The organism is Rhizobium sp. Leaf371 (assembly GCF_001424045.1).
GTDB lineage: Bacteria > Pseudomonadota > Alphaproteobacteria > Rhizobiales > Rhizobiaceae > Ferranicluibacter.
Genome location: NZ_LMQB01000012.1, coordinates 397978 through 453495, shown reverse-complemented (window position 1 = coordinate 453495; position 55518 = coordinate 397978). Strand labels below are relative to the sequence as shown.

Below are 55518 nucleotides of genomic sequence, written 5' to 3'. Positions count from 1 at the left end.
GACGACCGAGGCACCATGGACGACGTCTTTTCCGCGGCGGCGAACCGCCTGACCATCGATCTGCAGGCTCTGGCCGACAACTGGCGCCAGATGAAGGCCGGTTCCGGACGCGCGCGCGCGGCGGCGGTGCTGAAGGCGGACGCCTATGGGATCGGCATCGAGGCGGCGGCCGAGACGCTCTACCGGGCCGGCGCGCGCGATTTCTTCGTGGCAAATGCCGAGGAAGGCGTGAACCTGCGGCCGCTGGTGCCCGAGGGCCGCATCTATGTGCTCGCCGGCCTCTGGCCCGGCATCGAGCCACTGTTCTTCGAGAACGGGCTGGTGCCGGTCATCAATTCCGAAGAGCAGCTCGCCTTCTTCATGGCGGCGCTGTCCGAGCATGGCGAACACCCCTGCGTGCTGCATGTGGACACCGGCATGAACCGGCTCGGCCTGTCCCTGGACGAGGCGATGGCGCTGGCCTCCGATCCGGCGCGCCCGGCAAGCTTTTCGCCCATGCTGGTGATGAGCCACCTCGCCTGCGCCGACGACCCCGCCCATCCGCTCAACCTTCGGCAACTCGAAGCCTTCCGCGCGGTCAGCGCCGCGTTCGACGGCGTCGAGGCGAGCCTTGCGAATTCCGCGGGCGTGCATCTCGGGCCGGACTATCATTTCGACCTCACCCGCCCCGGCATCGCCACCTATGGCGGCGAGGCGGTCAACGGCGTGGCCAATCCGATGACGCCGGTGGTGACCGCAGAAGCCCGGATCATTCAGGTGCGCTCGGTTCAAAAGGGCGGATCGGCGAGCTACGGCGCCACGGCCACCTTCGCCCGCGACAGTCGCATCGCCATCGCCTCGGTCGGCTATGCCGATGGCTACCACCGTTCGGTCTCAGGCAGCGGCGTGACGCTGCGGCAGGCGCAGCCCTCGGGTGCCTATGGATTCCTGCACGGCCGCAAGGTGCCGCATGTCGGCCGCGTCACCATGGATCTCAGCCTGTTCGACGTGACGGACCTGCCGGAAAATGCGGTGCGGGCCGGCGATTACATCGAGCTTTTCGGCCGCAACATCGCGCTCGACGATGTCGCGCGGGCCGGCGGGACGATCGGCTACGAGCTGCTGACGAGCCTCGGCCACCGCTATGATCGCGCCTATATCGAGGCTGACGCGGAAGTTTGATCCGGCATCTTGGAAAGCCGGAAGAGATGGGGTAAACGAGAACAAAACAAGATCACAATACCCTTTATCGAAAGCGATACTGTCTGAATGGCCAAGGCCAGAACCAATTTCATCTGCCAGAACTGCGGCACCGTCACCTCCCGCTGGGTGGGAAAATGCGAGGGCTGCGGACAGTGGAACACCATTGTCGAGGAGGACCCGCTCGGCGGCATCGGCGGCGGGCCGGGCAAGACGCCGAAGAAGGGGCGTCCGGTGGCGCTCACCACGCTGTCCGGCGATACGGAGGATGCGCCGCGCATCACCACCGGCATTTCGGAATTCGACAGGGCGCTGGGCGGCGGCTTCGTGCGCGGCTCGGCCGTGCTGATCGGCGGCGATCCCGGCATCGGAAAATCCACGGTGCTCATGCAGGCGGCGGCCGCCCTCTCGCGCAACGGCCACCGCATCATCTACGTTTCGGGCGAAGAGGCCGTGGCGCAGGTGCGGCTGCGCGCCCAGCGGCTGGGTGCGGCCGATACCGACGTGCTGCTGGCGGCGGAAACCAATGTCGAGGACATCCTCGCCACGGTGTCGGAGGGCAAGCGGCCGGATCTCTTCATCATCGATTCCATCCAGACGCTCTGGAGCGACGTGGTCGATTCGGCGCCGGGCACCGTGACGCAGGTGCGCACCGGCGTGCAGGCGATGATCCGTTTCGCCAAGCAGACCGGCGCCACCGTCGTCCTCGTCGGCCATGTCACCAAGGAGGGCCAGATCGCCGGCCCCCGCGTGGTGGAGCACATGGTCGATGCCGTGCTCTATTTCGAGGGCGACCGCGGGCATCATTACCGCATCCTGCGCACCGTCAAGAATCGCTTCGGCCCGACCGACGAGATCGGCGTGTTCGAGATGTCGGACAAGGGCCTGCGCGAGGTGACCAATCCGTCGGAGCTTTTCCTCGGCGAGCGGAACGCGAAATCTCCGGGCGCCGCCGTCTTTGCCGGCATGGAGGGCACCCGACCCGTGCTGGTGGAAGTTCAGGCGCTGGTGGCGCCGACCTCGCTCGGCACGCCGCGCCGGGCCGTCGTCGGCTGGGATTCGGCGCGCCTGTCAATGATCCTTGCGGTGCTGGAAGCGCATTGCGGCGTGCGGCTCGGGCAGCACGATGTCTATCTCAACGTGGCCGGTGGCTACCGCATCGCGGAGCCTGCGGCCGATCTTGCTGTGGCTTCCGCACTGGTTTCGTCGCTTGCCGGTCTTGCCCTTCCCACCGATTGCGTTTATTTCGGCGAAATCAGCCTGTCCGGGGCCATCCGGCCGGTTGCGCATACGTCCCAGCGCCTGAAGGAATCCGAGAAACTCGGCTTCTCGCAAGCTGTCCTGCCGTCCGCCTCTCCCGACCTGCCCAAGGGCTCGGGCATGGCGTGGGGCGAAATGGAGAGCCTGCCGGATCTGGTCGCGCGCATCGCCGGCTCCAAGGGTGCCCTGCGGCAGGCGGACGTGGACGAATGACCTGAAGGCGGGACACTGCGGACAGGTCGGGCGCCCCATTCCCGAGCATTTCGGGCCAAAGCATATCGGGACACGACCGCCGTTTCGGTATACATGCTCCCACCGGTCTCGCGAGAGACCGCAAGGCTGCGCAACGTGCGGTGACTGCAGATGCCCCGGTGCGGATCCCGCCTGGCGCTTGTACGGAGTAGGACGACCATGCCCATAACCATTCTCGACGGGATCGTGATCGGTGTCGCGCTGTTCTCGGCCGTCCTTGCCATGGTCCGCGGCTTCTCGCGCGAAGTGCTTTCGGTCGCAAGCTGGCTCGGCGCCGCCGCGGCCGCCTATTTCCTCTACCCGTACCTCAAGCCCTATGCGGCGCAGTATACCACGAGCGACGCCATCGCCACGGCCGGTTCGGCCGGCGTCATTTTCCTCGTCGCGCTCATCATCATCTCCTTCATCACGATGCGGATCGCCGATTTCATCATCGACAGCCGCATCGGCGCGCTCGACCGCACGCTCGGCTTCCTGTTCGGCGCGGCGCGCGGCGTCCTGCTCATCGTCGTCGCCATGCTGTTCTTCAACTGGATCGTGAAGCCCGAGCAGCAGCCGAGCTGGGTCATCCAGGCGAAATCGAAGCCGCTGCTCGACAATCTCGGCACCAAGCTGGTGGCGCTGCTGCCGGAGGATGTCGGAACGACCGTGGTCAACCGCCTGACCGGCAAGCCGACGCCCGAGGGCGAACTGGACGGCACGACGCCACCGAGCGAACCGGTCCCCTCCGACGACGCGCCGGCGCTGCCGCCTGCTGCGCCGACGACCAACAACTGACGCAGCCGCGCCAGACCGATGACAGCGCCGTACGTTCCAGAGGACGCCCGGCGCTGTAGCGCTTATATCTGCTGCATAGCACTGCAAATCGATTCCGATTTCCATCGCTGTGCAGTTGCCCGCTTTGCGGGTTGTTGTCGTTTCATCGATCTTTCCGCCGGTATTGCTGGTTGAAGCCGCGATGACGCGCTACGATATGCCAACCGCACCCGCCGAGACAAAGGTGATACCGCGATGACCCTGCCCCAGTCCCCAGCATCTGCCGCCACCCTGCGCGCGCGTGAGATTCATGACGAGATCGACGGCGACACCCTGCACGAAGAGTGCGGCGTGTTCGGCATTCTCGGGCATGAGGACGCCGCCACGCTGACGGCGCTCGGCCTGCATGCGCTCCAGCATCGCGGACAGGAAGCGGCCGGCATCGTCACCTTCGACGGCCGCCAGTTCTACACCGAAAAACGGATGGGCCTCGTCGGCGATCACTACACGGACCCGGCAACGCTCGCCAAGCTTCCCGGCTTCATCGGCATCGGCCACACGCGCTATTCGACCACCGGCGAAGTGGCGCTGCGCAACGTGCAGCCGCTGTTTGCCGAGCTCGAGGTCGGCGGCATCGCGATCGCGCACAACGGCAACCTCACCAACGGTCTGACGCTGCGCCGGCAGCTGATTGCCGACGGCGCCATCTGTCAGTCGACATCGGATACCGAAGTCGTGCTGCATCTGATCGCCCGTTCCAAGCATGCCGGTTCCGGCGAGCGGTTCGTCGATGCGATCCGCCAGGTCGAGGGCGGCTACTCCATGCTCGCCGTGACCCGCACCAAGCTGATGGCGGCGCGCGACCCCTACGGCATCCGCCCGCTCGTGATGGGCGAGCTCGACGGCAAACCGATCTTCGCGTCGGAAACCTGCGCGCTCGACATCATCGGCGCGAAATTTGTTCGCGATGTCGAGAACGGCGAGGTCGTGATCTGCGAGATCCAGCCCGACGGATCGATCAGCATCGAATCGCGCAAGGCGGAAACGCCGATGCCGGAACGGCTTTGCCTGTTCGAATATGTCTATTTCGCCCGGCCCGATTCGGTCGTCGGCGGCCGCAACGTCTATGTCGCCCGCAAGAACATGGGCATTAACCTGGCGAAGGAAGCCCCTGTCGAGGCCGATGTCGTCGTTCCCGTTCCCGATGGCGGCACGCCGGCGGCGATCGGCTTTGCCCAGGCGAGCGGCATCCCGTTCGAACTCGGCATCATCCGCAACCATTATGTCGGGCGCACCTTCATCGAGCCGACGCAGTCGATCCGCGCCTTCGGCGTGAAGCTGAAGCATTCCGCCAACCGGGCGATGATCGAAGGCAAGCGCGTCGTTCTCATCGACGATTCGATCGTGCGCGGCACGACGTCGCTGAAGATCGTCCAGATGATCCGCGAGGCCGGTGCGCTCGAAGTGCATATCCGCGTCGCCAGCCCGATGATCTACCATCCCGATTTCTACGGCATCGACACGCCGGACGCCGACAAGCTTCTGGCCAACCAGCATGCCGACCTCGCTTCGATGTGCGCCTTCATCGGCGCGGATTCGCTCGAATTCCTGTCGATCGACGGCCTCTACCGGGCCGTGGGCGGCGAGCCGCGCAATCCGAAGGCGCCGCAGTTTACCGACCATTACTTCACCGGCGATTACCCGACCCGCCTTCTCGACCGCGAGGGGACCAGCAATGTCCGCAAGCTGTCCGTCATGGCGAGCAACGGCTGAAGCATGAATGCGATCGATCTGAAGGGGCGCATCGCGCTCGTCACCGGCGCCTCGCGGGGCATCGGGTATTTCACCGCTCTCGAACTGGCGCGCGCCGGCGCGCAGGTGATTGCCTGCGCCCGCACCGTCGGCGGTCTCGAGGAGCTGGATGATGCGGTGAAGGCCGCGGGCGGGCTTCCGGTCACGCTCGTGCCGTTCGACCTTGCCGATATGGAGGCGATCGACCGGCTGGGTGCGGCGATCCACGAGCGCTGGGGCCGGCTCGACATCCTCGTCGCCAATGCCGGCATTCTCGGCACGATCTCGCCGATCGGCCATGTCGAGGCCAAGGTGTTCGAAAAAGTGATGACCATCAACGTCACCGCGACATGGCGGCTGATCCGCACCGTCGAGCCGCTGCTGGTCCGCTCGGAGGCCGGGCGCGCGCTGATCCTGTCCTCCTCGGCTGCCCATAAGTGCAAGCCCTTCTGGGGCCCCTATTCCGCCTCCAAGGCGGCGGTCGAGGCCCTGGCGCGCACATGGGCCGGGGAAACCCAGCGCCTGCCGCTGCGCATCCTCTCGGTCGATCCGGGCGGCACGCGCACGGCGATGCGGGCGCTGGCCATGCCGGGCGAAGACCCGGAAAGCGTGCCGCATCCGTCCGCGGTCGCAAAGGCGCTCCTGCCGCTCGTCGGCCCGGAGCAGCGCGAAACCGGCAAGCTGTTTCAGGTTCGCGAAGACCGGCTCGTGGATTACCGCCTGCCGGAATAGCCTCTACAGTCCCATCACGAGCCTGAGCGCGATCGAAAACATCACCACGCCGATGAGCGCTTCGAGGACACGCCAGGCGGCCGGCTTTTCGAACAGCGGCCGCAGGCGCCGGGCGCCGTAGCCGAGCGAGAAGAAGAACAGGAACGAGGCGCACATCGCACCGGCTGCAAAAGCCGCCTGCGCACCGGGAAACCGCGTCGAGATGGTGCCGAGCAGAACCACCGTGTCGAGATAGACATGCGGATTGAGCCAGGTCAGCGCAAGGCAGGTGGCGAGCGTGACGCCGAGACCACGGCCCGTTTGTCCCGAGATGTCGAGTGCGCCCGACGCCCTGATGGCCGACCAGAGGCTGCGCGCACCATAGACGAACAGGAAGGCAGCGCCGCCATAGCGCATGACCGGATCGATCCCCGGCAGGATCTCGGCGATCTGGCGGAAGCTCGTGACGCCAAGGGCGATCAAAGCCGCATCGGACGAAGCGCAGGCGAGGCAGACGGCGAAGATATGCTCGTTGCGCAGGCCCTGGCGCAGCACGAAGGCGTTCTGCGCGCCGATCGCGACGATGAGCGTCAAGCCCATCGCGAGACCGGTCGTGAAGGCGCTGAGCGTCATGTCGTCAAGCATGGAGGCAGGTGGCATCGAACTCTCCCGAAGCGGATGCGCTTCGATAGCGAGCGGTCGAGGATTAGGATAGTTAAAGATCCTAATCGCGATGAAGGATAACTAATGGCACTCGACTATGTGTCGCTGCGGGCGGTCTCGACCGTCGTGCAGACGGGGAGTTTCGAGAAGGCGGCGCGCGTGCTGAACGTCACGCCATCCGCCGTATCCCAGCGCGTGAAACTCCTGGAGGAGCGTCTGGGAACGGCGCTCGTCATCCGCGGTTCGCCCTGCATCGCAACCGAGAAGGGCGCGTGGCTCTGCCGGCATGTGGAGACGGTCGGCATGCTGGAAAGCGAGCTTTTGACCCACCTGCCCGCCCTTGTCGATCCGCTGTCACCCGGCGCCCGTGTCACGCTTCACATCGCGACCAATGCCGACAGTCTCGCCACATGGTTCCTGACGGCGGCTGCGGCCTTCTCGCACGACGCGCCGCATCTCCTCGGCATTGCGGTGGACGATCAGGATCACACGGCCGAATGGCTGCAACAGGGGCGCGTGCTGGCGGCGGTCACATCGCTCGAATCGCCGATTTCCGGCTGTCGCCGCACGCCCCTCGGCGCCTTGCGATACCGGGCGACCGCCAGCCCGGATTTCGTCGCGCGATATTTTGCCGACGGCATGACGCCGTCCGCCTTTACCCAGGCGCCGTCGCTGACCTTCAACCAGAAAGACCGGCTTCAGAGCCGGTGGCTTCGCCAGACGCTCGGCGAGGACCCCGTGTGCCCGACCCACTGGTTGCCCGCGACGCAGAGTTTTGTGGAGGCGAGCCTTTTGGGAATGGGTTGGGGCATGAACCCGGAGATCCTTGTCGCCGAGCATCTGGCGAGCGGCCGGCTGGTCGAACTCGTTGCGGACACGCCGCTGGATATCCCGTTGTTCTGGCAGATCAACCGGCTTGCGGGAGATCAGTTGACTGCCCTGACGCGGGCCGTGGTCGATGCGGCCCACAAGGCCTTGCACGGGCACGCTTAGACGGAACGGAGTTGATATCCCGTCCCCGTCAGGCCGCCCCGATCCTGGCCGTGAACGGGATCTACTGACCCGGCAGACCGTCGTCCCGCACGCCCTCGGGATGCTCCGGCCACTTGGCGCCGTACTTCTTTTTCCAGGCGCGGGCGCCGAAGGGCAGCGAGGCGAGATAGGCGATGGCGGTGATGACCATGGTTTCCCAGGTAAAGCTCATCAGGGTCGCGACATAGATGACGACGGCAAGGATGACCGGGAGGACGAGATCGCGGCGGACGCGGTTTTCCGACTTGCCGGACCAGACCGGCAGGCGGCTGACGAGCAGAAAAGCGATCAGCAGCGTATAGGCCGAGAAGATCAGGCCCATGGTGCGGCTGGGCTCGATGCCGATGAGGCCGAGATAGACCGGAAGAAGCACCAGCATGGCGCCGGCCGGCGCGGGCACGCCGACGAAATATTCCGACTGCCACTTGGCCTTGATGTCCCGCTCCGCCATCACGTTGAAGCGCGCCAGCCGCAGGCCGGCGGCAATCACATAGATCAAAGCGGCGATCCAGCCGATCGACTTGGCCTCGTCCAGCACATAGGCGAAGAGGACCAGCGCCGGGGCGACGCCGAAATTGACGATGTCTGCGAGCGAGTCCATCTGGACGCCGAATTTCGAGGTGGCCTTGAGCAGTCGGGCGATGCGCCCATCCACGCCATCGAGAAAGGCCGCCACCAGAACCATGGCCACCGCCAGCTCGAACCGGCCTTCGAACGCCAGACGCACGCCGGTGAGGCCTGCGCAGATCGCGAGAACCGTGATCAGGTTGGGGATCAGCAGCCGCAGCGGGATCTCCCGCAGGCGCGGCCCGCGCGCCTCGTCATCATGGGGCCCATTCGGCTCATAGGGGGGAAACGGCGTCGTATCCATGGCGCTTGGGTCCTCGGGGCACAGGCGGGACGTTGCGTCCCTGCGGGGGTATCTTCAGGTCGATATAGCGCTGCGGCGGACGGGTTCCAGCGCAGCCGCGCAGCCTCGGGATCATACCAGCTCGATCGCGATCAGGCCGGCTCGATCGCGATCGAGCCGGTGTCTGGCGCGTCAGTCGCGGCGGCCGAGGGTCGGTCCCTTGTCGGAGCCGAACTCCGCCAGCACCGTTTCGCCGGCGATCGCAAGCTGCCCGAGGCTGACGCGCGGCTCGGCACCGGCCGGCAGAAACACGTCGAGGCGCGAGCCGAAGCGGATGAGACCGAAGCGCTGACCGGCCTGCAGCTGCTCGCCTTGCGACGACCAGCAGATGATGCGCCGGGCCACGAGACCGGCGATCTGCACCGTGCCGATGGCGCCATGCGCCGTCTCGATGACCAGGCCGTTGCGCTCGTTCTCGCTGCTGGCCTTGTCGAGTTCGGCATTGACGAACTGTCCGGCGCGATAGGCGATGCGGGTGATGGTGCCGCGCATGGGGGCGCGGTTCACGTGGCAATTGAAGACGTTCATGAAGACGGAGATGCGCAGCATCGGCTCGAAGCCGAGGCCGAGCTCTTCCGGGGGAACGATGTGCGCGATCGACGAGACGCGGCCATCGGCGGGGCTGATGACGAGATCGTCATCGACCGGCGTCACGCGTTCGGGGTCGCGGAAGAAATAGGCGCACCAGGCCGTGAGAAGGAAGCCGATCCAGAGCAGCGGCTCCCACAGAAAGCCGAGAAGAAGAGAGACGACGAAGAACCCGGCAATAAACGGGTAGCCGGCCTTGTTGATCGGCACCAGCGTGTTGCGAACGGACGTAATCAGGCTCATGAGGGCAGCGTCTCCATTAAACTCCGGTCCTGCACCTATAGGGAATCATCTCTGGCGGCAACAAGAGCGGTCTGCAGGGGATATGGGACGCCGTTCACAAAACGCGAGGGCGGCACGGCGCAAAACGCACCGCATCGGACACGCGCTCCCTGCCATTGACCGCGGAAGAACGACACGTATAACAGTTCTTCCTTAAGTTCAGAGGGACTGACATGCTGGCGTGTTGCATCGACCGGAACTATGCGGAGCTTGCGGCCGTCATGCTGAGGTCTGCGCATCTCAACGGCAATATTCCCGATGTCGAATTCTGCATTCTCGGCGATGGCCTCAGAGCATCCGACAAGGAGAAGATCCGGACATCCGTCGGACGGCCGATTACCTTCATCGACATCGACGAAGCGATGCTCGGCGAAATTCGCTACCTGAAGACGACGAACGCCTGGAGTCGCGTGATCTATGCTCGGCTGCTCTTGCCGGACTGTGTCGGCGAAAACCATTCACGCATCGTCTATCTCGATGCGGATACGCTTGTCGTCGGCGATATGTCCTATCTCTTCAACGTGCCGCTCGAAGGCAATCTGATTGCCGGTGTTCGAGCCCGTGGGATACGAAAGCTCGCCGACATGAACAGGGAAATCGGGCGAAGCGACGGAGCATTCTACTTCAACTCCGGCGTCCTCGTCATTGATGCCGCCAAATGGCGGAGCGAGAAGATGAGCGAGAAAAGCTTCGAGCTGCTCAACGCCAGACCCTTCTCCTTCCCGGACCAGGATGTTCTCAATCTTCTCGCCGATGGCCGGACGCTGCAGCTGGATGGGCGGTGGAACGCGCAGATGATGGAAGAACGTGCGGATACGGTCATCGTGCACTTCACCAAGGCGAAGCCGAACTCCGAAGAATGCCGCCATCCGCAGCAAAGTGCATACCTTGCGTTGCGTGCGGATACGGCCTGGGCGGACGCGCCTTTGCGCACGAAACGCCAGCGACGCTGGAAGCGCATCGGTCATTCGATCCGGAAAAGGTGGCTGGCGATCCGGAAAAGGTGGCTGGCTGTCCGGAAAAGGTGGCTGGCTGTCTGACGCCGCTTCGAAGCGGCGCGCTCCCGGCCCTGAGCGGTGCCCGGGCTGGAGCGTGCCCTCGACTGCACGCCCGGCCGGTCAGCCCGCCTCAAACCGCTGGCGGGCGGCGGGTGACGATGCCGAGATCGTCTTCGTCCTGAACCTTCTTCAGCTGCTCGGCGGCCTGCGTCGCCTCGCGCTGGCGGCTCCACATCGAGGCGTAGAGGCCCTCGCGGTCGATAAGTTCGCCATGCGTGCCGCGTTCGGCGATGACGCCGTCCTTCAGCACGATGATCTCGTCGGCCTGGATCACGGTCGAGAGGCGGTGGGCGATGACGAGGGTCGTGCGGTTGCGCGAGACGATGTCGAGGGCTGCCTGGATCTCCTGCTCGGTGCGGGTGTCGAGCGCCGAGGTCGCCTCGTCGAGGATCAGGATCGGCGGGCTTTTCAGCACCGTACGGGCGATGGCGACGCGCTGCTTTTCGCCGCCCGACAGTTTTAGTCCGCGTTCGCCGACCATGGCGTCGTAGCCCTCCGGCAGCGTCTTGATGAAGCTGCCGATCTGGGCGATCTCGGCCGCCGCCTCGACCTCGGCCTGCGAGGCGGAGATGCGGCCGTAGCGGATGTTGTAGGCGATCGTGTCGTTGAACAGCACCGTATCCTGCGGCACCATGCCGATCGCCGCGCGCAGGCTCTTCTGCGTCAGGCTGCGGACATCCTGACCGTCGATGGTGATCGACCCCTGCTGGACGTCGTAGAACCTGTAGAGCAGCCGCGACAGGGTGGACTTGCCGGCACCCGACGGGCCGACGACGGCGACGGTCTTGCCGGCGGGCACCTCGAAGCTGATGCCCTTGAGAATCGGCCGCGCGGGATCATAGGCGAAATGCACGTCCTTGAAGACGATGGCGCCCTTGTCGATCGACAGGGCTTTGGCGTCGGGCGCGTCGACCACCTCCGCCTGGACTTCGAGCAGATCGAACATCTGCTCGATATCGGTGAGGCCCTGTCGGATTTCGCGATAGACGAAGCCGATGAAGTTGAGCGGGATCGACAGCTGCATCAGCATGGCGTTGATGAAGACGAAATCGCCGATCGTCTGCTCGCCGCGCTGCACCGCGAGCGCCGACATCACCATCATGATCGCCGTACCCAGTCCGAAGATCACCGCCTGGCCAAAGTTCAGCCAGCCGAGCGAGGTCCAGACCTGCGTCGCCGCCTTCTCGTAGCGCGCCATCGACTGGTCGAAGCGCGTCGCCTCCATCTGCTCGTTGCCGAAATATTTGACGGTTTCGAAGTTCAGGAGCGAATCGATCGCCTTGGTGTTGGCGTCCGTGTCGCTGTCGTTCATCGAGCGGCGGATGGCGATGCGCCAGTCGCTCGCCTTCACCGTGAACCAGATATAGACCGCGACCGTGACGGCGGTGACCAGGAGATAGGAGAAGCCGTAGCCCCACCAGAAGATCGCGGCGGTCAGCAGGAATTCGATCAGCGTCGGCACGGTGTTGAGGATGGTGAAGCGGACGATCGTCTCGATGCCTTTGGTGCCGCGCTCGATGATGCGCGACAGGCCGCCGGTGCGGCGCTCCAGGTGAAAGCGCAGCGACAGCTGATGCATGTGGACGAAGGTGCGATAGGCGAGCTGGCGGACCGCATGCTGGCCGACGCTCGCAAAGAGCGCATCGCGCAGCTGGTTGAGGCCGGCCTGCAGCAGCCGCGCCAGATTATAGGCGACGACCAGCATCAGGGCGCCGGTCATGACCGCCGGGAGAATGCCGGTCATGTCGGCACGGCCGTTCAGCGCGTCCGTCGCCCATTTGAAGAAATAGGGCACGAGCAGCAGCACGACCTTGGCGACGAGCAGGATCACCGTCGCCCAGACCACGCGCATCTTCAGGTCGGCGCGGTCGCTCGGCCACATATAGGGCCACAGGTTGAGGATGGTCTGCAGCGGATTGCCGGCATCGGCCGACACGGTCTTCTTCTGGTCCGTCATGTCTCTTCGATTTCCAGCCGGCGGGGCCTGCGGCCGACAAAAGCGTGCCGGTCAAACGTGCAAACGGCGCCCCCTGCGGGAGGCGCCGTTTGCGTCGATCATCACATAGGCTTCCCCGGCTGTCGCGGCAATGGCTTGGCGCCATGCCTTTCTGCGCCGTGTGCCCGAACTGCCGCCGTCAGGGCACCTGGCGCATATGCCGGCGGTGGATTTCCTCCGACTGCGCATCCGGCATGGCCTTGTCCGGCACGCCGAAGACCTGACCCGGCAGGATGCGGTCGGGATCGAGGATCTGGTCTTCGTTGGCGACGTAGATCGTGGTGTAGCGTACCCCTGCGCCATAGACGCGGCGCGAGATCTGCCACAGCGTATCGCCGCGGCGGATGATCACCGAGCTCTTGCTCTGCTGCAACGGCGCCTGCTGCACCGTCTGCGGCTCGCTGCCGGCCGTCTGCGAGGACGGCGCGACGGAGCGCTCGGCTGTCGTGGGATCAGACGGCGCGGCGGGTGCCCCGCCGGCGACGGGTTGATCGGCTCCGGCCGGAGCGGTGGTCGTCGTTTCGCTCGTCGTCGCCTGAGACGGGGTCGCCTGAGACGTGGCCGGCTGAGAGGCCGTTGGCTGAGCAGGTGTCGCCTGACCTGCCGGTGCGGGCGTCGTCGCGTCGGCCGGGGTGTTTGCCAACACCGCAGGCGCCGTTTCCAGCACGCGGGTCATCGCGGTTTCGAGGCGGCCGAGAACGGCGCCGACGGCGGCGGCATCCCGCGGCAGCGGCTTCAGGATCGCCAGCGCATCGGCCGCCGCCTTGGTGGTGGCGTTGACGCGATCGGCAAGGCTTGCCTGCATGCCGGCCACCGGCTTGACGTTCGCCAGCGACGTCAGGGCGATTTCCGTGGCGGAGCGGGCCGCTGCGAGCTGGTCGAGGCCGGGCAGCTTGCCATCGGCATAGAGGCCCTTCAGCAGCGCGAAGGCCTTGGCGGCTTCCATGCGCGAGGCATCGAAGATGGCACCGTCGAAGGCGGGATCGGAGCCGCTGGCCGGCGTCTGGGCGACGGCGGAAATCTGATCGCCTTCCGGACGCTCGAAGGGAACGGCGGCGCGCATCTGCACCTTGCCGTCGGCACCGAGCATATCGACCCGGATGACGTGCTGGCCGACGGACAGCGCGCGATTGCCGTCGATCACGAAGCGGCCCTGTGCATCCGCCTTGCCCTCGCCGACCAGCTGGTCGTCGGCATAGATGCGCACGGTCGCGCCCGGACGCGCCGTGCCGGCAATGAAGAGCCTGCCACCCTCGATCTCGACGGCGGACACCGCAACCGGCGAGGCCGGCGCCCCCTCGGATGTCGAGGTCGTCGTGCCGTTGGCGTCGGGAGCGGAGGCGGCCGGTGCCTGCAATGCGGCCTGATCGCCCGTTGTCGGCGCCGCGGCGGACGGCGTGCTTTCGGCCGATGCTCCGGTTTGGCCCGTTGCTGGCTGGCCCGTTGTTGGCTGACTTGTCGCCAGCTCGCTCGGAGCGGTCAGGATGCGGCTTGCCTCGCCGGGCTTCGTCACCATGGCGAGAAGCTGGCCGTTATCGACCTTGGGAATGGAAACGGTGGCGACCTCGTCGGAGGCGGTGACGGTGCCCGACGGCGTCGTGCTGCGCAGCGTCAGCTGGTAATCGCCGGGGGGAAGCGGCTTGTCGAACACCGCCGCGAAATCGCCCGTTCCGCCCACATCGGCCGTACCGACGACGGTATTGCCGTTGACGATCTCCAGCTTGCTGTTCGGCGCGGCGCGGCCGGCAATCACGGTCGAGCCGTCCGGCTCGACGCGCAGCACGTCGAAGCTCGGCGCATCGGTGCCCGCGGCGGTGCCGGCCGGCGCGGCTGCGGTGGAGGTTGCCGCAGGTGTCGTGGTCGGGGCCGCGGCGGTCTCGCCCGAGGGCACCGGCTGGGCGGAGGCGTCCGGCTGACCGGCTGCTGCCTGATCTGCGCCCGGCGCAGGCGTCGGTGCGGGCTGGCTTGTGGCATCCGCCGGCTTTGCGACATCGCCGGCGCCGGGGCGATCGCCCTTGCCGTCGGCCGTCGTGGTGGCGCCAGAACCCGAGAGCGCGCCCGGTGTGCCCGGCGCTCCATCTGCGGGGCTCGAGCTTCCGGCACCCGCACTCTTGGCGCCCGCACTCTCGCCACCATCGGAGGCTGCCTTGTCACCGACATTGGGCAGCACGACGAAGATCATCAAAAGCGTGGCGATTGCCAGCACGACGAGCGCAACCAGACCTGCCGTATTCTTCCTCATGCACCTCTCCACCACGGACGTTTCGACTGACCGTGTTCAACGAAAACGCTTACCGTGTCTTTCGGCCTCGCCGGGAGGCCTTATCGTCTTGCGCGCTTGCATCTCCGCACAACGCGCATCTCTTGAAATTGCTAGCGATATCCAGCCCTCTCCACAAGCAGCGATGCATGTTCTGACGACTTTGAAAGCGCCTTTTTACAGATTTTACCTGATGCGTACCTTGACGCGGTGCAGGACCGGATGTCTGCTTCGCCCATGAGCGATCAACCTGTTCCGATTCGATCCATCTGCGTCTATTGCGGGTCCCAGCCCGGACGTGAGCCCGACTTCATGGATGCGGGGCGCAGGCTCGGCAAATCCATCGCCGAGCATCATCTGCATCTCGTCTATGGCGGCGGCACGAAGGGCATCATGGGGGCCGTGGCCAGCGGCGTGCTTTCCAATGGCGGCCGCGTCACCGGGATCATACCAGAGTTCCTGATGGACATGGAGGCCACCCGGCATTCGCTCGGTCAGCTGAGCGAACTGGTCGTCACCGCCGATATGCACGAGCGCAAGCACAAGATGTTCGAGCGGGCGGATGCTTTCGTGACGCTGCCGGGCGGCATCGGCACGCTGGAGGAGATCGTCGAGATCATGACGTGGGCGCAGCTCGGGCGGCACCGCAAGCCGATCGTGCTCGTCAACATCAACGGTTTCTGGAACCCGCTGATGAAGCTGATCCACCACATGGCCGATAGCGGCTTCATCCACACGGCGCATCTCGTGCAGCCACTCGTCATCGACAATCCGGACGAGGTGGTGCCGGCGCTCAAGGACCATTGGGCCGGCACGGTCGATCGCGACGGCGAGAGCGGCATCATCGACAAGATGTAGGCTCAGTCCGCGACCGCATCTTGCGCAGCCGCCGTGGGTGGCCGCTTCGGATCAGGGAGTGCGGAGCGCTGCCGCCTGCCGGGCGTTGCGGCTCTCCACGAGCATCGAGCCGGTATAGATCACCAGCGCCATCCAGATCAGCCCGAAGGCCATCAGCTTCACCATGCCGAACGGTTCATGGAAAACGAAGACCGCGATGAGAAACACCATGCTCGGCGCGATATACTGCATGATGCCGATGGTGGAGAGACGCAGCAGCTTGGCGCCATTGGCATAGAACAACAGCGGCACGGCGGTGACGACACCGGACGAGACGAGCCAGGCCACGTCGGTCATGCCGGTATCGGTAAAATGCCCCTGCCCCGATGCCTCGAGATAGACGATATAGGCGAGCGACGGGACCGAGAGCAGCATGACCTCCAGAAAGAAGCCCTGGTTCGGGCCGACCGGCAGCGTCTTGCGAAAGAACGCGTAAAACCCCCAGGAGATGCAGAGTCCAAGCGACACCCAGGGCAGACCGCCGGCATCCACCGCGATGATGGCGACGGCTGTGACAGCAAAGCCGATGGCGACCAGTTGCGCCCGGTTCAGCTTTTCCTTGAGGAGCACGGCGCCGAGGAAGATCGAAAAGAGCGGGTTGATATAATAGCCGAGCGCCGCCTCGAGCGTCCGCCCGACGCTGATCGCCCAGACGTAGACGCCCCAGTTGAAGGTGACGAGCGTCGCCGTGAGCGACGCCATGATCAGCATGCGGGGCGAGCGCAAGGCCAGTTTCAGATCGGCGGTGCGGCCGAGCCACAGGATGAAGCCGCCGACGAGCGGCACCGACCAGACGATGCGATGCGCCACGACTTCGGCTGCCGGAATATGCCCGATGCCCTTCATGAAGAGCGGCAGAACGCCCCAGAAAAGATAGGCGATGGTGGCAAGCAGGAACCCGCGGGGGCTGTCGCCATTGCCGGGCACGGCGGCTGCAGCCATCGGCTTGGGTGTCACGTCGGCCATATCGCGGCCCTCCTCCGGCCTTTTGTCCTGCTGACGGGCGCGCGTTTCCCCGCGTCACGTCATGGCTGCGGCTTACGCGAAAAGGCAGGACCACTCCAATTCATTTCCCTGAACGATCAACGAATTCTGGTGACACACGACGGTCGCTTTTGCCTGCAAGGTTCGCTGCCGAGAGGAAGCCGGCATCCTGCGTGCCCCAAGGGTCGCAAGGATCCGCGTCTGGTGTAGGATACCGGCTTCAGAAGATCCGGCACGAAAGGAACGTCATGTCCACCCCCTCAGCGCCCGTCCTCCCGTCCCAGCGCCCTTCCGCCCTGACCGTCTCCCGGCGCGCCTTTCTCGGCGGCCTCGCCTCGGCCTCCGGGCTGGTGATGCTGCATCCGTTTGCCGCCCGCGCGGGCGCCAATCAGGCCCATCTGCGCATCATGGAAACGACCGACATCCACGTCCACGTCTACCCCTACGATTATTACGGCGACAAGCCGAACGAGACGCTGGGCCTGTCGCGCACGGCCTCGATCATCGACGCGATCCGCGCCGAAGCGGGCAACACCTTCCTGGTCGACAATGGCGACTTTCTGCAGGGCAACCCGATGGGCGACTTCATGGCTTACCAGAAAGGCCTGAAGGACGGCGACGTGCACCCGGTCATCAAGGCGATGAACCTGCTCGGCTACGAGGCGGGCACGCTCGGCAATCACGAGTTCAACTACGGGCTCGACTTCATGGCGAAGGCGCTGGCCGGCGCGAACTTTCCTTACGTCTGCGCCAACCTGACGACGGGAACGCTGGCCACGGACCCGACCAGGGACGCGCTGTTCTTCAAACCCTATACGATCATCGAAAAGACCGTGACGGACGGAAGCGGCGCGGCGAGCCCGCTCAGGATCGGGCTGATCGGCTTCGTGCCGCCGCAGATCATGCTCTGGGACGTGAAGAACCTCGAAGGCAAGGCTCAGACGCGCGACATCGTGGAAGCCGCACGCGCCTGGGTGCCGGTGATGAAGGAAGACGGCGCCGACATCATCGTCGCCCTGTCGCACTCCGGCATCGACGGCACAGGCCAGACCGATCGCATGGAAAATGCCTCGCTCTATCTCGCCGGCGTCGAGGGCATCGACGCGGTGCTGACCGGGCACCAGCATCTGGTCTTCCCCGGCCCCAAAAGCTTCGACGGAATTGCGGGCGTGGATCCGGTCAAGGGCACGCTGCAAGGAAAGCCGGCGGTCATGGCGGGTTTCTGGGGCTCGCATCTCGGGCTGATCGATCTGCTGCTGGAAAAGGACGGCAAGCGCTGGAAGATCGTCGATTTCACCACCGAGGCGCGGCCGATCTACCACCGCGAGGACAAGAAGGTCGTGGCCGACGTCAACGATCGGGCCGACATCCTGACCGCCGCCAAGGACGAGCACGAGGCGACGCTCGCCTATGTCCGCACCCCCGTCGGCAAGACCTCGGCGCCGCTCTACTCCTACTTCGCGCTGGTGGCCGACGATCCCTCCGTGCAGATCGTCTCCCAGGCGCAGACCTGGTACATCAAAGGCATGCTGAAGGAGACGGCGTGGAAGGACCTGCCTGTGCTCTCCGCCGCAGCGCCCTTCAAGGCGGGCGGGCGCGGCGGCGCGGATTACTACACCGACGTTCCCGCGGGCGACATCGCCATCAAGAACGTGGCCGATCTCTACCTCTATCCCAATACCGTGCAGGCCGTGGTCATCACCGGCGCGCAGGTGAAGAACTGGCTGGAAATGTCGGCCGGCATGTTCAACCGGCTGACGCCGGGCGGCAAAGACCAGCCGCTGCTCAGCGCCGGTTTCCCATCCTACAATTTCGACGTGATCGACGGCGTGACCTACGAGATCGACCTTTCCCAGCCGCCGCGTTTCGACACGGACGGGAAGCTCGCCGATGAAACCGCCCACCGGATCACGGATCTGACGTTCGACGGCCAACCCATCGATCCCGCACGGACATTCGTGGTCGCCACCAACAATTACCGCGCCGGCGGCGGCGGCAAATTCCCCGATATCGCCAGCGACAAGGTCGTCTTCGCCGCCCCCGATACCAACCGCGACGTCATCGTCCGCTACATCCACGCGGAGGGCACGATCAACCCCGCGGCCGATGCCAACTGGCGCTTCAAGCCGACGCCCGGAACGACGGCGCTGTTCGAGACGGGGCCGAAGGCGCGGCCGCTGCTCGGCGAGGTCAAGGCCGCAAAGATCGAGGATGCCGGCGATGGCGCCGACGGGTTTGCGACATTCCGATTGGTGCTGTGAGGCCAAATCCATCCGAGACCTCGTCAGCCGCGAAACCAATTCCGGTTCGAGATGACATGCGATAGAGTATCATCGGAACATCAGGAGGCCGAGAACATGCAGGCATTTCGCATCACGCTTCCGGACGACATGGCGACCCTGGTGAAGGAGAAGGTTGCCTCAGGCGAATTTGCGAGCGAAAGCGATGTCGTCCGCGAGGGCCTGATGACCATCGCCTTACAAGATGCGGCATTCGAAACATGGCTGCAGGACGAGGTTCTGCCGACCGTCGATGCTCTTGAGCGGAATCCAGATCGCGCGCTGACTGCAGACGACTCCTGGGCGGCAATCAAGGACCACATCGCCCGGTCCAGTTTTAACGACGAGCCATGACAGATCGGCCTGTCCGGTTTACTCCGGAAGCCAACGCCGATCTGACGGAGCTTTTCGACTATCTCGCACCGCGCGCCGGGTCTACCATCGCCCTCAAATACGTTCGTGACATTCACGGCTATTGCCTCGGCTTTGCCCTCTTCCCCAAGCGCGGTTTCGCACGGGGAGATCTACGGCCAGGGCTCCGTGTGGTCGGCTTTCGCCGCCGGGCCAGCATCGTCTTTCAGGTGAAGGACGAGCAGGTAACCATCATTCGCATCTTTCATCACGGCCGCGATGTTCGCATCTCCGACGAAAGCCCTACTCCGCCGCCGCGGCCACCGCGCCGTCGCGGTTCTTCAGGAGCTTGAACACGATACTGTCCATCAGAGCCTGGAAGGAGGCGTCGATGATGTTGTCGGAGACGCCGACGGTCCACCAGCGGGCGCCGGTGGCGTCTGTGGATTCGATGAGGACGCGGGTGATGGCCTCGGTGCCGCCGTTGAGGATGCGGACCTTGTAGTCCGCGAGTTCGAGATCAACAATCTCGTGCTGGTACTTGCCGAGATCCTTGCGCAAAGCGAGATCGAGCGCGTTGACCGGGCCGTGGCCTTCCGCGACGGACAGGGTCTCTTCGCCGTCGATCGTCACGCGGACGACGGCTTCCGACACGGTCTTCAATTGGCCGTTGGCGTCGAACCGGCGCTCCACCATGACCCGGAAGCTTTCGACATGGAAGAAATCGGGCACGTGGCCGAGCGTGCGGCGGGCGAGGATGGCGAAGCTCGCATCCGCGCCTTCATAGGCATAGCCGGTCGCCTCGCGCTCCTTGACGATGGAGATCAGCTTGTCGAGCCGCGGATCGTCCTTGCCGACGACGATGCCGCGACGCTTCAGGGCGTTGATGAAATTGGCCTTGCCGCCCTGGTCGGAGACCATGACCTTGCGCAGGTTGCCGACGCTTTCCGGCGTGACATGCTCGTAGGTCCGCGGGTCCTTGAGAAGCGCGGAGGCGTGGATGCCGGCCTTGGTGGCAAAGGCAGAGACGCCGACATAGGGCATCTGGTGGTCGGGCGAGCGGTTAAGCAGCTCGTCGAAGGCGTGGGACAGCTTGGTCAGCTCCTGCAGGCGGTCCAGGTCGATGGCCGTCTCGAAGCGGCTGGAATAGACGTCCTTCAGCGCGAGCGTCGGGATGAGGGTGACGAGATTGGCGTTGCCGCAACGCTCGCCGATGCCGTTGAGCGTGCCCTGGATCTGGCGCACGCCCGCCTCGACCGCGGCCAGCGAATTGGCGACCGCCTGCCCCGTATCGTTGTGCGCGTGGATGCCGAGGCGGTCGCCGGGGATGCCGGCAGCGATGACGGAGGCGACGATGGCGCGGATCTCCTCCGGCTGCGTGCCGCCATTGGTATCGCAGAGCACGATCCAGCGCGCGCCGGCCTCATGCGCGCTCGTGGCGCAGGCGAGCGCGTAGTCGGGGTTCGCCTTGTAGCCGTCGAAGAAGTGCTCGCAATCGACCATGGCCTCGCGGCCGCTCGCCACGACGGCGTCCACGGAGGCCGTGATATTGTCGAGGTTCTCCTCGTTGGTGCAGCCGAGCGCGACGGCGACGTGATAGTCCCAGCTCTTCGCCACGAGACAGACCGTGTCGCTTGCCGACTGCAGAAGTGCGGCCAGCCCCGGATCGTTGGCGGCGGAGACGCCGGTGCGCTTGGTCATGCCGAAGGCGACGAAACGGGCGTTGCGGGTGCGGCGCTTGGCAAAGAAGGCGGTGTCGGTCGGGTTTGCGCCGGGATAGCCGCCCTCGACGTAATCGATGCCGAAATCATCGAGCATCGATGCGATGGCGATCTTGTCCTCGACGGAAAAATCGACGCCGGGCGTCTGCTGGCCGTCGCGCAGCGTGGTGTCGAACAGGTAGATGCGCTCGCGCTTCATGGCTCAGGCGTCCTTGCCGGCGAAGGTGTCTGTGGCGCGGATCAGCCGGTCGAGGATGCCGGGCTCGCTCATCGCGTGGCCGGCGCCTTCGACCAGATGGAATTCCGCCTGCGGCCATGCCTTGTGCAGGGCATAGGCGTATTTTGCCGGGCACGGCATGTCGTAGCGGCCCTGGATGATGACGCCGGGAATGCCGTGGAGCCGATGCGCATCGCGCACGAGCTGGCCCTCGTCCATCCAGCCGGCATGCACGAAATAGTGCGTTTCCAGCCGGGCGAAAGCGTCGGCGAAATCGTCTTCGGCGAACTTGCTGCTGGTGTCGGGCTGCGGCAGGAGGGTGATGGTCTCGCCCTCCCATCTGCTCCAGACCTTGGCCACCTCGCGGCGCAGCGCCATGTCGTCGCCCGTCAGGCGGCGATAATAGGCCTGCATCATCTCGTGGCGTTCTTCGGGCGGAATCGGCGCGACGAAGCGCTCGTATTTCTCCGGGAACATTTCTGAGACGCCGAACTGGTAGTACCAGTCGAGCTCGGCTTTCGTCAGGGTGTAGATGCCGCGCAGGACGAGTTCCGAGACGCGCTCGGGATGGGTTTCGGCATAGGCGAGCGCCAGCGTCGAGCCCCAGGAGCCGCCATTGACGAGCCATGTGTCGACGCCGACCATCTCGCGCAGGCGCTCGATATCGGCTACCAGATGCCAGGTCGTATTTGCCTCGAGACACGCATGCGGCGTGGACTTGCCGCAGCCGCGCTGATCGAAGAGAAGCACGTCGTAGAGCGCGGGATCGAACAGGCGGCGATGATTGGGGCCGCTGGTGCCACCCGGCCCGCCATGCAGGAACACGGCGGGTTTTGCGCCGGGCGTGCCGGAACGCTCCCAGTAGATCGCATGCCCGTCGCCGACATCCAGATGACCGGACGCATAGGCCTCGATCGGCGGATAGAGGCCGCGAAGGGTGGTGTCCGTATCGTGATCGAGGGTCATAGGTTCAGTCCGTGGGTGGGCCAGTCGGCCGTATCGTGATCGGGATGCTGGAAGGAAATGACGGCTTCCTGCTGTGCGTAGTAATCCGGGTCGGCATGAACCGGCTGATCGAAGATCGTGTGGACCCAGGGGATACGGGCCTCGACATTCACCTGGATCTGCGGCGCGAGATCCGTGCGGTCGTCGAACGCGCCGATGGCGATTTCAAGCCCGCCCGGATGGCGATAGGCAAGCGGCGTGCCGCAGGAGGCGCAGAAGCCGCGGGCGATATTGATGGACGACTGGAACCAGGCCGGCTCGCCGCGGCTCCAGGTGAAGCCATCCTCCGACACGGTGACCAGAGGCCCGAAAAAGCCGCCGAACGCCTTCTGGCACATGCGGCAATGGCAGATCGACGGGCGGCCGAGCGTGCCCTTGAAACGGAAGCGCACGGCGCCGCACTGGCAGCCGCCTGTTCTCTCAGCTTCGTTCATCGCGGTCTCTCCTGCGGCGGCCATTGATCCGTCTCGTGGTCGGGATGCTGGTAGGACACGAGACCATCGAGGAACGGTGCATCATCGAGGTCTTCTTCGGTCGGATGACCCGGCAGATCCTGCAGACGATCGACGAATGCGATCTTCGCCTCGGTGCCGAACTGGGTGACGGGCGCAAAGGCGGAGGGATCATCGAAGGCTCCACTCGCAATCGCCATGCCGTCCGGAGCCTCGTATGTCAGCGGCGTCCCGCAATCGCCGCAAAAGCCACGCGTCACGACATTGCTGGAGCGGAACGTTTTCCGTTCGCCGCGCGTCCATTCGAAGGTCGCTCCGCGCACGGAGACGAGCGGCGCGTAATAGGCGCCGAATGCCTTCTGGCACATGCGGCAATGGCAGATGGAGGCGTCGGTCAGCCTGCCTTCCGCCCGGAAGCGCACGGCACCGCACTGGCAACCGCCGAAGTGTACGTCCGTCGTCATGAACCGGTCCTCTTCTGATGCGCGAGACGGGAAAAGCCTGCTGCGTCAGCGGTATATCGCCGGCCGCTCACAGTCTGAATCGTCAAGCGCGCGTATTGCATGAACGGCCAGATCATCGCACTTTCCTCCCGCATTCACCCTGCAGTGCCGCGTTTCGCCGGCCGATCCGGCGCTCCTGCTGCCCTTCATTCCATGCCGATCAACGCCAGAAAGCAAGGCCGCTTCTCCTCGCGCGGCCTTCTAGCGCTTGATCTCCCAGGTCGTCACCCGCTCTCCCGTCTCCGCGTCCTTGCCGTCCTTCAGCTGGATGCCGTCGGTCAGAAGCGCGTCGCGGATGCGATCGGCTTCCGTGAAGTTCTTGGCCTTGAGAAGTGCCAACCGCTCCTCGATCCGCTGGTTGACGTCGGCCCACCGGTCCTCGTCGGCAAGGCCGAGGTCGAGATCGCTCGCCTGCTGGCTCAGACGCTCGATCGCCTCGAAACCCATCAGGTCGAGGTGCCCGAGGAAGGCGGCGGCAGAGGCCAGATCGCCTTTCGCGGCGTCGGTCGCGAGCTGGTTCATGCCGGTGATGACCGGATAGAGATTGAGATCGTCGAGAACGGAGCTTTCCGGCGGCAGCGTCCAGTTCGGCGCGTCCGGCTGTTCGGCCAGAAGGGCCGCGACCCGCACCTTGGCGTCCGCCCAGCGATGGACGATGCCCTGCGCCTCCTCCAGCCGCTTGAGGCTGAAATCGATCGGCTGGCGATATTGGGTCATCAGCATGGCAAGACGCAGGACCTCGCCCGGCCATTGCCGGCCGCCGAAGTTTTCCGTGTGCAGAAGATCGTGGATCGTGACGAAATTGCCGTCCGACTTCGACATCTTGCGGCCTTCGATCTGCACGAAGCCGTTGTGCATCCAGACGTTCGCCATGGCGCTCGTGCCGTGCGCGCAGCGCGACTGGGCGATCTCGTTCTCGTGGTGCGGGAAGATGAGATCGAGGCCGCCGCCATGAATGTCGAAGGTTTCGCCGAGATAGCGGTGGCTCATGGCGGAGCACTCGATATGCCAGCCGGGACGGCCGCGACCCCAGGGGCTTTCCCAGCCGGGCTCGTTGTCGGAGGAGAGCTTCCACAGGACGAAATCGCCGGGGCTCTTCTTGTGCGCATCGACCGCAATGCGGGCACCGGCCTGCTGTTCGTCGAGGTTGCGATGCGAAAGCGCGCCGTAATCGGCCATCGAGGTCGTGTCGAACAGCACCTCGCCGGCCGCGACATAGGCATGCCCGCGTGCGATCAGCGCGTCGATGATCGTGATCATCTCCGCGATGTTCTCGGTGGCGCGTGGCTGGACGGTCGGCTCCAGCGACCCGAGGGCGCGGGCGTCCTCCAGGAACTGCGTTTCGGTCTTCTCGGTCACGGCCCGTATGGCAGCGTTGAGCGGCAGCTCCGGAAAATCGCGGAGCGCACGCGCGTTGATCTTGTCGTCGACGTCGGTGATGTTGCGGACATAGGTCACGTTCGCCTCGCCATAGAGATGGCGCAGCAGGCGGAACAGGACGTCGAAGACAATGACCGGGCGGGCATTGCCGATATGCGCGAAGTCGTAGACGGTCGGGCCGCAGACATAGAGACGGACATTGTCGGCATCGATCGGCGCAAACACGGCCTTTTCGCGCGTCAGCGTGTTGTAGAGCCTCAGTGCCGGCACGTCCGTCATGCGTATCGTCTCCCCGTCTTCCTGTCGTTTGTCTTTACGTCGTCGTCGTCACGTTGTTCCAGAGCGGCGGATGGCCGCCGCAGAGTGCGCACATCACGCGCGCTGGCCGGCCGGCCTTCGCGTTGTCATCTTGGTCTTGGGTAAGGAGACGAAACGGAAGAGGCCAGCGCGAAGCGCTAGCGAATGATCGAGCCGCAGAGAATGCAGGTTTCCGTTTTCATGGCGGCTTTATCGCCGTTCTCGTCCTTTGGGTCAAGGCCCCGCACCGGACGGCACAGGTGGCCGGCGCGGCGCCCCGTCCGGTTGCATTGCAGCATGAATCTCGTGGCGTTGCAGCATGCTTTTCCGCGCAAAAAGCTCGCAGGAAGGTCATTAATTTGTCATGATTGAACCGCTTGAAAACCACAGATTTCCAGGAGAGTCGGGCTTGCGGGGACAACGCAAGAGAAGCTCGAATCTCCCGGAACGAACGAGGTCCTGCAGGTTGCATGTTCGGCCAAGCGGGACCCGATCCGGGACGGAAATGATTTTAAGGAGAGAGTGACATGACGGAACGCAAGACGGACACGGCCGAGACCGCTGCCAAGAACGAGACGCTGATCGACCGCTATCGCCCGCTCGGCCTGAAGGCCGTGGCCGCCGCGGCCCTGCATCAGAAGCCCAAGGCAGCGGCGGAGACGGCGAAGGTTTCGGATCGCGCCCGCGACTGGCGCGAGCACTGATCGCGCGCAGCGGCAAAGCCGATCCGGTCGCTGCGGCCGGACAGTCAGAACATTGACAGCTGAGGACCGTCGCCCTTGTCGGGCGACGGTTCCGGATCCGCCTTATGACCACCGGGCTTTCCGGCTGTTTTGGATGCCGCGTCGGTCGGGGCGACGACCGGCGCCTGGATATCCGGCGTCGTGTTGGCGACCTTGTTGACGGCATCGGACACCGGCACGAACTCGAAGAGATCGTCGTCGGCCGGCACCATCAGGTCGGCGACGTCGCGCGGTTCCTGCGTCTTGCAATCGAGCCAGCGCTCGAAATTTTCCGGGCGGATGATCACGGGCATGCGATCGTGGATGAAGGACATCGCCGCATTGGCGCGCGTCGTCAGGATCGCCCCCGTATCCATCTCGGAGCCATCGGCCGACGCCCAGGTTTCCATCAATCCGCCAAACGAGACGATGCCGCCGGCTTTCGGCCGGATCCAGTAGGCTTGCGACGGCAGGCCGCTTTCCTTCGGATGACGCCGCCATTCGTAAAAGCCCGAGGCGGGCACGAGGACGCGGCGGTGACGCATGGCGGCGCGGAACGAGGCCTTCTCGATCGCCGTCTCGGCGCGGGCGTTCAGGAGAAGCGGAAAATCGTTAGGATCCTTGACCCAGCCCGGCAGGAAGCCCCAGCGCACCAGCGCGACGCGGCGCGGCGGCGCATTGCTGCGGGGGTCCGTGCGGTCGGCGGCGGTGACGACGAGGATCGGCTGCGTCGGCGCGATATTGTAGCGCGGCGGGAAATCGCCGGCCTCGATGACGGCGAGCGCCTCCTCGAGTTCCTCGGGCGTGACCGTCAGGGCAAAACGTCCGCACATGGTTTGGTTCTCCCCGTGATGGGCGACCGAAACAGCCCTCATCCACTGCCGGCGACGATGCGTTCCGCATCGGATCGCACCGACCCCGCTCGCTGATGTAGGATCGATTCGCACACAACGCCAGAACGGAACCACCATGACTGCCTCTCCACCGCCCGCCCCGTCCCCCACGCCCTCTCCCGCCCTTGCTTCGTCGGCGATCGTCGTACGCGACGGGCGCTACCTGCTCGTGCGCCGCTCCAAGCCGCCGTCTGCGGAGATGTACGCCTTTCCCGGCGGAAGGGCGGAGCCGGGAGAGACGCCGGCGGAGACAGCCGTGCGGGAATTGCTGGAGGAGACCGGCCTTTCCGGCTCGGCACCGCAGCTTTTTGCCACCTACGACCTGCCGGCCGACAGGGCGGATGGCGCGGGCGGCCGGCACTTCTTCCTCTCGGTGTTCCGCGTCGAGGCGGATAGCGACGCGGAGGCCGTGGCGGGAGACGATGCGGCGAGCCTCGGCTGGTTCACTGCGGACGAGATCGCCGCGCTGCCGGCCCCGCCGAGCGTGCGCGACTGCATCGCGAGGCTGGAAGCGTTGCGGACCTCATGAGGCGGCCGGGGCTTGCGAAATCGACGAAATCCGGCATTTTCGCCGGCATGACTCTCGCTCATCCCTCGCGCTTCGTTCTTCGTTTGCGCTCTGTCGTCCCCTCGCGCGCCGCCCTTGCAGGCCTCCTGCTTCTCGGCTTGCCGATGCCCTTTGCGCTCGCCCAAACCGCGCCGTTGCCTGCCCCGGAAGCCCCGGCGGCAAAGCCTGCGCCCTATGATGCGCGGTTGTTGCGCATGGCGGAGATCGTCGGTTCCGTCACCTATCTGCGGACGCTGTGTGCCGATGCAGGCGCTGCGGACTGGCGATCCGACATGCAGGCGCTGATCGACCGGGAGGCCGGCGCGGAGGCCGATCGCAAAGCGCGCCTTACCGCCGCCTTCAACAGGGGTTACCGTAGTTTTGCTGCGGTCTACACAAGCTGCACGCCGAGTGCTGTGCTGGCCGACAAACGCTACCGTGACGAAGGGGCAACACTGGCCGCCGAAATCGTCTCGCGCTTTGGAAATTAGGTGTCCGTTAACCTTTTTTCGAACGGGCCGTGTCGTTTCGGTAAAAGACTGCTAGTCTTGTTAAGACCATGGTAACAAGTACCGCCGCGATTCCGAACCGGCGTGATGTGAAAGCGTAAATTGCATGGAACGATCGATGGAGCAGAGCCTCAACGAGATAGACGATATGATCGTCCACGAGAAGATGCAGGCGGCCCTGGAACATCAGAACGAGGCCTGGGCAGACGGCATGGCGGACGGCATCGAGCCGGAGATCATCGCCGACGCTGCGATCGCGCTCGCCATGCGCGAGACGATCCGCCTTCACGGCGAGGACGGGGCCGAGGCCATGCTGAATTCGTTGCGCGAGCGCATGCTTGCCGGCGAGTTTTCTCCGCAGCGCTCGCTTCAATAGCCGCTGCCCGATACGGTCACGTCCTCTTCGCGGACGGCCCGAGCAGTCACGAGCCGGCAGTCGCGCCAGAGCGGCAGCGCCCCAGCAGTAGCGAGAATGCCATGACACGTTCGTCGGACAGCCGGAGTTCCTCCGCTCTTCTGGGTGCGCTTGCATTCGCCGCCCTCATCGCCTCGACATGCCTCATTCCCCCGGCACCCGCCTTCGCGCTCAGCCAGTTGCGGACGATCCCGGGCGACGCGGCGGCGGACGAGCCGGATGCGGCGCCGAAAGACGACGAGATCGCGCCACGTGCGCCAAGTGCGCCGGGCGGCATTCCCATGCCCGATCCGCTGGTGAACAAGCAGACCGCCCCGGCACGGCCCGGCAAGGCCGAGAGCCAACCCGGCAAGGCGCCTGCCCCGGAGACACCTGCGGCCGAGACGCGTGACGGCCCTGTCGAAGTGCTGACGGACGTCTCCAAGATCCCGAAACCGGTCGCCCGCATGCGCGAACTGATCGTCGAGGCCGCCGCCTCCGGCGACATCGAGCGTCTGCGCCCGCTGCTCGGCAAGGGCGAGACGGCAACGGCCATCGGCGACAGCGAGGAGGAAACCGATCCGGTCGCCGCGGTGAAGAGCCTCTCCGGCGATGCCGACGGCCTCGAAATTCTCGCCATCATGCTCGACGTGCTGTCCACGGGCTTTACCGTGATCGACAAGGGCACGCCGGATGAAATGTATGTCTGGCCCTATTTCGCGGCCAAGCCGCTCGACAGCCTGACGCCGCCGGAAAAGGTCGATCTCATGCGCCTCGTCACCGCCGGTGACGTCGCAGCGATGCAGGAATTCGGCAGCTATAATTTCTACCGCATCGGCATTACGCCGGACGGGCAATGGAAGTTCTTCATCGGCGGCGATTGATCGCCCGGCCATGTCGGTGATTGCCATGTTAGAGATTGCGATGTCGGGGGATTGCGATGTCGGGGATTGCGGTGTCGGACCGGGCTGGACGCTTGCAGGGCCGCCGTCGAAAGCCTACCTCTGGAGGACGCGCGCGTCTCACCATTCCGCCGATGGTTTGCGAGGCGCGCGGGCGCCGTCCATCCCAGGTTTGACGCTTGCAGGCTGCGCTCGACCGATTTCCATTCCCTGGGCAGTCCAGCCCTTTCAGGATCGACCATGTCCCTTCTCGCTGTCCCCGATCGCGCTCTCGTCACGGTTTCCGGAGAGCCGGCCGTCGCGTTTCTCCAGGCGCTGATCACCACCGACCTCGTGCTGCTGGCCGCGGATGAGGTTCGTCCCGGCGCGCTGCTGACGCCGCAGGGCAAGATCCTGTTCGACTTCCTCGTGAGCCGGACGGAAAGCGGCCTGCGGCTGGAGACGGACGCGGACCAGGCGCCCGCGCTCCTCAAGCGGCTGACGCTCTACAAGCTTCGCGCGCCGATCACGCTGTCTCTCGACGCCGACACCGATGTCGCCGTGTCGTTCGAGCCGGTCGAGGGCGCATTGCGCGACGTGCGGTTTGCGACATCGGGCGCGCCGATCTTCCGGATTTACGGCGTCAAGGGCGTCGATGACGTCGAGGGGCGGATCGACGCCGCGCGCATTGCGGCCGGCATCGCCGTCTCCGGCGCAGACTATGTGCTGCAGGACGCCTTTCCCCACGACATTCTTCTCGACAAGAACGGTGGCCTTTCCTTCCGCAAGGGCTGCTATGTCGGGCAGGAGGTCGTCTCCCGCATGCAGCACCGGGGCACGGCGCGGCGGCGGGTGGTGACGGTCGAGGGTGTCTCCGATCTGCCCGCCTCCGGCACGGCGATCACGGTCGGCGGCAAGGCGATCGGCACGCTCGGCAGCGTCGCCGGCCACACGGGCCTTGCCATCGTGCGGATCGACAAGGTGGGCGAGGCGCTGGCGCGGGGCACGGACATTCTCGCAGGCGAAGTCAAGGTGGCGCTGGCGCTGCCCGCCTGGACCGGGCTTGCCTTCCCCGTGCCATTGCCGGACGCGACGCCTGAAACTTCCGAGGCCGGCGCCTGATGTCGCCACGGGCCTGGCAGCGCATGCTCTCCGGTCGGCGGCTGGATCTGCTCGATCCATCGCCGCTCGACGTCGAGCTTTCCGACATCGCGCACGGACTGGCGCGCGTGGCGCGGTGGAACGGGCAGACGCACGGGCCGCATGCCTTTTCGGTCGCGCAGCATTCGCTGATCGTCGAGGAGATCTTTCGCCGCAACGGCCGCGCGAGTGCGGCGGAATGCCAGATGGCGCTACTGCACGATGCGCCCGAATATGTCATCGGCGACATGATCTCGCCGTTCAAGGCGGTGGTCGGCGGCGGCTACAAGGTGGTGGAAAAGCGGCTTGAAGGCGCGATCCACCTGCGGTTCGGCCTGCCGCCGATCACGCCCGACACGGTCAAGGACCGGATCAAGAAGGCCGACCAGATCGCCGCCTATTTCGAAGCGACCGTGCTTGCCGGCTTCACGCTGGAAGAAGCCCGGCGCATCTTCGGCCAGCCGCGCGGCATCACCCGCGACATGCTGGCGATGGAGCCCCTGCCCGCGCTCGATGCGCAGCGGCTGTTCGTGGCGCGGTTCGAGGCGATCGAGGCCGAGCGGGCGACGGATCGCGGATCGGAGAGGGCGGAACCATGAGCGTGATCGTCGTCTCGCCGCTTGCCCGGATCGGGGAAATGGCCGTCCGGCACGGCTGCCGCGACATGCTGAGCCTGATGGCCGTGGGGCACACGTTCCACCGACCGGGGGTGATCGCCGCCGAGAGGCACCTGACGCTCGGACTGAACGACATCACCTTTGCCGGCAATGACAGGCTGATTGCGCCCGCCGAGACACACGTGGAGGCGATCGTCACTTTTGCCCGCGCCTGGCAGCGCGAGACGCCGCTGCTGGTCCACTGCTGGATGGGCGTGTCGCGCTCGCCGGCGGCAGCCGCCATCGTCGCGCTGGCAATCGCGCCCGACCAGGACGACGAGGCCCTGGCGGACCGGCTGCGCGCGGCCTCGCCCTTTGCCACGCCCAATGCCCGGCTGATCGCGATCGGCGATGCCATGCTCGGCCGCGGCGGCCGGCTGGTGGCCGCCATGAAGCGCATCGGGCGCGGCAGGGACGCGGACGGCAACACGCCGTTCGTGTTCGACCCCCTGCCTTTTTCCGTCACCCCGCCGATGGTGCCCGCCGATGCCGAATAAAGATGCTGGAGGCGAAATGACCGTGGAAATCGGTCTGAACGCGGCCATCGTCGCGATGGTCGACAGATCGCCGCGCATTCTCGTCGTCAGCGAGGGCGGCGATGGGGGGCTGGATGCCCTGCCCTTCGGCCCCTTCGACCCGGCCATGCACCGCACCTTCGAAACAAGCCTGCGGGCACGCGTCGAGGAGCAGACGGCGCTCGATCTCGGCTATATCGAGCAGCTCTACACGTTTGGCGACCATGGCCGGCAACGGCTGGCGAACGAGGATCGCCTGCACATGGTCTCCGTCGGCTATCTCGCGCTGACGCGGAGCGACCCGGAGACCACCTTGCGCCTGGCAGAGGTCGGAGCGCAGTGGCGTGACTGGTATGCGTATCTGCCGTGGGAAGACTGGCGGCGCGGACGCCCCGCGGTGCTCGATCGCGTCATCCTGCCGGCCCTGGCCGCCTGGGAACGGGACGACCCCGCCAACCGACGCAGCCGCCTGCGCCTCGCCTTCGGCCTCGACGATTTCCCGTTCGACGAGGAACGCGTGCTGGAGCGCTACGAGTTGCTCTACGAGGCGGGGCTCGTTGCGGAAAGCCGCAGCGATGCCGAGGGGCACGGCTTGGAAACACGCCCCGATGGCGTGGGTCAGGGCGTCGGTTTGGCCATGCGACACGATCACCGCCGGATCGTCGCCACGGCCGTCGCGCGGCTGCGCGGAAAAATCAAATACCGGCCCGTCATCTTCGAACTCATGCCGCCGGAATTTTCGCTGACGCGCCTGCAGGAAGCGGTCGAGGCCATTTCCGGACGGCACCTGCACAAGCAGAATTTCCGCAGGCTCGTGGAGGGTGCGTCGCTGGTGGAGCCGACGGGCATGACCACTGGGGCGACCGGCGGGCGACCGGCCGCGCTCTTCCGCTTTCGACGGCAGATCCTTGACGAGCGACCGGCGCCGGGCCTCAAACTCGGCAGTCGCTGAACCGTACCAAGATGCGGCGTGCGGTTGACCCGCGGGCCTCCCGCCCCATGTCCCCTCCTTCCAACGAAGAGGGCCTTTCATGGAATCACAACAGCCAGACGTCATCCTTGCGACCCGCACGGCGCTCAGCCAGGCGTCCGCTCTGGCCGTGCAATACTCGTTCTCGATCGTCGGCGCACTGGTGCTGCTCTGTGCCGGCTGGCTTATTGCCCGGCTGCTGCACAACTGGGCCTATGCCGGCCTGAAGCGGGTGCACGGGATCGACGAGACGCTGGCCCGGTTCTTCTCCAACATCATCCGCTACGCCCTGCTGGTGCTGGTCTTCGTCACCGTGCTCGGCCAGTTCGGGGTGCAGACGGCCTCGATCATCGCCGCACTCGGTGCTGCCGGCCTCGCCGTCGGCCTCGCTCTGCAGGGCACGCTGCAGAATATCGCGGCCGGGATCATGCTCCTCGTCCTCCGGCCGTTCAGGGTCGGCGAATCCATCGAGACATCGAGCGTGACGGGCACCATTCGCGAGATCGGGTTGTTTGCGACGGAGCTGGTGGATTCCGACGGGGTCTATCGGCTCGCTCCGAATTCGACGCTCTGGAACACGCCGGTGCGCAATTTCAGCCGCCTGCCAACGCGCAAGCACGACCTGACGATTTCCGTCGGCGCCGCCGAAGACCTCGACGCGGCGATGCGGCGGCTGCTGGATATCGCCAAGGGCACTGACACCGTTCTTGCGACACCGGCACCGTCCGTGTTCATCTCGGAACTTGCGGGCGATGCGGCCAGCGTCACGCTGCGCTACTGGGTCTCGACGTCGAACTGGTGGGCGACGACGCGCAGCATGCTGAAGCAGGTGAAGGACGAGTTTGCGGTGAAGCCCGAGCCGGAAGACAAGACAGAAGCCCAGACGGACGAAGACCGGGGCGATGACCCCGGCCCTCTCGGTCCCTGATCAGCAGCCGCCAGGTTTACTGGATGACGGCGCAGGCGAGACGCTCGCCCGCGTCGCCGGACGGCTGGCTGCGATTGTCGTCGGGCTTGGCGTGGATCATCAGGGCGCGCCCTCGGATGCCGTTGGCCTTATCGTCCAGCGTCACCATGCTGTTGAACACCTGCGCGCGCAGCGTGCCGTCTGCACCGACATACTGGTTGGGCATATCGCCTGCATGCGGGCCGTTGGCCGCAAGGAAGCCGTGTTCCGTCTTGTCCGGGTTGAAGTGGCCGCCTGCGGACTCGTGCTTATGGGCCGGATCGCATTTTCCGGTTTCATGCACGTGGAATGCGACCCAGGTACCCGCCGGCAGGCCGGTCACCTCGACCTCCATGAACACGCCATTCTTGCCGGCGGTCAGGAGCGCACGGCCGGTCTCCTTGTCGTCCTTGCCGACAAAGCTAGCCTTGGCCGTCTGGGACTGCATTTGCGCGGCGGCGGGGCCCGCTGCGACGGTGGCAGCCAGCGTGGCTGCCGTGAGAGTGATCAATGCCGATCTCATGATGTTCCTTCCCTGATGCTCCCGATCCCACGGGAAACGGTGTCGCGTCGTCGCACGACCGCAGAACTGCAACGCCGGGCAACCCCGGGCGGTTCCCCACACAAGCGCGTGAGGAGCATGCGAAGGCACGACGGTCAGATGAAACGGATGACGGATGTCACGATGATGATGAGGGAGACGGCCACCATCAGCGGGCGGACCGGAAGGTGCTTGACGATATAGGCCCCGATGGGCGCGGCCAGCACACCGCCGATGATGAGGCCGACCGCCGCATCGAGTTGCGACCAGCCGAGCGTGACGATGAAGGTGGCGGAAATCGTCAGCGTCACGGCGAACTCGGTGAGGCTCGTGGAGCCGATCACTTTCTTCGGGTTGTGGCCGCGACCGATGAGCGAGGTCGTGACGATCGGACCCCAGCCGCCGCCGCCGGCCGCATCGAGGCCGCCGCCGGCAAAGCCGATAACGGGCACCAACCCGTCATGCACATCGCGCCGGGACGTCGGCCGGAACGCCTTGAACAGGATATAGAGGCCGATGAGGATGAGGTAGACCGACACGAACGGCTCGATGACCTTGCCGTCGATGTTGGAGAGGATGTAGGCGCCGAGAATGCCGCCGATCATGCCGGCCGGCGCGAGACGCGCCACGAGCTTCCAATCGACGTTCCGCTGCCAGACATGCGAGGCGCCGGAGGCCGCCGTGGTGAAGACCTCCGTGATGTGCGTCATCGCGCTGGCGACCGCCGGCGGCATGCCGAAGGCGAGAAGAGCGGTGGTACACAGGACCCCGAAGGCCATGCCGAGCGCGCCATCGACCAGTTGCGCGAAAAAGCCGATGAGGATGAACATCCAGATATCGCTCAAATGCCGTCTCCGTTGTCGTCTCCAACGGGCTTGTCCCGTCAGGGGGCGCCGATCCCGATGTCGAGACCGATATCGAGCGTCGGCGCCGCCATGGTGATCTTGGAGGTGGAGATATAGTCCACGCCCGTCTCGGCAATGGCGGCGATGGTCTTAAGATCGACGTTTCCCGAAGCCTCGAGCCGCGTGCGCCGCCGGTCCGTCGCGTACGGATCGGCCGGGAGCCCCCAATGCGCGGCATTCAGCGCCACGGCCTCGCGCAGCAGGTCCGGTCCCATATTGTCGAGCAGGATCGCGTCGGGCGTGGCGGTCAGCGCCTCCCGCATCTGCTCCAGCCCGTCCACCTCGACCTCCACCTTGACCAGGTGGCCGGCATAGGCCTGGGCCGCGCGGATGGCCGGCGCGACGCCGCCGGACACCGCGATGTGGTTGTCCTTGATGAGAATGGCATCGTCGAGGCCATAGCGGTGGTTCGACCCGCCGCCGAGCCGCACCGCATATTTCTCGACCGCGCGAAGGCCGGGCAGCGTCTTGCGCGTGCAGCAGACGTTTGCGCCCGTGTGGGCGATGGCGTCGGCATAGCGGGCGGTCAGGGTGGCGACGCCGCTCAGATGCATGAGGAAGTTCAGCGCCACCCGCTCCGCCGAGAGGAGACCGCGGGCCGGGCCGGAGATGCGCGCGATGGCCGTGCCGGCGACGACGCGATCGCCATCCTTTGCCAGCGCCTCGAAGGCCAGCGCGGGATCCACCAGGCGGAAGGCGGCGCGGGCAAGATCGAGGCCGACGACGACCCCGGCCTCCCGGACGTTCAGGATGGCCGTCGCCTCGAGATGCGGCGCGATGGTGGCCGCCGTGGTGATATCGCCGGCGCGGCCGAGATCCTCGAGCAGGGCGGCGCGGACGATGTCCTCGACCATGAGGGTGGGCATGTAAGGTGGAAGAGCGGTCATCGCGGGTCTCTCGAAAGGAAGCTTTAGCATCAGGCAAGTGCGGTTTCCGTCGCGTCGGCGACGATCCGGTCGGCCTCGTCGAGCGTCAGGAAGGTCCGGTGCTGCCAGCGGGTGTTCGGCTCGGGGAAATCGGAGCGGAAATGACCGCCGCGACTTTCCTCGCGCGCAAGCGCGCCGGCCACGATCAGTTTGGCGGTCGTGACGATGTTGGCAAAGCGCAGCCGCGGCGTGTCGCGCTCCAGCGTTGCGATGGCGCGGGCGGCGGTGAGCAGGCCCGCCCGATCGCGGATGACGCCGGCATGGGCGGACATGATGCGGCGGAGTTTTCGGAGTTGCGGGCTGTCCTCGACCGTCACGAGATCGTCGCTCTCGCCGGCATTGCCGGCCCAGTTGCCCTGGCGCGGCGCCGGCAGCATGCCCTGGATGTTCTCGGCGATGCGGGCGGCGAAGACGACGGCCTCCAGCAGGGAGTTCGAGGCAAGCCGGTTGGCGCCATGGACGCCGGTGGACGTTACCTCGCCCGCCGCCCAAAGCCCGTCGATCGAGGTGCGACCCTCTGCGTCGGTGAGGATGCCGCCCATGTGATAGTGGACGGCCGGCACGACCGGGATCGGCTGCGTCACCGGGTCGATGCCGGCCGCCTTGCAGGAGGCATAGACCGTGGGGAAGGCCTGCGGGAAATGGTCGCCGATGGCCTCGCGGCAATCGAGGAAGGCGCCACGGCCCGCGGAGACTTCGGCAAACACCCCGCGCGAGACGATGTCGCGCGGCGCAAGCTCGCCGTCGGGGTGGATGGCGCGCATGAAGCGGTGGCCGGCGCCGTTGACGAGATGCGCCCCGTCGCCGCGAAGGGCTTCGGTTGCGAGCGGCGCGGGGTCGCGGCCGATGTCGATCGCGGTCGGGTGGAACTGGACGAATTCGGGATCGGCGATGATCGCGCCGGCGCGGGCCGCCATGCCGACGCCCTGCCCGCTCGCCTCGCGCGGGTTGGTGGTGACCGCAAAGAGATGACCGACGCCGCCCGAGCAGAGGACGACGGCGCGCGCCGGGAAGGAGACGCGGGTTCGCGACTGTCCGGCATCCGGCCGGGCGATGACGCCGGCGACGAAGCGGCCCTCGCGGATCAGATCCTCCACGACATAGCCTTCCATGACGCGGATCGAGGGCGTTGCCCGGACGGTGGCGATCAGCGCCTCCATGATGGCGCGCCCGGCCATGTCGCCCTTGACGCGGACGATGCGCCGCTCCGAATGCGCGGCCTCGCGCGAGAGCAGCAGATGCCCTTCCAGATCGCGATCGAAGGGCACGCCATAGGCGAGGAGATCGTGGATGCGGGCCGGACCTTCCGCGACCATGCCACGGGCCATCTTCTCGTCGACAATGCCGGCCCCGGCCGCCAGCGTATCGGCCACGTGGCTGTCGATCGAATCGCCCGGGCTCATGGCCGCGGCGATCCCGCCCTGCGCCCAGGCCGAGGAGGCGCCATGGCCGATGGGTGCGGCCGCCAGCACCGTGACCGGGCGCGGACTGAGCTTCAGCGCGCAGAACAGGCCGGCCAGCCCGGCGCCGACGATGACGATGTCATCGATGCCGTTGAAGGACTGGGGACGAAAATGATCGGTCAGCATGGCAGTCTCCTCCGCCGCCTCCGTGAGGCCATCTCGCGTCTCGCAGGCCTCCGCCATCCCTCTTGTCCGAGACGACGGATGGCCTGGAGCGCTACTGCTTGAGGTTGATCATCCGTTCGACGGCCAGCCGCGCGCGGTCGGCGATCTCGGGATCGATCAGCACCTCGTCCGTCATGGTCAACAGGCTGTCGAGGATCTTCGGCAGGGTGATGCGCTTCATGTGCGGACAGAGGTTGCACGGCTTGACGAACTCGACGCCCTCGACCTCCGCCTGGATGTTGGAGGCCATGGAGCATTCGGTGACCAGCAGAACCTTCGGCGGGCGCTTGTCCTTGACGTAGGAGATCATGCCGGCGGTGGAGCCCGCGAAATCGCAGACCGCGATCACGTCCGGATGGCATTCGGGGTGGCCGATGATCTCGATGCCGGGATGCGCGGCCTTGTAGGCAAGCAGTTCGGCGGCCGTGAAGCGCTCGTGCACCTCGCAATGCCCCTTCCAGGTGAGGATCGTCTTTTTGGTCTGCCTGGCGACGTTCATCGCCAGGTATTCGTCGGGGATGCAGAGGACGGTGTCGCTCTCCAGGCTTTCCACGATGGCCAGCACGTTGGACGAGGTGCAGCAGATGTCGGTCTCGGCCTTCACGTCGGCGGAGGTGTTGACGTAGGTCACGACCGGCACGCCGGGATAGCGCTGCTTCAACAGGCGGACATCGGCGCCAGTGATCGATTCCGACAGGGAGCAGCCGGCGCGGGAATCGGGAATGAGCACCGTCTTCTGCGGGTTGAGGAGTTTCGACGTCTCGGCCATGAAGTGCACGCCGCACTGAACGATGATCTCGGCATCCACCCGCGTCGCGTCGCGGGCAAGCTGAAGGGAATCCCCGACGATATCGGCCACGCAGTGGAAGATCTCGGGCGTCTGGTAGTTGTGGGCGAGGATAACGGCACCTCGCTCCCGCTTCAGCCGGTTGATGGCGGCGACATAGGGCGCATAGACCGGCCATTCGAAGGCGGGGATGAAATCGCTGACCTTGCGGTAGAGATGCTCCGTCTCGCGGGCAATCTCGGGCGTGAAGGCGAGGTCCGGCATCGGGCGCACGCCGAAGCGCTCGGCAGCCGTCGGCAGGTGCCGCGGCGCTCCATCGTCCCTTGAATGAACTGCCTGCGTCATGCCGTCCTCCCTCTCCGCCGCTCCACCACGACATCGCATATACTCATAATGAGCATAAACGGGCCAAAACAAAACCGGCATTGCCGGTTCTGCTGAATTAGAAAGTTTTGTGACGGATATCAAGACGGCCGGACAGGCTTTTTATCAGGTCGAGCATAAGCGACCGCCTCGGGCGGGTGCGTCACGCCATCGCCGGCCGGGTGACGGCTTTTTCCTCGATGGGCCAGTTGACGACGGCGGCGGCGAGCCCAAGGGCGACGCCGATCCACCAGACCGGATCATAGGATCCGAAATGATCGTAGAGATAGCCGCCCATCCACACGCCGAGGAACGAGCCGAGCTGGTGCGACAGGAAGACGATGCCGCCGAGCAGGCCGAGATGGCGCGTGCCGAACATGATGGCCACCAGGGCATTCGTCGGCGGCACGGTCGATAGCCAGAGCAGACCCATGGCGATGGCGAAGAGGATGACGCTCAGCGGCGATTGCGGCAGCAGGAGGAAAGCCGCGACGATGATCGAACGGCCGATATAGATCAGAGAGAGAAGATAGGGCTTGGAATATCGCTGCCCGATGACGCCCGCCGACAGCGAGCCGATGACGTTGAAGAAGCCGATGAGCGCGAGCGCGATGACGGCGTAGCGCGCATCGATGCCGATGTCGCCGATATAGGCGGGAAAGTGCGCGGTGATGAAGGCGATCTGATAGCCGCAGACGAAGAAGCCGGACACGAGCAGAAGGTAACTCTTGTGGCCGAGCGCCTCCTTCAACGCCTCGCCGATCGACTGTTTGTAGACCGACTGTTTCTGCGAGCCGGACGTGGCGTTGCCGCGCAGGGGAATGGCGACGAGCGGCACGACCAGCATCATGAGGCCGAGATAGACAAGGCTGTCGGACCAGCCGAAGGCCGAGACGAGGCCCTGGCTCAGCGGCGCGAACAGGAACATGCCGGCGGAGCCCGCGGCTGTGCCGATGCCGAACGCCATGGAGCGCTGCTCCGGCGTGACGTTGCGGGCAAAGGCCGAGAGGACCGTGCCGAAAGACCCTGCGCCGACGGCCAGCCCGACCAGCACGCCGCCCCCGACATGCAGCCAGACCGGCGCCGTGGCGAAGGCCATGACGATCAGGCCTGTCGCGTACAGCGCGCCCGACAGCGCCAGCACCCGCCACGTGCCGTATTTGTCGGCCATCGCGCCGAAGAAGGGCTGGCTCAGGCCCCAGCAGAGGTTCTGCAGGGCCATGGCGAGGCCAAAGGTCGTGCGGTCCCAGCCGAGATCCGCCAGCATGGGCAGTTGGAAGAAGCCCATGGCCGAGCGCGGCCCGAAGGTGAGCATCGCCACCAGCGAACCCGAAACGAGGATGAGCCATGGCAAGCCTCGGCGGGGGGTGGTACCGGGCGGGACGGCAACGGACGGGATGGCGGCGGACATGGTCGGGCTCCGGAGGGTGTGCCGTGCAGGCAAGGCAAGCTATGAAGATTAGGCGAGCGAAAGCAGGATCGAAAGTGAATTCGCGTGACGAACGGATCAATCGGATTGATCGGATGACGTCAAGGACACCATTTCGTTCATGCTGCAACAGCGAACACGCCAGTGTGCATTGCAACATAGGCCCGCAGGCTCTATGACGGTCCGATGACACTGCGCTCCCTGTTTCGTGCAGCCGCCTGGGCTGCCCTCCTCGTCCTGGTCTTCGTCACGGTCTCGCCCATCGGCTGGCGACCGCATACCGTCACGGAGGTCGGTATCGACCGGGCTGCGGCCTTTGCTCTGGCGGGAGCGATCTTCGCGATCGCCTATCCGCGCCGCTGGCTCTCCCTCGCCGTGTTCCTCATCGCCGCCGCCTTCTTCATCGAGATGCTGCAATGGATCTCGCCGACCCGGCATGCAGAGGTCTCCGACGCGGTGGTGAAATCGATCGGGAGCGTGGTCGGCCTCGCGCTCGGCAAGCTGGCGCTGGTCGCCCGCCGGCGGTGGTTTTCCTCCGACGACCGGGCGCCGGACCCCGCCGGGCGAAAGATCAGCCGCGACGCTTCATAGGCCAGCGCTCGCTGCGGGTCGCAAGAATGCGGACGGGCGCCCCCACGGCGATGGGCCCCGTGCCGCGCGGCACCGCATTCCAGCCGAACAAGACGCCGGCAATCCGGCGGTCGGCCGACATGCGCTCCACGCGCAAGGCCTCGATCGGATTTCCACCCGTCCGCTCGCCTGTCTTCTGATCCTGCGTCGTCATGATGCAGCGGGTGCAGGGTTTGACGAGATCGAAGCGGATGCCGCCGATCTCGATCGCTTCCCAAAGGTCCTCGTCCCATGGCCCGTCGTGATCGATGAGGATGTTGGTGCGGAATCTGTCCATGCCGACGCTTGGCTGGTTCAGCGACGCAAGCGTCCGGTTGAGAGCATCGAGCGAACCGGTCGTCGTGATCAGGATTGGGAACCCGTCAGCAAAACCGACGGACGCGGGCGCGCCCGCCCATTCCGCACCGACCGCGCGCTCGGCCTTGTCGTCCATGTGAACGAGGCGGACGGGGCGACCGAGCCAGGAGGACAGGGTCTCGTTTGCGGCATCGTCGGCGCAGGCCGCATCGACGCTGCTCGACCAGACGCGGACCATCATGCGCCGGTCGCCGGCAAACCGCACCGACAGGCTGGCAGCGCCCTTCTTCAGATCGACACCGCCCGCCTGCGGCACGGCCGAAATCTGCGCCAGTGTCTGGCATTCCCGCTGGGTGATGAACGTGCCGTCCGGATCGACCAGCATGAAGCGGCGGTCACCGGCAAGACCGTCATACCCGACATCGGCCTCATCGACAGGCATCGCCCGACCGCTCTTCAGCGGATGGATGTTGAGAGCTGTGACACGGGCGTCCAGGGGTATCTGGGAACTTTGCGGCATCTGGGCGGTCCTCCGACGGCGGCTTGGTGCATCCTTCTAACCGCCGAAGGATCACGCCGTCGATGGCATTCTTCCATTCGGGTTTCTTGATTGCGCATCTCTGGGGTGCGCGTCTCTCGTGTGGGCCTCCCTGGCCTGCGTCTCGCTGGGCCGGGCCAGACCATCGACCTGGCCGGCGCGATGCCGTTTCCAGCCCTCCACCAGCCAGCGGCGGGCCGGGTCCTCGACCAGATGATAGGAGAAGGTGGCAAAGACGACGGCGATGCCGACGGCCAGCACGACCGAGACGGCACCGGGCAGGAACATGCCGAGGGTCTTCATCGACAGGAACATGACCGGCACGTGGAAGAGGTAGAGCGAGAAGCTGATCTTGCCGAGGAACCGCAAAGGCGGGCTCGCGAGCACGGCTCTCGACAGGGTGTGTTCCTGCGCCGTCAGGAAGACGATGACGCCCGCCGTGACGGCCATGACCAGCCCCCAGCCGTCATGCTGGTCGCGCCACATCAGCATCTTCGACAGGAAGACGAAGCCGAGCAGAGCCAGGGTCGCGATGCCGACGGCCGGGCCCGTCGGCCGCAGGCGCCCGGATGCGAAGAGAAGGCCGGCGGCGACACCCGACAGGAAGAAATGAATCTTGGAGGGCAGCAGGATGCCCGGCCCGGGGAAATCGAAGACGGCATCCAGCATCAGGCACACGGTCAGGAACAGGGCGAGAAACCGGTACTTCCTCGGATTGGACAGGCACAGCCAGACCAGCAGGAAGAAGAAGTAGAACTGGATTTCCGGCGGCACCGACCAGAAGACGCCGGACGAGCCGAGCAGGACGACATGCCTGAGGATCTCCACCGGACCCTCGATCGGATGGATGTAATCGAGGCCCGGGACGGACGACAGAAACACCACGAACAGCACGGCGACGAGATAGACCGGATAGATACGGGCGAAGCGGTGCACGAGATAATCGGTGGCGGCCACCCGATCGATCGGGCGCGCCGCGTAGAGGCTAGCCATGAGGAAACCGCTGAGCGCGAAGAAGATCTCCACCGCCTCCGCGCCGATATTCAGCGAGAACCATCCCGGCAGATGCGGATACAGAAGAGCGACGTGCGAGACGACCACCAGAAAGGCGGCGATGCCTCTCAGGCCATCGAGGCTCGCAATGTGTCTGGTGGCGCGCATGGACATCCCGCTGGCAGCCGTTTCCGGTCACGTCGTGAAAGGTGACGCTCCCGGACACAACATCATCGCGATGACACCAAGTCAAATATTCGCGTCTCCTTTCAGAAGTCGCGGTTAACGCTTGAACAGGCGACGACGCTGGACACGGCGCTTGTCCGGATCAGCCGATTTCCTGCATCAGCATGTCGACGACGGTGCGCAGACGCTGCTGCCGTTCCCCGGCCATGCGCCGGCCGCTCCCGGTCTGGAAATTGGCGGCGAGTTTGAAGAGCTTGACCTCGAAATGATCGAGCGCGAAGGCCTTGTCGTCGAGCGGACGGTGCTGGGCAAGGGGATCGACCGGATCGTAGAGACCGCTGCCGAGACGCCCGGCGATGTAGAAGCAGCGGGCGGCACCGATCATGCCGATCGCATCGAGCCTGTCCGCATCCTGAAGAATTTTTGCCTCCAGCGTTTCCGGCGGAATGCCGGCCGAGAAGCTGTGCGTGAGGACGGCGTGGGCGACCGCATCGATATCAGACGCGCTCCAGCGAAGGCCTGCCAGAAGCCCGCGGGCCTTCTCCGCCGACAGCCGGGAGGCGTTTGCGCGGTTGGGCGCGTTCTTCTCCACCGCCACCCCGTCATGCAGCAGCACCGCCGCGCACAGCAGACGCAGGTCGCCGCCCTCCTCCGCCTGCAGGCGGCAGACATTGCGCCAGACGCGGATCAGATGCGCCGCATCGTGCGAGCCGTCATCGCCCGCCGCCCCTTCGGCAAGCAGTGCTCCGGCCAAATCCTCGAAAGGGGCGAAGGCGGCGGTGAGGCCGGGTGAGGCCACGACCTCGGACTGTCTCCCGGTGGGCGTCATGGGTCTGTTCCCGCCGGCGCATCGTCGGCCTGTTTCGGCCGCGATGTGAGGACCTTCTGATAGAACAGCCCGATGCCGATGAGCACGAGGCCGAGGCCGATGAAGGACAGGGCCCGGAGCAGTCCTTCCAGATTGGCCATGTCGAACAGGAAGACCTTGAGCACCGTCACGAAGACGAGCACGCCGGACACGATGCGCATGACGCGGCTGTGGAAGCGAAGGCTGGCGACGAGCAGAACCACGCCGAGGACGAGCCAGACGACCGAATAGGTATAGGTCTCGCCCGCCAGGAAGCCCTTCCAGTCGGCAATCCCCGGCCCCTGCCAGGCACGGCGCACCGACAGCGTGGCCCAGGCGAAGGCCAGCAGAGCCGCAGCCGTCGCGAGGGCCGCGACGAAGACCGGCGGGCGCCGGCCGACCGCCACGCGCGCGAGACCGGCATAGGCAAGACCCGGCAGGAGATAGCCGATCAGCAGGAGATCGAACAGCGGATAGGGGCCGAGCATCTCGCCGGTCAGATAGGGGTTGAGGACAAAGAGATGGGCCGACAACGTCATCAGCAACGAGAGGACGCCGAGGCCGATGCTTCCATAGCGCAGGAACGAGCCGGGACGACTGAGATCGAGCCGCATCAGGATGGCCGAACCGCCGATGACCAGCAGCGTGTAGATCGACTGTTCGGCGAGCGACGGTGCCCCGCCCTGCAACTGGCCGCCATTCATGGCGTGACGCACGAGGATGGCGAGCGTCAGCAGGGCGAACAGGCTGGCGATGGCCTGCAGCGCGTTCCGCAGCCGGTCGGACGGCCAGTCGCGCAGCGCATAGGCCGACCCGAGCGCGAGCAGCGCGGGAACGCCGTAACCCGGCAGCAGCGCGTTGAACACGGGCGTGCGGCCAAGGGCGAGCGGTCCGACGATGGTCGGCTCCCAGCCGATGCGCGCGAGCACCAGAACGAAGCCGAGAGCGCCGACCCAGGGCAGCGCCACCCAGTTGCGAACCTTCGTGGCCGCGATGAAGGCAGCGGCGAAGACCGCCATTGCGAGCACCGTTCCCAATCCGTCCGACAGCGCGTGCGCGGCAATGACGAGATGGCCGAGCGCGCCGGCCAGCAGCAACCCCTGCGCCACCGGCGGCAGGCGTGCATCGCGGCGAAAGAACAGCTCCGCCAGCGTGAGGAAGGCGACCGCGGCGACCGTCGCGGCCAGGCCATGCAGCGGATCGAACGCATAGGTGCCGAGAATCAGGAAGGAGAGCCCGACACAGGCGACCGACGTGACGGCCGCCAGCCCTGCCCACAGCATGGCGAAGCGCGCTCTTCCGGAATGACGGTGCAGCGCGAAGGCGCAGAGCGCGATGAAGATGGTCGCAAGGCTGAGCGCCGCAAAGGACGACGTCGAAAACGGCCGGTCGGCGACGACGCCGATGCTGGAGAGTTCCAGAAGCTGCGGCAAGGTGGCGAGCGTGGAGACACCGAGCACGGCCATGAGACCCGCTGCCAGTGCGGCCGAAACGGCGCGCACGCGCAAGGCGCCGAGGAGGCCGAGGGCGGCGGTGACCGCCAGGAATTCATAGGTCGGATTGCCGATGGTCTCCGTCAGCGGCCCGATGAGCGAGAGGCCGGTCATCAAGACGGCAAAGGCGCCGGTGAGAATGATGGGCGCGTGGCGTGGCAGCAGCAGGCGGCGCCAGGGCGCGGCGCGGCGCGGCGGCACGGCGACGGGGCCTTCGGCTGGGACCTCGGCGACCTCGCCGGTCGGTTCGGTTGGCTCCGGGACAGGATGGTCGTCTTCGACGGTCTCGGGCTCCGCATCGTCGGCGCCGGCCGGCCACACGAAAGCATGACCGAAGATGAGGACGAGCAGCGAGAGGGAGACCGGCAGGGTGACGGCCGGATCTGCCGCGATCAGATAGACCGTGCCCCAGAGCGCGAGGCCGATATTGGCGAGAGCCGGCACGATGCGCCAGCGACCGATCCGTGCGGTGGCCATGGAGGCGAGCCACACCAGCGACAGGAAGGCAAAGAGGCTCCAGGGAGAAGGATCGTCGGCATCGATCAACAGCGGCGTAACGAGCGAGGCGGCGAGACCCAACCCCGCCAGCGCCTGTCCGTGGCGCAGCGACAGGAAGAGCACGAAGAACGAGACCAGCCCCATGAGAACGAAGGCGGTCGTCGGTCCGATGAACGCGTAGACCGCATGCGCCGCAAAGATCGCGCCGAGGATCGTCACCGCGCCGGCCGCGGTCAGGATGCCTGGGATCATGGCATTGCCGAACCGCCGCGCCCCTTCGACGGAGCCGCGCCTCAGGATCATCTCGCCGCCCGCCATCAGGCCCGCGCCGAACAGCGCGGCCAGCACGAGCCGCACGGCCGGGCTCAACAGCCCGGCATCGATCGAGACCTTGACCAGGAAAATACCGCCCAGCGCCAGAGCGATGCCGCCGACCCAGACGGCCCAACGCGCGCCGAGCCAGCTTTCGAAGGATTCGCGCGGCTTTTGCGGCTCGGTTTCCGGCGGCGGCGCGGGCGGCTCCCCGGCCTCCAGCGTCTCGGGCTCGATCACGGCCTCGCTTGCCGTTGCGCCATCGACCTCGTTGTTCTCATCCACCACCACGACCTCCATTGCCGCGCCTGCCGCAAGTGCGGCTTGCGGGCGGTCGGCGGAGAGACGCGCGACCTCGGACTGGAGGAAGGCGATGTCGCGGGTGAAGCGCTCATGGGCCTGGCGCGTCCGGGCAAAGGCCAGAAACGAAAAGACGAAGGCGGCGAGGACAAGGAGGTCGGTCATGGGTACCCGTCATACAGACCCCTGCGGCAGCGGCCGACGGAGGCGATAAGGAAAGACGGCAATTTATCGTCATTGCCGCGGAAACCAAGACGGGCGCGGCGTTAATCTCGCGATCGGAGGCTAATCGTTTGAAAGAGAGGGGATGCCACGCGGCTTATCCCCTGCCGCGGCGCCCGTCTCCGAAGCATCCGGCGCGGGGGGCAGCGGGGCGAGCGCCTTCAGCGCGGCTTGTACGAAGCCGTTTCTGGCAGCGGACACGTCGATGCCACGCGGCTCGTAGACATGCCGGTGCAGGAAATAGCCGGTCATGCGCAGCGCATCCTCCAGGCTCTGCCGATCGGCCGCCCTCCCCTCGAGCGACAGAAAGGGCGGCAGCGCGAACATGCGGTCGGCATAGGGCAGTCCCGCCGTGCGACTGACGGCGCGGCCGGATTTCGGCGAAACGAAGGCGAGATCCTCAAGCGTTCCCGTCGCCGCGCAGCGGGCGAGATCGAGCCCGAAGCCGAGATCTTCGAGCACGGCGATTTCGAACCGGACGAACAGCTCGCCGGCATCGCGCGGATCATGCAGATGATCGAGGATGACGGACAGGGACGTGAAGAGGTGCGGATGCGGATCGCGCTCGGGCAGAAGGCGCAGCAGCGCCGCCATCGCCTGTACGCCATAGACGGCGGCCGCCGTTTCCATGAGGCGGGCCGCACGCAGTTCGAGCGGCTCCATCCGGAACTCGCCCAGATGCTCGTCCAGGCGGGCGCGCCATGTGACCTCCACCGCATTGCCCGGCTGCAGCACCGGTTGCAGCGCGCGCGACCGCCCGCCCCGGACCAGACCGAGATGGCGCCCCCGCGCCCGCGTCATCACCTCGGCGACGACGGACGTCTCGCCGTGACGTCTCACGCCCAGGATTATAGCCTCATCGGTCCATTGCATGGCCGGGTTCTACCCGCGTTCTGCTGATTTTTCAATCGTGCGTCGGCGCGTCCCCAGGGCGACCGAGAGAAAAACGGGGTCGCGATTCCGAAAACGAAGCACCGTTCAAATTTTAAGCATCCGGGAAAGCGGCCCGTAAAATCTCGCTGCTAGGGTGATCGCACAGGAAACGAAAAGCGCCAGACACGGCGCCGGTTGGAAACGCCGAGATGCGCTTCATCGAGGCGCCAGAAATGGAGAACAGTATGATCAGACATCTCATCTTGGCCTTCTCCGTAACGGCATCCATGATGGTCCCTTTGCAGGCGGTCGCTGCACCGCTCGGCGAACTCTCCCGCGGGGTCGGCTTCGTGAACCCTGCCCTCTATCTCCAGCAGAAGGGCCCGACGCTGGCGCCTTTCGCGCAGATCCGCTTCTGCTTGCAGAACCCCGGCGACTGCGAGGTCGGCTCCAGTGCGGCCATCGTCACGCTGACCTCGGAAAAGAATGCGGAGCTGCAGCGCGTCAACCGCGCCGTCAACGGCGCGATCATCCCCGTCAACGACCGGAGCGGCACGATGGGCGATGTCTGGCAGGCCGATGTCTCGGCCGGCGACTGCGAGGACTTCGCGCTCACCAAGAGACGCAAGCTGATGTCGCTCGGCTGGCCCGCCACGGCACTGCGCATCGCCGTCGCCCGCACCCGTGAAGGCGAAGGTCACGCTGTCCTCGTCGTCAAGACATCCGATGGCGATCTCGTCCTCGACAATCGCACCAGCCGGATCCGGCCTTTCCGTCAGGCGGGCCTCTCCTGGATCAAGATCCAGTCCGGCGAGAATCCCCGCCTCTGGTTTGCTCTGTAAGGCCGGGACCGGATAGGCGGTTGACAATCTTCGCTGCAGCGCACAATTTAACCATGAATCGGTGGCATTTTACCGGTTCACGTGAATTTGCTCGCAGCGGTGGTCCTTATGGAAACAATGAATCTGACATCGAAGATGATTTCGTCGGCGTCTTATGACGTGGCGGCAAGTGCTCTGCTGATCAAGTTGAACGACGGCTCCGTCCGGCGCATCAAGGCGCCGCGGATCATGTACGAGAACCTGATCTCGGCCGAGTCTCCCGGCTGGTACTATATGCGCCATATCCGGCCGCTTAAGTAACACGGATACGGTTCTCACGCGAAGCGATGGCGTCGGCTCTGACAGGACCGACGCCATTATGCGTTCTGGGACATGTTTCCTGTGTCCGCTCGGCGCCTCGGTCGGTTGCCGCCCCTGAACGGACGCTCCGCTCGCCCCGGTCCGCGGAAACCACGTCCCGCAGCATCGACCCGACCTCTCCTCAAGGCGTCCGTCAGATCCATTCCGGATCAGAAAAACGGTGGATATCTCTGCTTTCGCTCGTCTTCGGGGGATTGCGTCTCGTCTTCCCCAGACAACAGCCGCGTCTCCGGCAACCGATCAGTTCAGGAGATCGGGACGCCGATAAAGCTTTGCCTTGGCCATGTTGACCTTGCTCAGGATCGCCCCGACGCATTTGTCGATCACCATTGGTGCGCGATCGAACGCCTGAAGCACGGCCTTTTCCGAAATGCCGCCCCATTCCACGACAAAGACGAACCGGTCGATCAGATGCTCCATCGCGCGCGCATCGACCAGCGCTTCCAGCGGCGGAAGGTCGATGACGATGTAGTCCACCTCCCGCTTCATGCCTTCGAGGAGCGCCTGCATCCGATCGGACGACAGGAGATCGGCGGAATGCGAGACGCGGTGCTGGATGACGGCCGGCAGAAATTTCAGTCCGGTTCTCTGGTCCTCGATGAGGGTCGATTGCAGGGCACCTTCCTCCATCAGCGCCTGCAACAGACCGCGGGTCGCGGCCGGGGCGAGCGCGCGGGTCGCACCGGGATTGCGCAAGTCTCCGTCGATCAGAACGACGCGCTTGCCCTGGTCCGCCAAAAGCTTTGCGAAGTTGATGGCAATCGTCGATTTCCCTTCGCCGGGCGCCGTGGAGACGATGCCGATCACGGCTGCCCCGGATCTGCTCTTCGCGATGTCGATGGCGATCTTCGTGCTGCGCAAGGTCTCCGCGAAATCCGAAAACGGATTGTCGAGAACATAGCTTGCGAAAGCGGCCTGCGACCCGAGCAGCGGATTCGGCTCGAGACTCTTCGTTGCGTCCGTTTTGACGATTGCGGGAACCGTACCCAGAAAGGTCAGCCCGAGACGCTCCTGCACCTGCGCACCATTGCGGAAAAACTTCTCCCGGTTTTCGCGGCGCACGGCGACACTGCCGCCGCCGATCATTCCGATCATGAAGAAGAGCGCCATGATCAAGGACTTGCTCGGATAGTTCGGCGCTTCGGGCGGACGACCGCTACTGACGACGCGCGATCGGGAAACCGGAATGTTCTGCTGCTGGAGCGCCTGCTGATAACTCGCGAGAAATGCGCCATAGAGCCGGCGATAGGTTTCGGCCGTTCGCTCGAGTTCCCGCATCTGGACCTTGTCCTGTGATGCCAGGGTTGTCACTTCGGTGGCCTTCTTCACGCGATCGGTGATATTGGCCAATCGAGCCTCCGCGACGGTCAACTCGCTGAGATAGGTCTGGGCGACACGCTGAAGTTCCTCGAACATCAATTTGCGATAGCCGTCGATCGTCACGCGCTCACGGACGGCCTGAATATGGTTCGGACCGAAACGGCGGCTGAGATCGGCCTCGATGCGGACCGCGTCGAGATAGCGCTGGCGCAGATCATTTGACAGGTAGTTTCGGATCGTCCCCGTCACCTCGGAATCGGTTCGTCCGGAATCGACGATGCGCTTGATCTGATCATACTGCGCACGGAGATAGGACACGTCCGAGGTTGCGGCCGAAAGGCTCCTGTTGAGCTCCTGCAACTGCTGATCGGAGATGAGAGAGTCTTCCTCGGTCTCCTTGTCGGTCGTGGTCAACAAATCATGCTCGGTCCGAAAGGCCTGAACCGCCATGTCGCTATCCAGGGCCTGCTGACGCAGTTCCCCGATTTTTGCCTGTAGCCAGCTGCCTGTCTGCCGCGTCGCGTCGTAGCGCGCACTGAGAAGATCGGTCGCGTAGGCGTCGCCGATCGCGTTTACGATCCGGGCAGACATGTCGCCGTCCGTCGAGACGTACCGGACGCGCACGACGCTCGATTCCCCGATCCGGGTGACGCGCAGAGCCGACAGAAGCCCCGCTCGCGCAGATTCGCGCGCGACGTCCGCATCCGCAGTGACACGGCCGTCCGAGGCTATTCCCAGAAAGATCAATATCTTCGTCCGCACGTTCAGAAGAGATTCCTGAAGCGACCGGTTGGAATCCTGAAACAGCGGATCCTTGAGGAGGCCAAGACTGTCGATAACCCTGTCGAGCACCGCGTTGGAGGTGAAGAGCTGCATCTGGGTGAGGATGTAGGGACTGTTGCGCATCGGGTCGATCTTGGCCCAATCGCGCGCAGACTCCGACCGCCGCTCACTGGCGAGGTCGCCATCTTCATCGAGAAGGACAAGAATATCCGCGCTGTAGAACGGTTTGGCCACGGAAAGATACGCGCCGCCGACACACAGGGACACCAGCAGGATGATGAGAAAAATCCTCACCTGCCTCCTGATCACCGCAATGCACTCGTCAAAATCGATGAACTCGGCCCTGCTGCCAGGCGGTCCGATCGGAACGTCGATGCTATCCGTTTTATAGAGCTTCAAGACCACCTCTTTGCCGGCCGTCACCCTCCGGTGGGGTGCTTGCCGAGCCGTGTTATCGCGCTGCGATCAGTCGCATAAATTAGCGGGGCCAACAAGCGTCGATCAAGGGCTCCCGGCCAAGCTGACTGTGACGTTCACCGTCTCCGCCTTCGGCAGATCGATGACGACGGGCTCGCCGCCGATGGGCAGCCGACCGTCTTTCCACACCGCCCCGGACCCGCAAAGCGCCCGTGCCGGTGCGCCTTCCGACGTCCCGAGGGAAAGACTGCCCGTCTTGCCGGCCCCTGTGGTCCAGGCGACGAGACGTTGACCGTCGTCGCCCGTGACATGCAGCACGAACATGTCGGGAAATGGGCGCTCCAGCCGGAAGGCCTTCCCACCCTTGATAAGACGCGTCGCTTCGCGCACGGCGCAGGCGGCGGCCTTCGGTTTGTAGTCATAGTCGTACAAGCCGAAATTGAACTCCATCTCGTCCGGACTACGGCCCTGATCCTTCAACTGATAGACCCACGCCCCCTTCATCCAAGGGGTGGCGGCCGACCAGAGGAGAAACTGGGAGACATTGTCGGCAGCCGTTTGCTGGCTGATCACACAGGGCTTGCGCGCCGTCGGCCAGCCGAACTCCGTCACGTAGATCGGCTTCGGCACGCCATTGCCGGACAAACGCTCCTGCAGCAGGGAAAGCCTGTCGATCATTTCCGTCGCGGTGCGCTTGGTCTCGTCGGGGTCGCAGTGATTGTAGAGGTGAACGGACAAGGCACTCGCATCGCGGATCGCACCGCCATCGATGATCGCCTTCGTCCATTGCCAGTCCTGATCCGCCCCCACGGCCCCGGACAGAACGGTCGAACGGGGGGCAACCTTGCGAACAGCGGGCACGGCAACCTTCGCCAGGGCGGCATAATAGGCAGCGGCGCGTTTGTCGGACGGCACGCCCGCGCCAATCAACCAAGGCGGATTGAAGCCTTGCTGAACATTCCACTCGTTCCAGATCTCGTAGATCGGGTCGAAACCCTGCGTCGCTGCCGCCGCCCGCGCGGCGAAATCGGCAAAGGCCTGCCGCCCGTTCTTGGTCAAGGGCGGATTGCCCTCCTTCACCTGCTCGTTTCCATGGCCGAGAATGAGAAGCGGGCGAAGACCGGCAACCGCCATGAAATCGAACAGCTGGCGCGGCTGATAGGCGCCGGCCACGCTCCCCGGCTGGTCGAAGATCGGCCACACCAGATCGTCACGGTAGGAATCGACGCCGAGTTCCTTCAGGCGCGCGGCAGAAGGCTCGGCAACATAGTTCATGTCGCCGCCGATGCCGAAGTGAACACCGATGCCGATGATGAGCGGCTCGGGCCGCGAGACCAACGTCCGGGCATCGAAGGCGATCGTCTTCTCAGGGCCTTGAGACAAAGCCGCCGAGGGCGAGATCGCAACGGCTGAAAGAGCCAACAAAGCCGCAAACAGGTGTCTCACATCGCATCTCCACAGCCCGGCCCGACGCCGATGGCAATCTGTCGCCTATGCGTAATGCGTCCGATACCATTCGGCAAACTTTTCGACACCGACGTCCAGACCGATGTCCGGACGGAAGTTCGTCAGGGCGACCAGCAGATCCGGCGACGCATAGGTTCTGGGGACATCGCCCGGCTGCATGGGCAGCATGTTGCGCACCGCCGCCTTGCCCATCGCCGCCTCGATCGTCTCGACGAAGCGGAGAAGCTCGACCGGCTGACCTCCACCGATGTTCACGACACGGAAAGGCGCATGCTTCGACAGGGTGTCGTTGACACCCTCCGTCGTCACCCGATTGGACTCATTCGGCGGGATATCGGCCAGACGGACGATGCCCTCGACCAGATCGTCGATATAGGTGAAATCCCGGCTCATCAGGCCTTCGCCGTAGATGTCGATCGGGCGGTCGTTGCGGATCGCCTCGACAAACTTGAACAGCGCCATATCCGGGCGACCCCATGGGCCATAAACGGTGAAGAACCGGAATGCCGTGGTCGGAACATGGAAGAGATGGGCGTAGCTGTGCGCCATCAGTTCCATCGACTTCTTCGTGGCCGCGTAGATGGTCATCTGCTCGTCGGCCTTGTCGCTTTCGGCGAAAGGCACCTTCTCATTGGACCCATAGACCGACGAGGTCGATGCCAGCAGCAGATGCCGCGGCTTCAGGTTTCTGGCGATTTCCAGAATATTGAACGAGCCGACCACGTTGGATTCCACGTAGGAGCGCGGGTTTTCCAGGCTGTAGCGAACGCCCGCCTGAGCGGCGAGGTGAATGATGACATCCGGCTCGGCCAGATCGGCCGCGTGATCGATGGCCGCTTTGTCTTCCAGCATGCCGATGACCGGCTTGAAACCGTTCGACCGCTCCAGAATGGCATGCCGCTTCTTTTTCAGCTCGATGTCGTAATAGGCCGTCATCCCGTCGAAACCGACGACGAAGTGGCCTGCGTCCAGAAGCCGTCTTGCGAGGTGAAAGCCGATGAAGCCGGCCGTTCCAGTGATGAGAAAGCGCATGTTGACTTCTTTATACAATTTAAAGCTGATCTCAAACCCTGCCATTACCAAGAATATCTTTTCAGTCTTTCATACTTTAGAAGATATCGAAAAGCAGAGCCTCGTGTCACCATGCCCAATTTTCGCCTCTACCGCAATGCAACATCGTGGAATTACAACCGGATAGGGTGAGATGCTCTGCATTGCACCACTCTCCGGCCCTCTGTTGGCAGCGTTGAGCGGAGAGACGATCGACAATGCAGAGACTTGCTGGTGGACGTTTCGCCTTCCTGAGGAGCGTGGAAGACTTATGCTCTCCGCGCCTTTGCAACCGTTGCGCGAGCATCACCAAGCCTCCCCGCAACGGCTCCATGATACGTGGAGGCCGTTCCGTGACAGCCAGGATACAGGCCATCGATCTGCGCCTGATCCCTCTGAAAGATTGAATCTCCTCGAAGCAAAAAGGAAAGCCGATCGGGTCCCGAAAAACAACCGGGATATCCCTTCCCAAAATTCCGTTCTTCTCAGCACGTCAGAGTCCAGAAGAACCGGCAAAATTGAAATGGTCACGACATGCGCATCCTCGTTTTCTCGGCAATGTTTCCTCCCAATATACTGGGAGGCGCAGAGATATCCGCCTTTAATCTTGCATCCTGGCTTTTGAAACAGGGCCACGACATCGGGGTCGTCATGGCCGCAAAGACCCAGGAGGAACAGCGGTTCGGAGAGATGGTCGATGGCATGAAGATCTGGAGCCTGTACATGCCCAGGCCCTACCCGATCTTCAAGCAGGGGCGCGTCGAGAAGACATATTCCAAGCCGCTCTGGCATTTGCAGGATCATTTCGATCCCCGGAACCCGTCGCTTGTTGCGCCCATCCTCGACGCTTTCAAGCCGGACTTCTGCAATGTCCACTACCTGACCGGGCTGGGGCATAATGTTCTGGAAGAGATCGGGAAACGCGACATTCCGGTCATGTACGTCATGCCGGACATGGCCTTGTCCTGCAGCAAGCTGACGATGTTCGTGGACGGGAAGACCTGCGAGAAACAGTGTCTGACGTGCAAGCTCTCGGCGCGTTCGAAGCGCAAAGGCATCCGCGCCACCCGCCGGATCGGATTCTGCGCACCGTCCCGCGCCAATCTCGAGCGAAATGCACGCTTCCAGCCGCTCGCCGATTACCCCATGGCGCACATCCTCAACGCCAACAAGTACCCTGCCCCCACGATGGCGCGCAGCCCATCCGAAACCGTCCGCTTCATCTATGCCGGGCGGCTGGAGTCGGCCAAGGGCGTGGATGTCCTGCTCTCCGCAGCCGAGATGCTCAAAGCGGACTTCGATTTTACCTTCAAGGTGGTCGGGAGCGGAGCGGCCGAACCGGACTTGCGCGCCCGGTTCGATCATCATGACTGGATCGAATTCACGGGTCACGTTCCGCTCCAGCAGGCGATCGACACTATCGCCGGAAGCGACATGCTGTGCATTCCGTCGATCTGGATGGAAAACTCCCCCGGCGTCGTCATACAGGCGCTCGGCATGAGCGTGCCGGTCATCGGCAGCGATGTCGGCGGCATTCCCGAACTGGTCCGCCACGACGAAAACGGCCTTCTGGCGCAACCGGGCGACGTCGAGTCCTGGCGCGAGGCGCTGCATGCGGTTCTCTCGGACCGCGCACGCCTGACGCGCTTTCAGACGAACGCTGCCAACCGCGCCAGCGAATTCGACCAGGATCATCTCGGCGCGAAATATCTCGCGTTTATGGACGAAATTCGCAATTTCACGCCGGCATCAAGCGCCCAAGGCAATCTCGCCGACACATCGCGCAACGCAGCATCAACGGCTCACGCGAGCTGACACGCCGAGCCGCTTGAGCCGCCACGCCGCCCGGGCCGTTGACGCTTGATGGATGCGCGCACGCTCTGACGCTTGCGGCCCCGCTGCGCGCGTTGCGCTTCCGCCCACCGAAACGACATCGCGAAATTTAGTGCGCTGCAGCGAGCCCCATCATTGCCCTGCAGCATTTTTCTGATATAAAAGCAACCGCTGCACACTATACTTCGAACGCTGCGGAGCTTTCAATGTTACTGAATATTCACGAACGGCGTTTCGGAAACCGGAAGCTTTTTGAGACGTGCGACTTTGGTCGTTCTTATCTGATTCCCTGTGAAAAACTGGCTTCCGCTGCACACGATCGGGAATTTGGGTCCGTTCAACATGAGAGCGGACTGTAATGCGGATTCTTGTCGTATCAGCAATGTTCCCGCCGCATATTCTTGGCGGCGCCGAGATCTCGGCTTCCAACCTGGCTTCATGGCTCCTGAAGCAGGGACACGAAATCGGTGTGCTCACGGCTGCTCCCTCACCGGACGAGGAAAAATCCGGCGAGATGGTCGATGGCATGAAGGTGTGGGCGCGTTTCTTTCCGCGGCCCTACCCGATCCACAAGCAGGGGAATGTCAAGCAGACCTATCTCAAGCCACTCTGGCACCTGCAAGATCATATCGACCCGCGCAACCCGCGCATTCTCGGTGAGGTTCTCGACGCGTTCAAGCC

Annotated in this window: 52 protein-coding genes (1 of these 52 only partly in view); 26 read left to right on the top strand and 26 right to left on the bottom strand. The window is 65.0% G+C overall.

Going from position 1 to position 55518, the window contains the following annotated elements:
• The first annotated feature begins 15 nt into the window (after positions 1 to 15).
• The 5 genes from alr to ASG39_RS10030 all read left to right on the top strand — a co-directional run bounded on the left by alr (position 16) and on the right by ASG39_RS10030 (position 5970).
• On the top strand, positions 16 to 1161 hold the full coding sequence (gene alr, locus ASG39_RS10050) for an alanine racemase (RefSeq protein WP_062594831.1): 1146 nt from the start codon (positions 16 to 18) through the stop codon (positions 1159 to 1161).
• An 87-nt stretch (positions 1162 to 1248) separates the two neighbouring features.
• Entirely contained in the window at positions 1249 to 2652 is a 1404-nt protein-coding gene (gene radA / locus ASG39_RS10045) for a DNA repair protein RadA (protein ID WP_062594830.1), read from the top strand.
• Positions 2653 to 2850: 198 nt separating this feature from the next.
• A complete protein-coding gene (locus ASG39_RS10040) occupies positions 2851 to 3468 on the top strand; it encodes a CvpA family protein (protein WP_062594829.1) in 618 nt (205 codons plus the stop codon).
• 234 nt (positions 3469 to 3702) lie between these two features.
• Positions 3703 to 5220 carry an amidophosphoribosyltransferase gene (purF, locus tag ASG39_RS10035; protein ID WP_062594828.1) on the top strand — a complete coding sequence of 506 codons (1518 nt, stop codon included), beginning with the start codon at positions 3703 to 3705 and terminating at the stop codon, positions 5218 to 5220.
• A gap of 3 nt (positions 5221 to 5223) precedes the next feature.
• Entirely contained in the window at positions 5224 to 5970 is a 747-nt protein-coding gene (locus ASG39_RS10030; protein WP_062594827.1) for an SDR family NAD(P)-dependent oxidoreductase, read from the top strand.
• Positions 5971 to 5973: 3 nt separating this feature from the next.
• On the opposite strand, the gene ASG39_RS10025 is transcribed toward ASG39_RS10030, so the two are convergent.
• Positions 5974 to 6594: a LysE/ArgO family amino acid transporter gene (locus tag ASG39_RS10025; RefSeq protein ID WP_156468110.1), complete on the bottom strand. Its 621-nt coding sequence runs from the start codon at positions 6592 to 6594 to the stop codon at positions 5974 to 5976.
• Positions 6595 to 6696: 102 nt separating this feature from the next.
• Here ASG39_RS10025 and ASG39_RS10020 point away from each other — a divergent pair, with 102 nt between their 5' ends.
• Positions 6697 to 7605, top strand: coding sequence for a LysR family transcriptional regulator ArgP (locus tag ASG39_RS10020; protein ID WP_062594826.1), 909 nt, complete (start codon positions 6697 to 6699; stop codon positions 7603 to 7605).
• 61 nt (positions 7606 to 7666) lie between these two features.
• Here ASG39_RS10020 and pssA read toward each other — a convergent pair whose 3' ends face one another.
• Both pssA and ASG39_RS10010 read right to left on the bottom strand, forming a co-directional pair.
• Positions 7667 to 8515, bottom strand: coding sequence for a CDP-diacylglycerol--serine O-phosphatidyltransferase (pssA, locus tag ASG39_RS10015; RefSeq protein ID WP_062594825.1), 849 nt, complete (start codon positions 8513 to 8515; stop codon positions 7667 to 7669).
• A 171-nt stretch (positions 8516 to 8686) separates the two neighbouring features.
• On the bottom strand, positions 8687 to 9385 hold the full coding sequence (locus ASG39_RS10010) for a phosphatidylserine decarboxylase (protein ID WP_062594824.1): 699 nt from the start codon (positions 9383 to 9385) through the stop codon (positions 8687 to 8689).
• 212 nt (positions 9386 to 9597) lie between these two features.
• On the opposite strand from ASG39_RS10010, the gene ASG39_RS10005 reads away from it, so the two are divergent.
• Complete coding sequence (locus tag ASG39_RS10005) at positions 9598 to 10464, top strand: glycosyltransferase family 8 protein (protein WP_062594823.1); 867 nt, start codon at positions 9598 to 9600, stop codon at positions 10462 to 10464.
• Positions 10465 to 10552: 88 nt separating this feature from the next.
• On the opposite strand, the gene ASG39_RS10000 is transcribed toward ASG39_RS10005, so the two are convergent.
• A complete protein-coding gene (locus ASG39_RS10000) occupies positions 10553 to 12439 on the bottom strand; it encodes an ABC transporter ATP-binding protein/permease (protein WP_062594822.1) in 1887 nt (628 codons plus the stop codon).
• A gap of 178 nt (positions 12440 to 12617) precedes the next feature.
• Positions 12618 to 14720, bottom strand: a complete 2103-nt coding sequence (locus tag ASG39_RS24225; RefSeq protein WP_062594821.1) for an Ig-like domain-containing protein — start codon at positions 14718 to 14720, stop codon at positions 12618 to 12620.
• A 255-nt stretch (positions 14721 to 14975) separates the two neighbouring features.
• Here ASG39_RS24225 and ASG39_RS09990 point away from each other — a divergent pair, with 255 nt between their 5' ends.
• Positions 14976 to 15596, top strand: a complete 621-nt coding sequence (locus ASG39_RS09990; RefSeq protein WP_082477116.1) for a TIGR00730 family Rossman fold protein — start codon at positions 14976 to 14978, stop codon at positions 15594 to 15596.
• A 51-nt stretch (positions 15597 to 15647) separates the two neighbouring features.
• Here ASG39_RS09990 and rarD read toward each other — a convergent pair whose 3' ends face one another.
• A complete protein-coding gene (rarD, locus tag ASG39_RS09985; protein WP_062594959.1) occupies positions 15648 to 16577 on the bottom strand; it encodes an EamA family transporter RarD in 930 nt (309 codons plus the stop codon).
• 290 nt (positions 16578 to 16867) lie between these two features.
• On the opposite strand from rarD, the gene ASG39_RS09980 reads away from it, so the two are divergent.
• The 3 genes from ASG39_RS09980 (at position 16868) to ASG39_RS23270 (ending at position 19602) form a co-directional block, all read left to right on the top strand.
• Positions 16868 to 18880, top strand: a complete 2013-nt coding sequence (locus tag ASG39_RS09980) for a bifunctional 2',3'-cyclic-nucleotide 2'-phosphodiesterase/3'-nucleotidase (protein WP_062594819.1) — start codon at positions 16868 to 16870, stop codon at positions 18878 to 18880.
• A 96-nt stretch (positions 18881 to 18976) separates the two neighbouring features.
• On the top strand, positions 18977 to 19252 hold the full coding sequence (locus ASG39_RS09975) for a hypothetical protein (protein ID WP_062594818.1): 276 nt from the start codon (positions 18977 to 18979) through the stop codon (positions 19250 to 19252).
• The gene (locus tag ASG39_RS23270; RefSeq protein WP_082477115.1) at positions 19249 to 19602 is read left to right on the top strand and encodes a type II toxin-antitoxin system RelE/ParE family toxin; all 354 of its coding nucleotides are present in this window, start codon (positions 19249 to 19251) and stop codon (positions 19600 to 19602) included. Before ASG39_RS09975 ends, ASG39_RS23270 begins: the two co-directional genes overlap by 4 nt.
• On the opposite strand, the gene cimA is transcribed toward ASG39_RS23270, so the two are convergent.
• From cimA to cysS, 5 genes are all read right to left on the bottom strand, one after another.
• Positions 19553 to 21169 (bottom strand): citramalate synthase, encoded by a 1617-nt coding sequence (cimA, locus tag ASG39_RS09970; protein ID WP_062594817.1) that lies wholly within the window; start codon positions 21167 to 21169, stop codon positions 19553 to 19555. The genes ASG39_RS23270 and cimA overlap by 50 nt on opposite strands.
• A 3-nt stretch (positions 21170 to 21172) precedes the next feature.
• Positions 21173 to 22153, bottom strand: a complete 981-nt coding sequence (pip, locus tag ASG39_RS09965) for a prolyl aminopeptidase (protein WP_062594816.1) — start codon at positions 22151 to 22153, stop codon at positions 21173 to 21175.
• Positions 22150 to 22626 carry a GFA family protein gene (locus ASG39_RS09960; protein ID WP_062594815.1) on the bottom strand — a complete coding sequence of 159 codons (477 nt, stop codon included), beginning with the start codon at positions 22624 to 22626 and terminating at the stop codon, positions 22150 to 22152. The genes pip and ASG39_RS09960 overlap by 4 nt, the downstream gene beginning before the upstream one ends.
• On the bottom strand, positions 22623 to 23108 hold the full coding sequence (locus ASG39_RS09955) for a GFA family protein (RefSeq protein WP_062594814.1): 486 nt from the start codon (positions 23106 to 23108) through the stop codon (positions 22623 to 22625). The genes ASG39_RS09960 and ASG39_RS09955 overlap by 4 nt, the downstream gene beginning before the upstream one ends.
• 240 nt (positions 23109 to 23348) lie before the next feature.
• Positions 23349 to 24806 carry a cysteine--tRNA ligase gene (gene cysS / locus ASG39_RS09950; protein ID WP_062594813.1) on the bottom strand — a complete coding sequence of 486 codons (1458 nt, stop codon included), beginning with the start codon at positions 24804 to 24806 and terminating at the stop codon, positions 23349 to 23351.
• Positions 24807 to 25351: 545 nt separating this feature from the next.
• Here cysS and ASG39_RS23810 point away from each other — a divergent pair.
• The gene (locus tag ASG39_RS23810) at positions 25352 to 25528 is read left to right on the top strand and encodes a hypothetical protein (RefSeq protein WP_156468099.1); all 177 of its coding nucleotides are present in this window, start codon (positions 25352 to 25354) and stop codon (positions 25526 to 25528) included.
• Positions 25529 to 25572: 44 nt separating this feature from the next.
• Here ASG39_RS23810 and ASG39_RS09945 read toward each other — a convergent pair whose 3' ends face one another.
• Positions 25573 to 26379: an SOS response-associated peptidase gene (locus ASG39_RS09945; protein WP_062594812.1), complete on the bottom strand. Its 807-nt coding sequence runs from the start codon at positions 26377 to 26379 to the stop codon at positions 25573 to 25575.
• A gap of 136 nt (positions 26380 to 26515) precedes the next feature.
• On the opposite strand from ASG39_RS09945, the gene ASG39_RS09940 reads away from it, so the two are divergent.
• The 9 genes from ASG39_RS09940 to ASG39_RS09900 all read left to right on the top strand — a co-directional run bounded on the left by ASG39_RS09940 (position 26516) and on the right by ASG39_RS09900 (position 32979).
• Positions 26516 to 26968: an NUDIX hydrolase gene (locus ASG39_RS09940; protein ID WP_062594811.1), complete on the top strand. Its 453-nt coding sequence runs from the start codon at positions 26516 to 26518 to the stop codon at positions 26966 to 26968.
• A 143-nt stretch (positions 26969 to 27111) separates the two neighbouring features.
• Positions 27112 to 27477 carry a TIGR02301 family protein gene (locus ASG39_RS09935; RefSeq protein WP_156468098.1) on the top strand — a complete coding sequence of 122 codons (366 nt, stop codon included), beginning with the start codon at positions 27112 to 27114 and terminating at the stop codon, positions 27475 to 27477.
• 124 nt (positions 27478 to 27601) lie between these two features.
• Positions 27602 to 27871 carry a hypothetical protein gene (locus tag ASG39_RS09930; protein ID WP_092988168.1) on the top strand — a complete coding sequence of 90 codons (270 nt, stop codon included), beginning with the start codon at positions 27602 to 27604 and terminating at the stop codon, positions 27869 to 27871.
• A gap of 101 nt (positions 27872 to 27972) precedes the next feature.
• Entirely contained in the window at positions 27973 to 28773 is an 801-nt protein-coding gene (locus tag ASG39_RS09925; RefSeq protein WP_062594810.1) for a hypothetical protein, read from the top strand.
• 258 nt (positions 28774 to 29031) lie between these two features.
• A complete protein-coding gene (locus ASG39_RS09920) occupies positions 29032 to 29892 on the top strand; it encodes a folate-binding protein YgfZ (protein ID WP_062594809.1) in 861 nt (286 codons plus the stop codon).
• Complete coding sequence (locus ASG39_RS09915) at positions 29889 to 30509, top strand: HD family hydrolase (RefSeq protein ID WP_062594808.1); 621 nt, start codon at positions 29889 to 29891, stop codon at positions 30507 to 30509. Before ASG39_RS09920 ends, ASG39_RS09915 begins: the two co-directional genes overlap by 4 nt.
• On the top strand, positions 30506 to 31063 hold the full coding sequence (locus tag ASG39_RS09910; RefSeq protein ID WP_062594807.1) for a tyrosine phosphatase family protein: 558 nt from the start codon (positions 30506 to 30508) through the stop codon (positions 31061 to 31063). The genes ASG39_RS09915 and ASG39_RS09910 overlap by 4 nt, the downstream gene beginning before the upstream one ends.
• A gap of 16 nt (positions 31064 to 31079) precedes the next feature.
• Positions 31080 to 32033 (top strand): NAD regulator, encoded by a 954-nt coding sequence (locus tag ASG39_RS09905; RefSeq protein ID WP_156468097.1) that lies wholly within the window; start codon positions 31080 to 31082, stop codon positions 32031 to 32033.
• A gap of 79 nt (positions 32034 to 32112) precedes the next feature.
• Positions 32113 to 32979, top strand: coding sequence for a mechanosensitive ion channel domain-containing protein (locus tag ASG39_RS09900; RefSeq protein WP_062594805.1), 867 nt, complete (start codon positions 32113 to 32115; stop codon positions 32977 to 32979).
• 16 nt (positions 32980 to 32995) lie between these two features.
• Here the strand turns inward: ASG39_RS09900 and ASG39_RS09895 are convergent, their stop codons facing one another.
• The 6 genes from ASG39_RS09895 to ASG39_RS09870 form a co-directional block, all read right to left on the bottom strand.
• The gene (locus tag ASG39_RS09895) at positions 32996 to 33520 is read right to left on the bottom strand and encodes a superoxide dismutase family protein (RefSeq protein ID WP_062594804.1); all 525 of its coding nucleotides are present in this window, start codon (positions 33518 to 33520) and stop codon (positions 32996 to 32998) included.
• 134 nt (positions 33521 to 33654) lie between these two features.
• Positions 33655 to 34368: a sulfite exporter TauE/SafE family protein gene (locus tag ASG39_RS09890; protein WP_062594957.1), complete on the bottom strand. Its 714-nt coding sequence runs from the start codon at positions 34366 to 34368 to the stop codon at positions 33655 to 33657.
• A gap of 53 nt (positions 34369 to 34421) precedes the next feature.
• Positions 34422 to 35330 (bottom strand): carboxylating nicotinate-nucleotide diphosphorylase, encoded by a 909-nt coding sequence (nadC, locus tag ASG39_RS09885; protein WP_062594803.1) that lies wholly within the window; start codon positions 35328 to 35330, stop codon positions 34422 to 34424.
• 29 nt (positions 35331 to 35359) lie between these two features.
• Positions 35360 to 36958 (bottom strand): L-aspartate oxidase, encoded by a 1599-nt coding sequence (locus ASG39_RS09880; protein ID WP_062594956.1) that lies wholly within the window; start codon positions 36956 to 36958, stop codon positions 35360 to 35362.
• Positions 36959 to 37049: 91 nt separating this feature from the next.
• Positions 37050 to 38129 carry a quinolinate synthase NadA gene (gene nadA, locus ASG39_RS09875; protein WP_062594802.1) on the bottom strand — a complete coding sequence of 360 codons (1080 nt, stop codon included), beginning with the start codon at positions 38127 to 38129 and terminating at the stop codon, positions 37050 to 37052.
• A gap of 181 nt (positions 38130 to 38310) precedes the next feature.
• The gene (locus ASG39_RS09870; RefSeq protein ID WP_062594801.1) at positions 38311 to 39558 is read right to left on the bottom strand and encodes an MFS transporter; all 1248 of its coding nucleotides are present in this window, start codon (positions 39556 to 39558) and stop codon (positions 38311 to 38313) included.
• Between the two features lie 204 nt (positions 39559 to 39762).
• On the opposite strand from ASG39_RS09870, the gene ASG39_RS09865 reads away from it, so the two are divergent.
• Positions 39763 to 40167 carry a VanZ family protein gene (locus ASG39_RS09865; protein WP_062594800.1) on the top strand — a complete coding sequence of 135 codons (405 nt, stop codon included), beginning with the start codon at positions 39763 to 39765 and terminating at the stop codon, positions 40165 to 40167.
• Here ASG39_RS09865 and ASG39_RS09860 read toward each other — a convergent pair.
• From ASG39_RS09860 to recO, 5 genes are all read right to left on the bottom strand, one after another.
• Positions 40148 to 41023: an MOSC domain-containing protein gene (locus ASG39_RS09860; protein ID WP_062594799.1), complete on the bottom strand. Its 876-nt coding sequence runs from the start codon at positions 41021 to 41023 to the stop codon at positions 40148 to 40150. The genes ASG39_RS09865 and ASG39_RS09860 overlap by 20 nt on opposite strands.
• A gap of 51 nt (positions 41024 to 41074) precedes the next feature.
• Positions 41075 to 42202 carry an acyltransferase gene (locus ASG39_RS09855; RefSeq protein WP_162242426.1) on the bottom strand — a complete coding sequence of 376 codons (1128 nt, stop codon included), beginning with the start codon at positions 42200 to 42202 and terminating at the stop codon, positions 41075 to 41077.
• Between the two features lie 160 nt (positions 42203 to 42362).
• Positions 42363 to 43049 carry an HD domain-containing protein gene (locus tag ASG39_RS09850; protein WP_062594797.1) on the bottom strand — a complete coding sequence of 229 codons (687 nt, stop codon included), beginning with the start codon at positions 43047 to 43049 and terminating at the stop codon, positions 42363 to 42365.
• Positions 43046 to 45835, bottom strand: a complete 2790-nt coding sequence (locus tag ASG39_RS09845; protein ID WP_062594796.1) for a DUF2339 domain-containing protein — start codon at positions 45833 to 45835, stop codon at positions 43046 to 43048. Before ASG39_RS09845 ends, ASG39_RS09850 begins: the two co-directional genes overlap by 4 nt.
• A gap of 120 nt (positions 45836 to 45955) precedes the next feature.
• Positions 45956 to 46765: a DNA repair protein RecO gene (gene recO / locus ASG39_RS09840; RefSeq protein ID WP_082477114.1), complete on the bottom strand. Its 810-nt coding sequence runs from the start codon at positions 46763 to 46765 to the stop codon at positions 45956 to 45958.
• Positions 46766 to 47010: 245 nt separating this feature from the next.
• On the opposite strand from recO, the gene ASG39_RS09835 reads away from it, so the two are divergent.
• Together ASG39_RS09835 and ASG39_RS09830 are read left to right on the top strand one after the other, a co-directional pair.
• Positions 47011 to 47607, top strand: a complete 597-nt coding sequence (locus ASG39_RS09835) for a transglutaminase-like cysteine peptidase (RefSeq protein ID WP_162242425.1) — start codon at positions 47011 to 47013, stop codon at positions 47605 to 47607.
• Positions 47608 to 47724: 117 nt separating this feature from the next.
• Positions 47725 to 47907, top strand: coding sequence for a KTSC domain-containing protein (locus tag ASG39_RS09830; RefSeq protein WP_062594794.1), 183 nt, complete (start codon positions 47725 to 47727; stop codon positions 47905 to 47907).
• A 300-nt stretch (positions 47908 to 48207) separates the two neighbouring features.
• On the opposite strand, the gene ASG39_RS09825 is transcribed toward ASG39_RS09830, so the two are convergent.
• From ASG39_RS09825 to ASG39_RS09815, 3 genes are all read right to left on the bottom strand, one after another.
• The gene (locus ASG39_RS09825; RefSeq protein WP_277995963.1) at positions 48208 to 50475 is read right to left on the bottom strand and encodes an AAA family ATPase; all 2268 of its coding nucleotides are present in this window, start codon (positions 50473 to 50475) and stop codon (positions 48208 to 48210) included.
• Between the two features lie 96 nt (positions 50476 to 50571).
• Positions 50572 to 51933, bottom strand: coding sequence for a cellulase family glycosylhydrolase (locus tag ASG39_RS09820; protein WP_156468096.1), 1362 nt, complete (start codon positions 51931 to 51933; stop codon positions 50572 to 50574).
• Positions 51934 to 51978: 45 nt separating this feature from the next.
• A complete protein-coding gene (locus tag ASG39_RS09815) occupies positions 51979 to 52986 on the bottom strand; it encodes an NAD-dependent epimerase/dehydratase family protein (RefSeq protein ID WP_062594791.1) in 1008 nt (335 codons plus the stop codon).
• Positions 52987 to 53655: 669 nt separating this feature from the next.
• On the opposite strand from ASG39_RS09815, the gene ASG39_RS09810 reads away from it, so the two are divergent.
• Together ASG39_RS09810 and ASG39_RS09805 are read left to right on the top strand one after the other, a co-directional pair.
• Positions 53656 to 54819: a glycosyltransferase gene (locus ASG39_RS09810; RefSeq protein WP_347360159.1), complete on the top strand. Its 1164-nt coding sequence runs from the start codon at positions 53656 to 53658 to the stop codon at positions 54817 to 54819.
• A 376-nt stretch (positions 54820 to 55195) separates the two neighbouring features.
• Positions 55196 to 55518: the 5' portion of a glycosyltransferase gene (locus ASG39_RS09805; protein ID WP_082477112.1), read on the top strand. 907 nt of this gene lie beyond the right edge of the window; the window shows 323 of its 1230 coding nt (coding positions 1-323); its start codon is at positions 55196 to 55198; the stop codon falls past the right edge of the window.

What these genes read in the sequence shown, in the direction of transcription:
- alr (WP_062594831.1), top strand. Translation starts at nt 16, where the DNA reads ATGGACGACGTCTTTTCCGCGGCGGCGAACCGCCTGACCATCGATCTG.
- radA (WP_062594830.1), top strand. Translation starts at nt 1,249, where the DNA reads ATGGCCAAGGCCAGAACCAATTTCATCTGCCAGAACTGCGGCACCGTC.
- ASG39_RS10040 (WP_062594829.1), top strand. Translation starts at nt 2,851, where the DNA reads ATGCCCATAACCATTCTCGACGGGATCGTGATCGGTGTCGCGCTGTTC.
- purF (WP_062594828.1), top strand. Translation starts at nt 3,703, where the DNA reads ATGACCCTGCCCCAGTCCCCAGCATCTGCCGCCACCCTGCGCGCGCGT.
- ASG39_RS10030 (WP_062594827.1), top strand. Translation starts at nt 5,224, where the DNA reads ATGAATGCGATCGATCTGAAGGGGCGCATCGCGCTCGTCACCGGCGCC.
- ASG39_RS10025 (WP_156468110.1), bottom strand. Translation starts at nt 6,594, where the DNA reads ATGCTTGACGACATGACGCTCAGCGCCTTCACGACCGGTCTCGCGATG.
- ASG39_RS10020 (WP_062594826.1), top strand. Translation starts at nt 6,697, where the DNA reads ATGGCACTCGACTATGTGTCGCTGCGGGCGGTCTCGACCGTCGTGCAG.
- pssA (WP_062594825.1), bottom strand. Translation starts at nt 8,515, where the DNA reads ATGGATACGACGCCGTTTCCCCCCTATGAGCCGAATGGGCCCCATGAT.
- ASG39_RS10010 (WP_062594824.1), bottom strand. Translation starts at nt 9,385, where the DNA reads ATGAGCCTGATTACGTCCGTTCGCAACACGCTGGTGCCGATCAACAAG.
- ASG39_RS10005 (WP_062594823.1), top strand. Translation starts at nt 9,598, where the DNA reads ATGCTGGCGTGTTGCATCGACCGGAACTATGCGGAGCTTGCGGCCGTC.
- ASG39_RS10000 (WP_062594822.1), bottom strand. Translation starts at nt 12,439, where the DNA reads ATGACGGACCAGAAGAAGACCGTGTCGGCCGATGCCGGCAATCCGCTG.
- ASG39_RS24225 (WP_062594821.1), bottom strand. Translation starts at nt 14,720, where the DNA reads ATGAGGAAGAATACGGCAGGTCTGGTTGCGCTCGTCGTGCTGGCAATC.
- ASG39_RS09990 (WP_082477116.1), top strand. Translation starts at nt 14,976, where the DNA reads ATGAGCGATCAACCTGTTCCGATTCGATCCATCTGCGTCTATTGCGGG.
- rarD (WP_062594959.1), bottom strand. Translation starts at nt 16,577, where the DNA reads ATGGCTGCAGCCGCCGTGCCCGGCAATGGCGACAGCCCCCGCGGGTTC.
- ASG39_RS09980 (WP_062594819.1), top strand. Translation starts at nt 16,868, where the DNA reads ATGTCCACCCCCTCAGCGCCCGTCCTCCCGTCCCAGCGCCCTTCCGCC.
- ASG39_RS09975 (WP_062594818.1), top strand. Translation starts at nt 18,977, where the DNA reads ATGCAGGCATTTCGCATCACGCTTCCGGACGACATGGCGACCCTGGTG.
- ASG39_RS23270 (WP_082477115.1), top strand. Translation starts at nt 19,249, where the DNA reads ATGACAGATCGGCCTGTCCGGTTTACTCCGGAAGCCAACGCCGATCTG.
- cimA (WP_062594817.1), bottom strand. Translation starts at nt 21,169, where the DNA reads ATGAAGCGCGAGCGCATCTACCTGTTCGACACCACGCTGCGCGACGGC.
- pip (WP_062594816.1), bottom strand. Translation starts at nt 22,153, where the DNA reads ATGACCCTCGATCACGATACGGACACCACCCTTCGCGGCCTCTATCCG.
- ASG39_RS09960 (WP_062594815.1), bottom strand. Translation starts at nt 22,626, where the DNA reads ATGAACGAAGCTGAGAGAACAGGCGGCTGCCAGTGCGGCGCCGTGCGC.
- ASG39_RS09955 (WP_062594814.1), bottom strand. Translation starts at nt 23,108, where the DNA reads ATGACGACGGACGTACACTTCGGCGGTTGCCAGTGCGGTGCCGTGCGC.
- cysS (WP_062594813.1), bottom strand. Translation starts at nt 24,806, where the DNA reads ATGACGGACGTGCCGGCACTGAGGCTCTACAACACGCTGACGCGCGAA.
- ASG39_RS23810 (WP_156468099.1), top strand. Translation starts at nt 25,352, where the DNA reads ATGACGGAACGCAAGACGGACACGGCCGAGACCGCTGCCAAGAACGAG.
- ASG39_RS09945 (WP_062594812.1), bottom strand. Translation starts at nt 26,379, where the DNA reads ATGTGCGGACGTTTTGCCCTGACGGTCACGCCCGAGGAACTCGAGGAG.
- ASG39_RS09940 (WP_062594811.1), top strand. Translation starts at nt 26,516, where the DNA reads ATGACTGCCTCTCCACCGCCCGCCCCGTCCCCCACGCCCTCTCCCGCC.
- ASG39_RS09935 (WP_156468098.1), top strand. Translation starts at nt 27,112, where the DNA reads ATGCCCTTTGCGCTCGCCCAAACCGCGCCGTTGCCTGCCCCGGAAGCC.
- ASG39_RS09930 (WP_092988168.1), top strand. Translation starts at nt 27,602, where the DNA reads ATGGAACGATCGATGGAGCAGAGCCTCAACGAGATAGACGATATGATC.
- ASG39_RS09925 (WP_062594810.1), top strand. Translation starts at nt 27,973, where the DNA reads ATGACACGTTCGTCGGACAGCCGGAGTTCCTCCGCTCTTCTGGGTGCG.
- ASG39_RS09920 (WP_062594809.1), top strand. Translation starts at nt 29,032, where the DNA reads ATGTCCCTTCTCGCTGTCCCCGATCGCGCTCTCGTCACGGTTTCCGGA.
- ASG39_RS09910 (WP_062594807.1), top strand. Translation starts at nt 30,506, where the DNA reads ATGAGCGTGATCGTCGTCTCGCCGCTTGCCCGGATCGGGGAAATGGCC.
- ASG39_RS09905 (WP_156468097.1), top strand. Translation starts at nt 31,080, where the DNA reads ATGACCGTGGAAATCGGTCTGAACGCGGCCATCGTCGCGATGGTCGAC.
- ASG39_RS09900 (WP_062594805.1), top strand. Translation starts at nt 32,113, where the DNA reads ATGGAATCACAACAGCCAGACGTCATCCTTGCGACCCGCACGGCGCTC.
- ASG39_RS09895 (WP_062594804.1), bottom strand. Translation starts at nt 33,520, where the DNA reads ATGAGATCGGCATTGATCACTCTCACGGCAGCCACGCTGGCTGCCACC.
- ASG39_RS09890 (WP_062594957.1), bottom strand. Translation starts at nt 34,368, where the DNA reads ATGTTCATCCTCATCGGCTTTTTCGCGCAACTGGTCGATGGCGCGCTC.
- nadC (WP_062594803.1), bottom strand. Translation starts at nt 35,330, where the DNA reads ATGACCGCTCTTCCACCTTACATGCCCACCCTCATGGTCGAGGACATC.
- ASG39_RS09880 (WP_062594956.1), bottom strand. Translation starts at nt 36,958, where the DNA reads ATGCTGACCGATCATTTTCGTCCCCAGTCCTTCAACGGCATCGATGAC.
- nadA (WP_062594802.1), bottom strand. Translation starts at nt 38,129, where the DNA reads ATGACGCAGGCAGTTCATTCAAGGGACGATGGAGCGCCGCGGCACCTG.
- ASG39_RS09870 (WP_062594801.1), bottom strand. Translation starts at nt 39,558, where the DNA reads ATGTCCGCCGCCATCCCGTCCGTTGCCGTCCCGCCCGGTACCACCCCC.
- ASG39_RS09865 (WP_062594800.1), top strand. Translation starts at nt 39,763, where the DNA reads ATGACACTGCGCTCCCTGTTTCGTGCAGCCGCCTGGGCTGCCCTCCTC.
- ASG39_RS09860 (WP_062594799.1), bottom strand. Translation starts at nt 41,023, where the DNA reads ATGCCGCAAAGTTCCCAGATACCCCTGGACGCCCGTGTCACAGCTCTC.
- ASG39_RS09855 (WP_162242426.1), bottom strand. Translation starts at nt 42,202, where the DNA reads ATGCGCGCCACCAGACACATTGCGAGCCTCGATGGCCTGAGAGGCATC.
- ASG39_RS09850 (WP_062594797.1), bottom strand. Translation starts at nt 43,049, where the DNA reads ATGACGCCCACCGGGAGACAGTCCGAGGTCGTGGCCTCACCCGGCCTC.
- ASG39_RS09845 (WP_062594796.1), bottom strand. Translation starts at nt 45,835, where the DNA reads ATGACCGACCTCCTTGTCCTCGCCGCCTTCGTCTTTTCGTTTCTGGCC.
- recO (WP_082477114.1), bottom strand. Translation starts at nt 46,765, where the DNA reads ATGCAATGGACCGATGAGGCTATAATCCTGGGCGTGAGACGTCACGGC.
- ASG39_RS09835 (WP_162242425.1), top strand. Translation starts at nt 47,011, where the DNA reads ATGATCAGACATCTCATCTTGGCCTTCTCCGTAACGGCATCCATGATG.
- ASG39_RS09830 (WP_062594794.1), top strand. Translation starts at nt 47,725, where the DNA reads ATGAATCTGACATCGAAGATGATTTCGTCGGCGTCTTATGACGTGGCG.
- ASG39_RS09815 (WP_062594791.1), bottom strand. Translation starts at nt 52,986, where the DNA reads ATGCGCTTTCTCATCACTGGAACGGCCGGCTTCATCGGCTTTCACCTC.
- ASG39_RS09810 (WP_347360159.1), top strand. Translation starts at nt 53,656, where the DNA reads ATGGCCGCAAAGACCCAGGAGGAACAGCGGTTCGGAGAGATGGTCGAT.